Below are 57,327 nucleotides of genomic sequence, written 5' to 3' on the forward strand. Positions count from 1 at the left end.
GTCGGCGACCTGCGAGTGCCGGCCCGCCTCGGCCGCGGCGGTGGCCGCGGCGGCGGCGTTGGCTCCGGCGCTGGCGGCCGCCCTGGCGGAGTTCACCGCCTCGCCGATGGCCTTGATGGCGTTGAGGACGGCGTCCGCGGCGTTACGGGCGCCCATGGCGGCCTTGTTGGCGTCCGCGGCTGCCTGGCGGGCGGCCTCGGCCTGGCCCGCGTCCTTCACGGCGGCGGTCGCCGACTGGTAGGCGCGGGACGCGGCCTGGCCGGCGGCGGCCGCGGCCGAGGCTGCGGCGGCCGCGGCGTTCGCGGCCGTACGGGCGGCGGCGGTGGCCGTGTTGGCGGCGCTGATGGCCGTGCGGGCGGCGTTGGCGGCGCCGAGTGCGGCATCGGCTGCGCGGCTCGCGGCGCGGCTGGCCTTGTTGGCGTCGTTCTGGGCGGCGGCGGTCTCGGCGGCGGCGCGCTCGGCGGCCTCCTTGGCCTCCTGGGCGGCGGCCTTGGCGCGGGCCGAGGCGGCCTTGGCCAGATTGGTCTCCTTGGTGGCCTGCCGGGCGGCCTTCGCGGCCTGGGCGGCGAGCTCGGAGACCGTCATGAGCTCCTGGTCCCGGGCGCGTGCGGCGTACTGGCCGTTCTCCAGGAACTCGCGGATGTCGGCGGCGGTGCCGGCGAGCGCCTCCTGGGCGGCCTGCTGCACACGCGGTCCGCCCGTGCTCATGATGGTGAGGACCTCGACGCGGTGGTCCTCCTCCTGGGCCTTGTGCCGGCCGGTGCTGAGGAAGGAGCCGAGTGCGTCGTCCGTGCCGGCGTCGAGCGCCGCCTGGCCGGCCGTGCGCACGGCGCGGCCGCCCTCGTTCATGACCCGGAGCGTCTCGGCGCGCAGGTCGTGCGACTGCGGTTCCGCGATGCCGGACTCCAGGAACGCGCGCAGTTCCTCGGGGGTGCCGCTCAGCGCCGTACTGGCGGCCTGCCGTACGCCGGGGCCGCTCGCGTTGAGCAGTCGCAGGGCGGTGAGCCGGTCGTCCTCCTCGGCGGCGACGCGCAGCGCGCTGTCCAGGAACGCCTGGATGTCGGTGTCCGTACCGACGATGGCCTGCTCGGCGGCGAGCCGGGTGGCGGGGCCTCCCGTGCGCCATGCCTCGACGACCTGGGCGCGGGGGCTGAGCCCCGTCCCGTCGGCCGCCACGGCCTGGGGCGCGGCGGCGCCGAGGAGTGTCACCGCCATGGTGAAGGCCGTGGAGGCCAGGAGCCTCGGCCGGAGTAGCCGTCTCTGCGGCTTTCTGATGATGTCCATGCCCCTACTCCGCAGCGGGCGTCCGGACGAGCGGCACAATCTGAGGAACAGTCAACTCAGGATGAGCAAACCCCAGTTGTCGATGAATCGCTTCCCCCGAGCCGCCGCCGCATCGATGCGATTACTTGTGCGAGTCGATCAGGATGGTAACAATGATCAGGCCAATCCGATCTGGGGAGCCGGAGTGTGGCCGTCGCAACGGGGGGAGCTGACGATCTATCTGCGATCGATTTTAAGTGTCCTCTTTTGTGACGCTTCGTCATTCTGGTTCCGTCACGCGCCGGTTGATGAGCGCGTGGCCGCGCACGGGGTGCCCCGTGCGCCTTTGTCATCTCACGGAACAGGAACGAGACTCTTCATGAGGTTCATTTCCCGTCTGCTCGTCGCGGGCGCTGTGGCCGGTACCGCGGTGCTCGCCGTCACCACGGCCGGTGCCACCGGTGCCGGTGCGCCGTCCGTCGCCCCGGTCGCCGACGAGGCCCCGGGCTACGCGGTGGAGGACTTCAACTACCCGCAGGCCGACAAGATCCTCGCCGAGCAGGGCATCACCCTCAAGCGCGGCGACGGCCACATCGTCCTGGCCACCTGCGGCGACCCGGACCTCCTGGAGGTCTGGGCCCGCAGCAAGGAGAAGATCTGCTTCCGCTTCACCGGCAACTCCGGCTACCTCAGCCTGGAGATCCCGGCCGTCTACGGCATCAAGGGCAACGACTACAACACCGACGTGACCATGACCGTGGACACCGAGGAGAAGCAGTTCAAGGTCAACAAGAACACCTGGACCCCGGTCGGCGAGAGCGCCGACCCGCAGGGCCGTGACCACATGCTCGTGGAGATCGTCGCCTCCAAGTAGGAGCCGCCCGCCCGCCCCTAGGAAGGACAGGCGTGCCCTGCCCGGCCGCCCGGTCCTCACCCCCATACAAGGAAACGGTCATGCAACGTCCACACCTCGCCCGCTCCGCCGGGCTCGCCGCGCTCACCGCGGCCCTCATAGCCGCGCCGCTCTCCGCGCCCGCGTACGCCGTCAGCGGCACCGCCGAGACCGAGGGCTCTCTGGCGTTCACCGCGCGGCTCGACATCGGCGACGGTCAGCGCGCCTGCTCCGGCGCTCTCGTCGACCGTGAGTGGCTGCTCACCGCGGCCAGCTGCTTCGCGGACGACCCGGCCGTCAGTCTCGCCGTACCGGCGGGCTCGCCGAAGCTGAGAACCACGGCCACCATCGGCCGTACCGACCTCACCACCACCGCAGGTGAGGTGCGCACCGTCGTCGAGGTCGTCGCGCACCCCTCCCGTGACGCGGCCCTCGTCCGGCTGAACCGCCCGGTCACCACCATCGCGCCCGTCGCGATCAGCGCCACCGCGGCCACCGTCGGCGAGCAGCTGAAGGTCGCCGGCTACGGCCGCACCAAGGACGAGTGGGCGCCCCTCAAGCTGCACAGCGGGGCCTTCGCCGTCGACGCGGTGAACGCCACCGAGGCCGACCTCACCGGCCAGAACGGCGTGTCCGTCTGCATGGGTGACACCGGTGGCCCGGCCCTGCGCGTGGTGAACGGCCAGGCCGAGCTCGTCGCGCTCAACAGCCGCTCCTCGCAGGCCGGCTGCTTCGGCATCGACGCGGCCGTGACCAGCACCGCCGCGATCAACACCCGCGTCGACGACCTGCGCGCCTGGGTCGACGCCAAGGTCGTCGCGCCGCGCTTCACCGACTTCAACTGCGACGGTGCCGAGGACATCGCCATCGGCGACCCCAAGGCCACCGTCGGCGGTGACGCCAACGCCGGTCTGATCCGCGTCCTCTACGGCGGCGGCAAGGGTACGGGCGAGCTCCACCAGGACCTCGCCTCCATCCCGGGCGGCGCCGAGCCCCACGACTGGTACGGCGAGCAGCTGGCGACGTTCGACCACAACGAGGACGGCTGCACCGACCTCCTCGTGGGCATCCCGGCCGAGGACATCGGCAGCGAATCGAACGCCGGCGCCGCCCACGTCATCTACGGCGCCAAGGGCGGCCTCGCCACCGGCCAGGCCACCCTCAACCTCGTCCAGGGCGCCGGCGCGGGCGGCATCAAGGCGTCCAAGGCCGAGGCGGGCGACCGGTTCGGCCACTCGGTCGCCGCGGGCCACACCGCCGCCGGTGAGCCGTGGCTGATGATCGGCGTGCCGAACGAGGACCACAGCTCCGTCACCGACGCGGGCAGTGTCCACTACCTGCGCGGCAGCGTCAACACCGTCATCCACCAGGAGAAGCCGGGCGTCGCGGGCGTCGCCGAGGCGGGCGACAAGTTCGGCATCTCCGTCGCGGGCGGCGCCAACCACATCGCGATCGGCACCCCGTACGAGGACATCGGCACCGTCAAGGACGCCGGTGGCTTCCAGGTCCTCAAGCACGCCCTGAGCTCCGCCGGCATCCCGACCCCGCTGTGGGGCGGCGACCAGAACAGCGACGGCATCAGCGGCGTGGCCGAGGACGGCGACCACTACGGCTACGCCGTCTCCGTGGCGGACTACCGCCCGTCCGGTGCCGCCACGGCGACCGACTCGATCATCGCCGTGGGCGCCCCCGGTGAGGGTCTCCGGCCCGAGGGTTCCGCCGCCGGCACGGCCGAGCGCGACAACGCCGGCTTCGTGCCGCTGTTCCGTGTCACCGGCGCGGGCGCGCTGACCGAGATCCCCGGCGTCAGCCAGGAGGTCGCCGACGTCTCCGGCGGCGCCGAGACCGGCGACCGCTTCGGCGAGGTCGTCAAGCTGGTGAACACCGCTCCGCGCGCGGTCGGCACGAACGACACCATGGTTCTCGCGGTCGGCATCCCCGGTGAGGACCTCGGCACCACCGCGGACGCGGGCGCCGTGCAGACCTTCGGCGTCTTCGGCCCGCACGGCGACCACGACCGCTGGATCGAGGCCGGCAACAGCAGCGGCCTGCCCGGCCCGTACGCCGCCGGCCAGCGCGTCGGCAAGTACATCCACGGCACCGCCACCAACCTGTACATCGGCAGGCCGTACAACACCTCCACCCACGGCGTCCTGCACTCCATGCCGTGGGGCAACGCCACCGCCGGCCGGATCGGCACGGCCGGCTCGGTGACGACGTACCAGCCCGGCCAGGGCGGCCTGCCCGCCGCGGGGCTCGGCTTCGGCTTCGCGTCGAGCTGATCCCTCGGCCCGACACGGCACGTCCGAGGCGTACGAACGACCGGTGAGCCCCGGGAGGACCGTTTCCTCCCGGGGCTCACCCCTGTCCGCCCGCGGACTACCGCAGCCCGCTCAGCGCGAACTCCGCCATCCCCTCCGCGAACCCCACCTCCGCCTTCCACCCCAGCTCGGCCCGGAGCCGCGCCGAGTCGGCCGTGATGTGCCGGACGTCGCCCAGCCGGAACTCCCCCGTCACCACCGGCTCCGGCCCGCCGTGCGCCGCCGCGAGCGCGGCCGCCATCTCCCCCACCGTGTGAGGCTCCCCGCTGCCCGTGTTGTACGCCGCGAGCGTCCCCGGCTCGCGCTCGCCGAGCTCCTCGAGCGCCGCCACGTTGGCCGCCGCCACGTCCCGCACGTGCACGAAGTCCCGCCGCTGGCCGCCGTCCTCGAACACACGCGGCGCCTCGCCCCTGGCCAGCGCCGACCGGAACAGCGAGGCGACGCCCGCGTACGGGGTGTCGCGCGGCATCCGCGGCCCGTACACGTTGTGGTAGCGCAGCGCCACCGCGCGGCCGCCCGTCGTCCGCGCCCACGCCGCCGCCAGATGCTCCTGTGCCAGCTTCGTCGTCGCGTAGACGTTCCTCGGGTCGACGGGCGCGTCCTCGCCCACCAGGCCCGGTGTCAGCTCCGCCCCGCAGGACGGGCAGAGCGGTTCGAACCGGCCCTCCGCCAGATCCCCCGCCGCACGCGGACCCGGTCGTACAGTGCCGTGCGCGGGGCAGTCGTAGCGCCCCTCCCCGTACACCACCATCGACCCGGCGAGCACCAGCCGCCCCACCCCCTCCTCCGCCATCGCGGTGAGCAGCACCGCCGTGCCCAGGTCATTGCAGGAGACGTACGCGGGCGCGTCCGCGAAGTCCTTGCCCAGGCCGACCATCGCGGCCTGGTGGCAGACCGCGTCCACGCCGGACAGCAGCCGGCGCACGGTGACCGGGTCGCGGACGTCCCCGCGTGTGACGCCCGGTGGCGGGGCCGCGGTGCCGTGGGCGGTCGGGAGCATGGCGTCCAGGACGACCGGCTCGTGGCCGAGGGCCGTCAGGGCGTCGACGATGTGGGAGCCGATGAACCCGGCTCCTCCGGTGACGAGTACACGCATACGGCGACGCTACGGCGCACGGCCCGGCCGGGGGCGTCGCCGCGCGCCCTCGTCACGGACCCGTAAGAAGTTCCGTTCCGTCACACGGGCACCCCGTGCAGGTCACACGGGCACCCCGTACACGACGAGGTTCTCGGCGTAGACCCGTGCGTCGGGGTCGAAGTCGCCCGTGCACGTCACCAGGACGAGCCGGGGACTGCCCTCCGCCGAGAAGAGGTCGCCGGGCAGGGTGCCGGACTCGTAGGTGCGGCGCGCCACGATCCGGTACGTGTGCCGGGTGCCGTCCGCCGCCGCGACGTGCGCGTGGGCGCCGATCGGCAGGCTGTGCAGCGCCTCGAACGGGCCCGGGCCCTCCTCCGCCGAGTCCAGGTGACCGGCCAGCAGCAACGTGCCGTGCGCGGCCCCGGGCCGCGCGCCGAACGCCCACCAGCCCAGCCGGAACGGCGACGCGGGTACCGCCAGGGTGCCGTCCTCCGCGCCGGCCACCGGGTCGATGGGGAGGCTGCCGACATGGCCCGGCACGGTGAGGGTGACCGGCGGCGAGTAGGCGGGCGCGGCGCTGGCGGCCGGTGTGGGCTCCCCGCCGGGGACGGCGCCCGCGTCGGCGGGGCGCGGGGCGCCGACCGGCAGGAGGAGCGCCAGGGCCGCGGAGGCGGCACCCGCGAGCCCGGCCCAGGCCGGCAGGCGGCCCGGGCCGGGCTCGGCGGTCAGCCGGTAGTGGCCGCCCATCGGCGTCAGCGCACGTCGTTGCGGCGGATACGCGAGGCGGCCCAGAAGGCGCCGCCCGCGATCAGCACACCGCCCACCGCCATGGCGGGCAGCGCGATGAAGGCGGGCACCCCTCCTGCGGCGACCGCGACCTGCCCGCCGTTACCGGCGTGGATCTTCTTGGGCACGGCCGTCGCGCCCGCGTGGCACGTGCCGCCGCGCACCATGGTGTGGTGTCTCTCGATGACCGGGCGGGCGGCCTTCGCGGCGGCGGTGATCTCCATCGTCTTCCCCTGGGCGACCTGGTGGTCGATCATCGCGAGGGTCTTGGTGTGCGCGTCGTCCTGCGCCTTCAGCCAGGCGGCGTCGTACGCGCCGGTGCCCGCCTTGGACATGACGGCGGCGAGGTCCTTCTGCTGTTCGGCCGTGGGCGCGATGGGCAGGTCCACGCCGAGCCTGTCGGCGAGCGCCCTGGTCGCGGCGTCGAGCTTGGTGTGATCGCGTTCGAGGACGCCGGCGACCTTCTTCACACATTCGGTGGTCGCGTTCTTCCCGGCGTCCTGGCTGGCCGCGATCACCGTCAGATTGCCCTGGTGGGCGGCGCGGAGGAAGGCGTTGTCGGTGGGCATGTGGTCGGTGGCGAGCGCGGGTGCCGCCGCTATACCGGTCAGAGCGAAAGAGGTGAGGGCCGTCGCGGCCCAGCGATGCGTACGCTTCACGGTGTCGTCATCCGTTCGTGGTGAGTGGAACCGTGGCCCGTCCGGCTCGGTGGCCGGGGCCACATCACCATCGCGTCACGCCGCCCCACCCGCTGCCATCGGCGGTAGTGCAAACGGTCATCGGTTCACCCGGACGGCGGGCGCACAGCCGTCCGGGTGGTGCGCGGGGGCGAACGGCCCAGGGTGGCGGCTACCGCGTCCGCTACGAAGAGCTTGGCTTGGACTCGCCATCGTCGACAGTCACTCTTGTCACCGTGTGAAGTCACGTGAGTACATGGAGTGGCGTATGTTCCAAGGGGATGGCGGGGGTGGTCAGCCGTGGCGGACGTCCCGGGCTCCGTGCTCGGCCAGGCGACTTCACGACAGACGGCACCGGCGCGCGCGGCTCCGCCGCCGGCGCCGCGGCCGGCGGGGCAGCCGGTGCTGGGGACCCGGCACATCTGCGCCGCGCTCGCGGCGCTGACGGAGTCGGCCCGCCGGGAGCTGCTGACCTTCGACGACCCGGCCGCGGGGCTGCGGCAGCCGATCCCGGAGCCGTTCCTCGAGCTGGCGAGCGCGTGCGTGCGGACGGCGGCCGAACGGGCGCGTACGGTACGGCAGGTGGTGCCGCGCCATGCGCTGGCGCGGGTCACGGCCGCCGACATGGGCGGGGCGGCCCGGCTGCCGGGACGGGCGCGGCTGACCGACACGATCCCGTTCAAGATGATCGTCGTGGACCGGACGGTCGCGGCGGTCCCGCTGGACCTGGAGCTGCTGTGCAACGGGCTGCTGCTGATCCGCGACCCGGTCGTCGTGCAGGCCCTGGTGCGCGCCCACCACGCGTGGTGGAACGCCGGCCAGGACCTCGGCGAGGCGACGAACACGTCGGCCGCACTGCCGCCGCGGCTGCGTCCGGTGCTGGACGCGCTGCTGGCCGGGCTGACGGACGAGACGGCCGCCGCCCGGCTGGGCATATCGGGGCGCACATACAGCCGCAGAGTGGGTGAGCTGCTGGCCGCGGTGGGCACGACCAGCCGCTTCCGCGCCGGGGCGGAGGCGGCACGGCGCGGCTGGCTCTGAGCCCTGGCCCCCGCGCGGCGGGGCGCGGGCGGTGAGGGGCGGGTCGCGTGCGGGGCGTTACGACACGATGTCCTTGCGGGCGAAGCCGCGGAAGGCGAGGGCGAAGAGCACCAGGGCGTACGTCACCGAGACCGCCGTGCCCTTGACCATGCCGCCCCACTCCAACTGCGGCTGGAGCGCGTCGATCCAGGCGAACTGCCAGTGGGCGGGAAGGAAGTCGCGCCAGTCGCCCAGCGCCGTCACCGCGTCCAGGACGTTCCCGACGATCGTCAGGCCGACCGCGCCGCCCACCGCGCCCAGCGGCGCGTCGGTCCGGGTGGACAGCCAGAAGGCGAGCCCGGCGGTGACCAGTTGGGAGACGAACACGAAGGCGACCGCGAGGCCCAGCCGCCCCAGGCTGTCGGCCGCGGGCAGTGCGCCGCCCGTGGGCAGCCGCAGCGGCCCCCACCCGTACGCGACCGTGCCCGCGGCGAGCGCGACGAGCGGCAGCAGCACCATCGCCGCGGCGCTGAAGCCGAGCGCCACGACGAGCTTCGACCACAGCAGCCGGGCGCGCGGCACGGGTGCGGCGAGCAGATAACGCAGCGACGACCAGCCGGCCTCGGAGGCGACGGTGTCGCCGCAGAACAGCGCCACCGGGATGACCAGCAGGAACCCGGCCGAGACGAACAGGCACGTCGCGGCGAAGTTGGCGGCCGACGCGGTCGCTGTGTCCATCAGCGTGATCCGGTTGCCGCCGCGCCCGTCCTCGTCACCGCCGCCGATGGCGAAGGCGACGATCAGGATGAACGGCAGCGCCACCAGGATCGCGCCCATCACGGCCGTGCGGCGCCGCTTGAGCTGGCGTACGGCCTCGACGCGCAGGGGCAGGGTGCGGCCGGCCGGTAGCCGGGCGCCGAGTCGAGCAGCGCGGTCATGCGGAACCTCCTCCTCCGATCAGGGTGAGGAACGCGTCCTCCAGACGACGGTGCGGCCCCACACCGGTGACCGGCACGTCGAGCCGGACCAGTTCGGCGATGAGCGCGGCGGCGGTGGCCCCGTCGAGCCGGACCAGCACGCCCCCGTCCGTACGGGTCGCCGAGCCGACGCCCGGGAGCGCGCCCACCTTCTCGACGAGCTGCACCGGCAGGTCCCCGTCGGTGGTGACCAGCAGGGTGTCGCCGTTGCCGGTGATCTCGGCGACCGGCCCCGCCTGGACGAGCCGGCCCCGGTCCATGACGACCAGATGGGTGCAGGACTGCTCGACCTCCGCGAGGAGGTGGCTGGAGACGATGACGGTCCGGCCCCCCGCCGCGTACCGGATCATGACGTCCCGCATCTCGCGGATCTGCGGCGGGTCGAGGCCGTTCGTCGGCTCGTCGAGGATGAGCAGGTCCGGCAGGCCGAGCATGGCCTGGGCGATGGCGAGCCGCTGCCGCATGCCCTGTGAGTACGTCCGCACGGCGCGGGCCAGTGCGACGCCGAGGCCGGCGATCTCCAGCGCCTCGTCGAGGTGCGCGTCCTCGTCGGGGCGGCCCGTGGCGCGCCAGTACAGCTCCAGGTTCTCCCGCCCCGACAGATGCGGCAGGAACCCGGCGCCCTCCACGAAGGCGCCCACACGGGACAGGACCGGCGCTCCGGGCCGCACGGCACGCCCGAAGATCCGGATCTCGCCGTCGTCGGGCGTGATGAGGCCCATCAGCATGCGCAGGGTGGTGGTCTTACCGGCTCCGTTGGGCCCGAGGAGCCCGAGGACCTGGCCCTTCTCCACGCGGAACGAGAGGTCGCGCACCGCGTACGCGTCGGTGGACCGGGCGTAGCGCTTCGTCAGGCCACTGATGGTGAGCGGTACGTCGGCGAGCTCCGGGTCCGGCGCCGGCGCGGCCGTGCGGCGGCGGGCCGTCAGCAGCAGCGCCCCCGCCAGGACGGCTCCGACGGCCGGGAGGCCCCACACCCACCAGGGCAGGCCGGCGGCCTGGGTGCGCACGGCGGGCGCCGTCGGCACGGACAGCCCTTCACCGGCGAGCGCGACGCCGTACGAGGCGGGGGCCGCCGGGGACGCGTAGCCCAGGTCGGTCGCGGCGAGGACGAGGCGCAGCCGGTGCCCGGCCGCCACCTCGTGGTCGACGGCGGGCAGGGTCAGGTCGACGGTCGCGCCGTCCTCGGCGCCGCCGATCCTGACGGGGGCCACGAGCTGGGCGGGCAGCACCTGCTGCCGCCCGTCGGGTCCCACGTCGTACACCTTGCCGAACAGCACGGCCTCGCCGCTGTCGGAGTCGACGGTGACGCGGACGGTCGGCGAGCCGGTGATCCGCAGCGGCTCGGTGAGCGGCCGGGTCTCGAACCGGGCGTGCTGGCCGGGGAAGTCGAGGGAGACACCGAGACCGAGCGACGACAGCTGGGAGAGGCCGCCGCCGGCGCCGGGCACCGCGGAGATGCCGGGCGGGTTGGCGCCGGCCGGATTGCGGAAGGTCTGCGCCGGGCCCGTGAGGGGGAGGGTGCGGGTGCCCTCGCGCAGGCCCGGGTAGCGGTCGGCGGTGGCGCCGCGCAGGGTCGCCCGGCCGTCGGTGGAGTCGACGCCTCCGGTGCGGCTGACCCGGAAGGCGGGCCCGGTGGCCGTACCCGTGTCGTCCTTCAGGTACCGGTCGAACCAGTCGGCGATACGGGCCTCGACGCGGCCGGTCTCACGGTCGCCGCCGTCGTGGCCGCCGGCGATCCAGTCGACGGCGACGGGCGCGCCGTTGCCGCCGATGGTCCTGGCCATCGCGTCGGCGTGGGAGAGCGGGAAGAGGGAGTCGGACTGGCCCTGCACGATGAGCGTGGGCACCTTGATGCGCTCGCCGACGGCCGACGGGCTGCGCGCCTCCAGCAGGGCGCGGGCGGCGGCGTCGGGCTCGCCGCTGACCGCGACCCGCTCGTACATGGCGCACAGCTCCGGCTGGAACCGCCCGCAGGCACCGGTCACGGCGCCGGTCCCGGTGGCGGTCCCGGTGGCGGCGGCGGGCGGCCGGGAGCCGGACGGCGCTTCACCGGACCCGGGGGCGGTGCCCGTCCCGGGGGCGGTGCCCGTCCCGGGGGCGGTGCCCGTCCCGGGGGCGGTGCCCGTCCCGGGGGCGGTGCCGGCGGCCGCGCCGGTGCCGGACCCCGTCGTGAAGAAGATCCCGGCCCACAGCTTCTTGAAGACCCCGTCGGGGAACAGCGCGTCGGCGAGGTTCCAGTAGGTGATCTGCGGGGCGATGGCGTCGACCCGCCGGTCGTACCCGGCGGCGAGCAGCGAGACCGCCCCGCCGTACGACACCCCGGACACCCCCACGCGCGGGTCCCCGGCCTTGTCCAGCCGCACCTCGGGGCGCTTCGCCAGCCAGTCGACGAGCCGCTGGACGTCCTTGACCTCGTGGTCCGGGTCGTTGAGGCCGATCCGCCCGGTCGACCGGCCGAAGCCGCGGGCGGTCCAGGTCAGCACGGCATACCCGTCGCGGGCGAGCCGCTCCGCCTGGGCGCGTACGTCGTCCTTGCTGCCACCGAAGCCGTGCGCGAGCAGCACGGCGGGGCGCCGCCCGTCCTCCCCCGACCTGAAGAACGACGTGTCGATCTTCGCGCCGGGCATGGCCAGCACGGTGTCCTCGCGGTGCACGGTGGGCTCGCCGTCGGAGGCGACGGCGCTCCACGTACCGGCACCGGCGAGCAGTGCGACGGCCGCGGCGAGCGCCGCCCACCGCCGGGGAAGTCGGATCCGCATGCCTCGACCCTAAACGGAGCGGGGTGGGCCTCTCGGCTGCCGCCGGTCGGAAGTCCTTCGCCTCCTCAAGGAGTAGGCGGTAGCGTCCTCGTACACCAGACGCGGTAGACGCAAGCGGACGAAGGGGACCTGCTGTGGAGATCCGCCGCGCGACGACCGTCGCCGAACTGACCGCCGCCCAGCACCTTTACGACGGCCCCGCGCGCGAGGAGTGGGCGGAACGGTTCCTCGCGGCACCGGGCCACCTCATGCTCATCGCGTACGAGGACGGCCAGCCGGCCGGAATGGTGTCGGGCGTCGAGATGCTCCACCCCGACAAGGGCAGCGAGATGTGCCTGTACGAGCTGTCGGTGGACGACCCGTACCGCAGGCGCGGCATCGGCCGGGCGCTGACCGAGGCGCTCGCGGCGGTCGCCCGCGAGCGCGGCTGCTACGACATGTGGGTCGGCGTCGACACCGACAACGACGCGGCGCTGGCCACGTACAGGTCGGCGGGCGCCCGGGACGACGGCGAATTCACCATGCTGAGCTGGGAGTTCTGAGCGCGGCCCGGCCGTGCGCGGCCGGGCCGGCGACTCGGGTGCTCAGTGGTTGCGGGGGAAGCCCAGGTCCACTCCGGCCGGAGCGTCGGACGGGTCGGGCCAGCGGGTGGTGACGACCTTGCCGCGGGTGTAGAAGTGGACGCCGTCGTTGCCGTAGATGTGGTGGTCGCCGAAGAGGGACTCCTTCCAGCCGCCGAAGGAGTGGTAGCCGACGGGTACCGGGATCGGGACGTTCACGCCGACCATGCCGGCCTCGGCCTCCAGCTGGAAGCGGCGGGCGGCGCCGCCGTCCCGGGTGAAGACCGCGGTGCCGTTGCCGTAGGGCGAGGCGTTGATGAGGGCGAGGCCCTCCTCGTACGTCTCGGCGCGCAGCACACACAGCACCGGGCCGAAGATCTCGTCCTGGTACGCCCTGGCGGACGTCGGCACCTTGTCGAGGAGCGAGAGCCCCAGCCAGTGGCCGTTCTCGTAGCCGTCCACGGTGCGGCCGGTGCCGTCGAGGACGACCTCGCAGCCCTCGGCGGCGGCGCCGGTCACATAGGAGGCGACCTTGTCACGGTGGGCGGCTGTGATCAGCGGGCCCATCTCGGAGGTGGGGTCGCCACCGGGGCCGATCTTGATCTTCTCGGCGCGTTCGCGGATCTTCTCGACGAGGGTGTCGCCGGTCGCGCCGACCGCGACGACGGCGGAGATCGCCATACAGCGCTCGCCCGCGGAGCCGTACGCCGCCGAGACCGCGGCGTCGGCAGCCGCGTCGAGGTCGGCGTCGGGGAGGACGAGCATGTGGTTCTTGGCACCGCCGAGCGCCTGGACACGCTTGCCGTGGGCGGTCGCGGTGGTGTGGATGTACCGGGCGACGGGCGTGGAGCCGACGAACGAAACGGCGGCCACGTCCGGGTGGGTGAGCAGCGCGTCGACGGCGGGCTTGTCGCCCTGGACGACGTTGAACACCCCGTCCGGCAGCCCGGCCTCGGCGAGCAGCTCGGCCAGCCGGACGGACGGCGACGGGTCCTTCTCGCTGGGCTTGAGGACGAAGGTGTTGCCGCACGCGATGGCCAGCGGGAACATCCACATCGGCACCATGGCCGGGAAGTTGAACGGGGTGATGCCGGCGACCACGCCGAGCGGCTGGCGGATCGAGGCGACGTCGACGCGGTGGGACACCTGTGTGGACAGCTCGCCCTTGAGCTGGGTGGTGATCCCGCAGGCCAGCTCGACGATCTCCAGGCCGCGGGCGACCTCGCCGAGCGCGTCGGAGTGGACCTTGCCGTGCTCGGCGGTGATGAGCGCGGCGATCTCGTCGCGGTGCGCGTCCAGCAGGGCGCGGAAGCGGAACAGGACCGCGGTGCGCTGCGCGAGCGAGGACGTGCCCCAGGTCGCGTAGGCGGCCTTGGCCGCGGCGACGGCCGCGCCCACCTCGTCGGCGGAGGCGAGGGCCACGCGCCTGGTGACCTCGCCGGTCGCCGGGTCGGTGACCGGGCCCCAGCGGTCCGACGTGCCCTCGACGGTCTTGCCACCGATCCAGTGGTGGACGGTCTTCGTCATGACGTGGGTGCTCCTTCACAGATGGCGGCGTCGGGTCGATCCCACCACGCCCGGTACGGGCGACGCGCCGGACACTGTGTCGGGCGTACGGGGTCCGCCGTAGACAGGTGTGGACGGCGCGGTCCGCCGGTCCCTGACTGTCCCTCTACCCGCGACTCGTCACAGTGTTCCGCCACTGTCACATTTGTCTCCATTACACGGGCCTTCGGTCACAAGCGTTCAACAGTCTGCCCTCGCCTGGTCACGCTGTGTCGCGGGGCGGGCACAGGGCTGGTGATCGCCAGTCCGCGCCGCGGCTCCCCACGGCCCTCCAGGGTCGCGCCGCGGCACGCGCAGGAAGGTGCCATCGACATGACGGACAGAAGACTCTGGTCCTACAAGGAGATCGCCGCGCACATCAAGGTGCAGCCGGACACCGTCCGCTCGTACCGCAAGCACGGCCTGCTGCCCCGCCCCGACCACGTCGAGGCAGGCAAGCCGTACTGGTACGCGGACACGATCCGCGTCTGGGTCGCCAACCGGCCCGGGAACCGGGCTCGCGGGGACTGACGCCCATCACGGCGGGCCCCGTGCCGCCGCCCGGCACGGGGCCGCCTTCCCCCCGTCGTGACGAATTCCGTTGCGCACACACCCGGCGACCGTCTTCGATCGCCCCATGACCGACTTCTCCCGCAAACCGACGCTCACCGGCGACAAGGTGATTCTGCGGCCCTTCACCGAGGACGACGCGGACACCATGGCGGAGATCTTCGCCGACCCGGAGACGGCGAAGCTCACCGGCAGCCTGAACCGGCCGCCCTTCTCCTCCGGGCAGCTCCGCTCCTGGTACGGCTCGCGCGGCGACCAACCGGACCGCCTCGACCTCGGCCTGGTGGACCGCGCGTCCGGGGACCTCGTCGGCGAGCTGGTGCTGTTCGAGTACGACGAACCCAACCGCAGCTGCACCTTCCGGGTCGCGATCGGCCCGAAGGGCCGCGACCGGGGGCTCGGCACCGAGGCGATCCGGCTCCTCCTCGCGTACGGCTTCGAGCGGCTGGGCCTGAACCGCGTCCAGCTCGGCGTCTTCACCTTCAACCCGCGCGCCCTGCGCGTGTACGAGCGCGTCGGCTTCGTCCGCGAGGGCGTGGAACGGGAGGCGCTGCTGCACGACGGCGAGTGGATCGACTCGGTGCGGATGTCGGTTCTGGCCCGCGAATGGGTGCGAGACCTCGGCCACACTGGAATCCATACCCCCTAGGGGTATAAAGTGGTGGCAGCACCGGGGCGACGCCCCCTCCCCCGCCACAGAGGAGAAGCACCATGACCGCCGAGACGAAGACCGAGCTGCCCCAGGCCGGCTCCTGCTGCTCGCCCACCGGCTCCTGCCACGACGGCGCGGCCGAGGCCCCGGCCGGCGAGGTCACGACCGTGTACGAGGTCAAGGGCATGACCTGCGGGCACTGCGAGGGCGCCGTCTCCGAGGAGCTCTCCGCGCTCGCCGGCGTCGGCTCCGTGCAGGCCGTCGCCGCCACCGGCCGGGTGACCGTCGTCTCCACGCAGCCGCTGGACGAGGAGGCCGTCAGGGCCGCCGTCGACGAGGCCGGCTACGAGCTGGTCGGCACGGTCTGAGCCGTCCGCCGCACCGCCCAACGGGCCGTATCGCGACATATGCCGCGATGCGGCCCGCCCTGCTTGCGGGACCGGAACGGACGTTCACGTGAATTCACCTTCACGTGACTCACCAGACCTTCACAAAGAGACCTAGATCACAGATATTTAGGGGTAACCATTTGGACAGCTCGCGAGTCTGAATGGGCGATGCCACGAACGTCTTGGGGGACGTTCATGGGACGTCTTGGGGGACGTCCCAGGCAAGCGTTGGCCGGGGCACGTGCACCGGGGAGCTTTGAGCGGCCCTCCCGTACGTACGTACCCCGGCAGATCGCAAGCGAGCCTCTGCTGAACCCGGCAGACGCCCGGCCCGGATCCCGTGGGGGGAATCCGTCCGGGGAAATGGGAAGCGCCCCGCTCATCGACCCGTGGGGGGATCGGTGGCGGGGCGCTTTTCGCAGGCTGCGGCCCGGCGGGTCGGGGTCCGGCGTCAGCGGGACTCGACCGGGACGAAGTCACGCAGGACCTCGCCCGTGTAGATCTGGCGCGGGCGGCCGATGCGGGAACCCGGCTCCTTGATCATCTCGTGCCACTGGGCGATCCAGCCCGGCAGGCGGCCGAGGGCGAACAGGACCGTGAACATCTCGGTGGGGAAGCCCATCGCGCGGTAGATCAGACCGGTGTAGAAGTCCACGTTCGGGTAGAGGTTGCGCGAGACGAAGTACTCGTCCGCGAGCGCGTGCTCCTCCAGCTTCAGCGCGATGTCCAGCAGCTCGTCGGACTTGCCGAGCGCCGAGAGGACATCGTGCGCCGCCGCCTTGATGATCTTCGCCCGGGGGTCGAAGCTCTTGTAGACGCGGTGGCCGAAGCCCATCAGGCGGACGCCGTCCTCCTTGTTCTTCACCTTGCGGATGAAGGAGTCGACATCGCCGCCGCTCGCCTGGATGCCCTGCAGCATCTCCAGCACCGACTGGTTGGCGCCACCGTGCAGAGGACCCCACAGCGCGGAGATACCGGCGGAGATCGAGGCGAACATGTTCGCCTGCGACGAGCCGACCAGACGCACCGTGGACGTCGAGCAGTTCTGCTCGTGGTCGGCGTGCAGGATCAGCAGCTTGTCCAGCGCGGAGACCACGACCGGGTCGGGGTCGTACTCCTGCGCCGGCACCGAGAAGGTCATCCGCAGGAAGTTCTCGACGTACGAGAGGTCGTTCCGCGGGTAGACGAACGGGTGGCCGATCGACTTCTTGTACGCGTACGCCGCGATGGTCGGCAGCTTCGCCAGCAGCCGGATCGTCGACAGATGGCGCTGCTTCTCGTCGAACGGGTTGTGGCTGTCCTGGTAGAACGTCGACAGCGCGCTGACCACGGAGGACAGCATCGCCATCGGGTGGGCGTCACGCGGGAAGCCGTCGAAGAACCGCTTGACGTCCTCGTGCAGCAGCGTGTGCTGCGTGATCTCGTTGCGGAAGCCCGCCAGCTCGTCCACCTTGGGAAGCTCGCCGTTGATCAGCAGGTACGCCACCTCGAGGAAGGTGGACCGCTCGGCGAGCTGCTCGATGGGGTAGCCGCGGTAGCGGAGGATGCCCTTCTCGCCGTCCAGGTAGGTGATCCCGGATTTGTACGCGGCGGTGTTGCCGTATCCGCTGTCCAAGGTCACCAGACCGGTCTGGGCTCGGAGCTTCCCGATGTCGAAGCCCTTGTCACCGACGGTGCTCTCGACCACCGGGTAGGTGTACTCACCGTCCGCGTACCGCAGTACTACAGAGTTGTCGCTCACGTCATCCCTCACCGACGTAGTGCCTCTTCTTCGAGATGCCCTGACTGTCTCTACCATCCCCCACTTGGCTCAGCAGAGTGCACTCGGGGTCGACCATTGGGCCAATCGGCGGCACTGAGTGCCGTCAACCTGCTCATCCTGCCCCCCTTCACCCCGGTTCCGAAAGTCCTAGGTGATGTTCGCCACGGGTCGGCCTCCTGTCAGCCGGTGGTCCAGTGCGGTAAAGCGCCGACCGGCGGAAACGGTCCTGACCGCCTGCCCGATGGCCTTGCGCGAGCCGACGAGGACGACGAGTTTCCTGGCCCGGGTGACGGCCGTGTAGAGCAGATTCCGCTGCAGCATCATCCAGGCGCCGGTGGTGACGGGGATCACCACGGCCGGATACTCGCTCCCCTGCGACCGGTGGATCGTCACGGCGTACGCGTGGGCCAGCTCGTCCAGCTCGTCGAAGTCGTAGGGCACCTCCTCGTCCTCGTCCGTCAGCACGGTCAGCCGCTGATCGTCCGGGTCGAGTGAGGTGACCACACCGACGGTGCCGTTGAAGACGCCGTTCTTCCCTTTCTCGTAATTGTTGCGGATCTGGGTCACCTTGTCGCCGACGCGGAAGACGCGGCCGCCGAACCGCTTCTCCGGCAGGTCGGGACGGGCCGGGGTGACGGCCTGCTGAAGGAGCCCGTTGAGCGCGCCGGCACCGGCCGGCCCCCGGTGCATGGGCGCCAGCACCTGGATGTCGCGGCGCGGATCAAGGCCGAATCTCGCCGGTACGCGGCGGGCGGCGACGTCGACGGTGAGCCGCCCGGCCTCCTCGGTCTCCTCGGCGACGAAGTGGAAGAAGTCGGGCAGGCCGGTGGTGACGGGGTACTCGCCGGAGTTGATCCGGTGGGCGTTGGTGACCACACCGGATTTCTGGGCCTGACGGAAGATGCGGGTGAGCCGCACGGCGGGCACGGGACTGCCGGGCGACAGCAGATCCCCGAGCACCTCCCCGGCCCCCACACTCGGCAACTGGTCCACATCCCCGACGAGCAGCAGATGAGCCCCGGGCGCCACGGCCTTGACCAGCTTGTTGGCGAGGAGCAGGTCGAGCATGGACGCCTCGTCCACCACGACGAGGTCCGCGTCGAGCGGCCGGTCCCGGTCGTACGCCGCGTCCCCGCCCGGCTTCAGCTCCAGCAGCCGGTGCACGGTCGACGCCTCGGCCCCGGTCAGCTCGGCGAGCCGCTTGGCGGCCCGCCCGGTCGGCGCGGCCAGCACCACCTTGGCCTTCTTCGCGCGAGCCAGCTCCACCACGGACCGCACCGTGAACGACTTGCCGCAGCCGGGCCCCCCGGTCAGCACGGCGACCTTCCGGGTGAGGGCGAGCCGGACGGCCTCCTCCTGCTCCGGCGCCAGCTCCGCCCCCGTGCGGTCGGCGAGCCAGGCGAGAGCCTTGTCCCAGGCGACGTCCTGGAAGCCCGGCATGCGGTCGTCGTCGACCCGCATCAGCCGGAGCAGCTGACCGGCGAGCGAGACCTCGGCGCGGTGGAACGGCAGCAGATAGACGGCCGTCACGGGCTCCCCGTCGGCCCCCGGCACCCGCTCCCGGACGACGCCGCCTTCCTCCTCGTCCGCGGCGAGCCCGGCGAGGCAGTCGATGACGAGCCCCGTGTCGACCTGGAGGAGCTTCACCGCGTCGGCGATCAGCCGCTCCTCGGGCAGGAAGCAGTGCCCCTGGTCCGTGGACTGCGACAGCGCGTACCGCAGCCCGGCCTTGACCCGCTCGGGACTGTCGTGCGGGATGCCGACGGCCTGGGCGATGCGGTCCGCGGTGAGGAACCCGATGCCCCAGACGTCGGCGGCCAGCCGGTAGGGCTGGTTCTTCACCACGGAGATCGACGCGTCCGCGTACTTCTTGTAGATGCGCACGGCGATGGAGGTGGACACCTCGACGGACTGGAGGAAGAGCATGACCTCCTTGATCGCCTTCTGCTCCTCCCAGGCTTCGGCGATCTTCCTGGTGCGTTTGGGACCGAGCCCGGGCACCTCGATCAGGCGCTTCGGCTCCTCCTCGATGATCTCGAGGGTGTCCACGCCGAAGTGCCGGGTGATGCGGTCGGCGAAGACCGGCCCGATGCCCTTGATCAGGCCGGACCCGAGATAGCGCCGGATGCCCTGGATGGTCGCGGGCAGGACGGTGGTGTAGTTCTCCACGGTGAACTGCTTGCCGTACTGCGGGTGGGAGCCCCAGCGGCCCTCCATGCGCAGCGACTCGCCCGGCTGCGCGCCGAGCAGCGAGCCGACCACCGTGAACAGCTCACCGCCGCCCTGTCCGGTGTCGACGCGCGCGACCGTGTAACCGTTCTCCTCGTTGGCGTACGTGATCCGCTCAAGGACCCCTTCGACCACTGACACTTGGGACATGCTCCGACGTTACCGGCCGGGTCCGACACCGCGGTCGGCCTGTGGACAACCGGCCCGCCGGCCCGGCCGGCCACGGGGAAGCCGCAAGGGGCCCGGCCATATGGCCGGGCCCCTTCTCTCCCCCTCCCGTCGAAGCCTCCCGATCCCCCCAGATCCCCATCCCCGGAAGCCCCGACGCCAGTTACGACACTCGTCACCCCGGAAGGGTTGCACGAACGCGCAGGGTCATTCTTCCGGAATCCCGCCCACCGCTGCGGGGCGTGCCGCACGGACCTCCGGACGGACCTCCGGACCGGGCCGTCGCCACACAGCGACAGCAAGCGCTTTCCATCCCCGATGGCGCTAGCCTGCGGGAAGCGGCTGGCACCAGAGCCGCGCCGGACTTCTCCGCGGAGGGACGCGATGACAGTCACTCTGGCCGATGTGGCGGCACGCGCACGGGTGTCCCCGGCGACCGTCTCGCGTGTCCTGAACGGCAACTACCCGGTGGCCGCGTCCACCAGGGACCGGGTGCTGCGCGCGGTCGACGAGCTGGACTACGTACTGAACGGCCCCGCGAGCTCGCTCGCCGCGGCCACGTCCGACCTGGTGGGCATCCTCGTCGACGACATCGCCGACCCGTTCTTCGGAATCATGGCGGGCGCGGCGCAGAACGCGATCGGCGACTGCGGGGCGGGGCGCGCGGGCGGCGAGAAACTGGCCGTCGTCTGCAACACGGGCGGCTCCCCGGAGCGCGAGCTGACCTACCTGACGCTCCTTCAACGCCAGCGCGCCGCCGCCGTGGTGGTGACGGGCGGGGCGCTGGAGGACCCGGCGCACATCGAGGCGCTGACCAAGAAGCTGGCGAAGCTCACGGACGCGGGCACCCGGGTGATCCTGTGCGGCCGCCCGCCCATGCCGGGGGACGCCGTGACGGCCACGCTGGCCTTCGACAACCGAGGCGGCGGGCGGCGCCTGACCGAGCACCTGCTGTCCCTCGGCCACCGCCATATCGGCTACGTGGCCGGGCCGACCGAGCGCACGACCACCCGGCACCGACTGGATGGCCACCGCGAGGCCCTGACCGCCGCGGGCCTCGGCACCGGACCGGACGCCCCGGACCTGGACCGCCTCACCGTGCACGGTTCGTACACCAGGTCCTCCGGCTACGAAGCCACCCGCGAGCTGCTGTCCCGCGACCCGTCCCTCACGGCGGTCGTCGCCGCCAACGACACCGTCGCCCTGGGCGCCTGCGCGGCCCTCCGGGAGGCCGGCCTGAGCATCCCGGACGACATCTCGGTGGCCGGCTTCGACGACCTGCCCTTCTCGGTCGACGTCGTCCCGTCCCTGACGACGTACCGCCTCCCCCTCCAGGAGGCGGGCACACGCGCCGGCCGCCTCGCCATGGGCGCCGAGGTCCCCCCGCCGGGCGGCGTGGCGACGATCCGCGGCGAACTGCTGGCACGCGCGTCGACGGCGGCACCTCGGTCGTAGGGGGTCGGCGAACGAGGCACGACGCCCGGGCGCCACCCGACCGCCACCTACCGGCCGGAATGCCGAAGCGTTGGAGTCGGGTACCGGGCCACATTCAGGCAAGCTGCCGCACCGTTGTCAGTCTCCCGGTGCCTCACGTGTGCCCCTGGTGGTCGGACCGCAGGGACCCTCCACGGACCAGAATCCGACGCCGACGAACCCACAACTCATGAGCGGCTCAGGTAACGCCAGCCTGACTACATGCTGCTGGAGGGTCGTCCTTGAGTGCCCTCGCGGCGAGGAGGAGGGCTTGTCGGCGATCTCGGCAGCTTCGCCGACTTCCGGAACACCCCCACGTCAGCAGGGAGGACGAACGCAGGCTCACCGGACGCTGACCCGGTTCCGGAACACCCCCGCATCGGCGGGGAGAACCCGTTGAGGTAACCACTCCAGCCCAGGCTGTTCGGAACACCCCCGCGTCGGCGGGGAGGACCCATGCCACCACACGATACCCATGTGTTGGTACGGAACACCCCCGCGTCGGCGGGGAGGACGAAGCGGGTCTCACGGATCACGGGCGGGTCTCCGGAACACCCCCGCGTCGGCGGGGAGGACAGCAGCGACGCCGTACCCCTATCCGTGGCCAGCGGAACACCCCCGCGTCGGCGGGGAGGACCCCCTCGACGACAAGATGGCCCGCGAGGTCACCGGAACACCCCCGCGTCGGCGGGGAGGACACTTGCTGACCTGGTGGTTAGGAGGCCCTTTGCGAGTTCTTGACCATTCTGCGGTCGACGTGGGCACTACTCATACCGGCACGGTACAGGTCTTCGCCAGGCCATATGTCAGTGCTGTCTGGTTGGATCCAGCTCACCGTGGAGAGGGGTGGGTCCAGTTATGAGGAAACCGCCGCAAGACGTGGACGAGTCGTTGTGGGGCAAGTCGCAGGGGTTAGCTGTGCCGTACCCCCTGGCTCGGCATCTTCTGGACGCTGCCGCGATGGCGATGGTGTTGTGGGACCGGTACTTATCCGAGAACCAGCGCCGATGCATCGCTGCGGGTCTGGGGCTGGAGGGGGATTCGGAACACGCTCGGGCTGTGGTGGGCCTTTCTGCGGGGCTCCATGACATAGGCAAGATCTCGGGATTCCAGCTCGTGGACCAGGCTGGTCGAGGGGGTCTGAGTGACGCCCTGTTGACCGATCTCGGCTCGATCGGGGTGGAGCGTCTGGGGCACGACGTGGCAGGGATGGAGGCCCTCCCGGCGATCCTCTCGTCTCTCGGGTTCGAAGACGATGGCCAGACTCGTGGAGTGGTTGCGCGGTTGGCTCAGGTGGTGGGCGGGCACCATGGCTGCTTCTGCCGCCTTGATCCTGTGCGGGCCGGTAATCCGGCGTATCAGGACTTGCTGGGCGGTGCGTCGTGGGCGTCGCAGCGGCTGGCGCATGCCCGTTCCGTGTTCGATGTCGTGGGCCGCCCTGAGGCTCCAGGTGAGTTCTCGGCTTCGGCGGCCGTCTTGGTGACCGGGGTGGTGATCCTGGCCGACTGGCTGGTCAGCCAGGAGGACTTCATCGCGGAGCGGCAGCGGAGGTTGCCCGGCTCCTTGGCGGATCATTTCGCGGCTTCGTTACGTGCCGTGGTGCCGCTGCTGGCCGACACGGGACTCGAGCCGGTGGAACTGGAGCGTCGGGGGTTCGCCGAGGCGTACGGCATCACGGGTCGGCCGAACGCCTTGCAGCGTTCGGTGATGGAGGAGCTGCCGGCTGCAGTGGTTCAGGGCGGCGGCGCCGGGATTCTACTGGTGACGGCGGCACCGGGAGACGGCAAGACGGAGGCGGCCCTGGAGGCGGAGCGGGTGTTGTCCGCGATCGGGGGGACTCGGGGGTTCGCCTTCTTGTTGCCGACGATGGCGACCAGTGACCAGATGCACGGTCGGGTTGCCCGGTCGTTGGTGCGGCAGGGCGGTGACCGGGCCGGTCTGACGCTGACGCACAGCATGGCCTGGCTGAGCAGCGCGTATGCCGATGAGTCACTGGAGGAGGGGGCACGAATCCTGGTCTGTGACGAGGGGGCGGGGCCTGCTGGGGCGCCTTCGCCCGAGTCCGTGTCGCGGCCGAAGAAGTGGCTGCGGGGCGCGAAGCGTCCGTTGCTGGCGCAGTTCGCGGTGGGGACGGTGGACCAGGCGCTCATGAGCGTGCTGCCTGTGCGGCACAACGCCTTGCGGCTGCTGGCGCTGTCGGGCAAGACGTTCGTCGTCGACGAGGCACATGCCTACGACCCTTACATGCAGGTGCTGCTTGGCCGCTTGCTGCATTGGCTTGGTGCCTTCGGCGTGCCGGTAGTGCTGCTGTCGGCGACGTTGCCGATCTCGGTGAGCGACAGGTTGATCAAGCAGTACTTGGAGGGAGCCGGCCACAGACGCACGAAGCTCAAGGGCCGGTCGTTCCGGGCGCCGTACCCCGGTTGGCTGTTCGTCGACGCGGCCGGTGGAACGGAGTCGCGGATCTCCGAGGAGCGGCAGCGGGATCAGGCGGATGAGCGCAGCATGGAGCTGCGGGTGCAGGTGGAGTCGGTCACACATCGGGGTGCCGATGGCGGGTCGGGGCGCTTGGACGTTCTGGAGCGCGTACTGGAGCCGATGCTCGGCTCAGGCGAGGGCTGCGCCCTGGTGGTCTGCAACACGGTGGGGGAGGCGCAGGAGACGTACACGTGGTTGTCCGCGCGATTGGCCGAGCATGGGTTCGCGGCTGAGGACATTCAGCTTCTGCATGCGCGGTTCCCCGGGGACGTACGGGAGGAACGTACGGAGCGGGTGACGTCCGGCATGGGACGCGGTGGACCGCGGCCGTTGCGGCGGATCATCGTGGCGACGCAGGTCGTGGAGCAGTCGCTGGACCTGGACGCGGATGTCGTGATCAGCGATCTGGCGCCACTCGCTCTCCTGCTGCAGAGGGCGGGCCGCTGCTGGAGGCATGAGACATGGTGGGCGGAGCACGGCCGTCCCGGTGGCCGTGCTCGGCCGGGGTGGGCCGAGAAGACGGGCCCTCGGTTGGTGGTGCTGGACCCGCTGGCCCGCACGGGCCGGGTGCCGGACGAGTGGGGGGCCGTCTACCCGGAGTTCTTGCTGTTGGAGACCTCTCGCCTGCTGGAGGAGCGTGACAGCGCGACCGTGTCCGTACCCGGTGACGTACAGGAGCTCGTCGAGGCCGTACACGGCGACCGTGGTGACGGCCGCTTCGACTGGAACTCCCCGCAGAGGTCGGCGGCGTTCACGGCGTATGCGGGCGAGAACCTGGCTCAGGAGAGTGTGGGCCACTCTCTGGTCGTCCCGGGTTGTCGCGGAGTGGTCGGACTGGAGGACTTCCACCACCTGCAGGGTGCTGAGGACGAGTGGGTGGCGGCCACACGGCTGGGTGCGGACTCGATCCGGCTCTTGTGCGTGTACGAGCAGGAGAGCGGTCAGTCGACGCTGGACCCGGACGGTCGTAACCCTCTGCCTGGACCGGACGCCCGTGGGCGGATGGCGGTCAGCGCGGTTCGGGCGGTGATGCGCCGGACGATCCCTGTGAGGGCGGACTGGTTGAAGGATGCCGCTGACGAAATGGCGCCACCGGAGGAATGGGCCGAGCATCCGATGCTCAGCGATCTCGCGGTGCTTCGCCAGCCGGTGCGTGGGGGCAGGGCCGACTCGGTTCGTGTGGGCCGTTGGAACCTGCGCCTGGACGAGTGTCTGGGTCTCGTCCGGGAGTGAGCCGAGGCACGGTCTCCGGCAGAACCCCCGCGTCGGCGGGGAAGCGCGGATGCAGAGTACCCACAGCTCTCTCTTGTACGGTCCACTCCCGCGTCGGCGGGACACCACGGCGAAGCTGGTCCGCCTCGGGTAGCTCTATCACCTTTCTCCTGCCGACCGAACGAGTTTCCACAGATCTCTCTTGTACTTCTCCGTTCCGCCCACGGGACCGGCTGTGAGGCGCTTCACTACCAGTCCTGGGGCCGGGCGTTGTGCCGGGCTTCTACCGTTGGGGGCGAATGCATGAGTTTCGACTTACGTGACGAGCCGTGGATTCAGGTTCGCATGGGGGCGGGTACGACTCGGCTGGGCCTGCGTGACCTGTTCAAACAGGCACACCTGATCCATGACCTGGAAGTCCCCCTCCCGCCTGCCGCCTCAGGGCTCCTGCGGATCCTCGTGGCCATGTCCGCGCGCATCGCCCAGGTGGACGCGGAACGCCTGGATGACCCGGAGGTGGCCGAGGACCTGGGAGAGTGGCTCGACCTACGGCAACGCATCCTGGACGAAGGCAGGTTCTCCCCCGAGGCGGTCGACGCCTATCTGGACGAGACGGTCCCCCAGGGGCACCTGGATCTGTTCGACGTACCTCGTCCGTTCCTTCAGGACCCACGGCTGCCGACCGAGTGTGTGGACGGCAACCGTGCACCCAACCCGTCGGGAATCAACAAACTGGTCTTCGGACGGCCCACCGGAATCAACGGCGCCGTCCTGTTCGGGCACTTCTCCGACACCGCGCCCGTGCCCGTCGCCGCGGGGGACGCCGTACTGCACCTGATCGCACAGCTCTACTACGGGCCGTCCGGCCAGTGCACGCCACGACGGATCACGGAGACCAGGCCGGGGAGCACCGACGCCGGCCCGCTGCGCAAAACGGTGTCGTTCCACCCACTCGCCCCGGACCTGTTCACCACCTTCCTGCTCGGAGTGCCCCGCCCGCTGGACACGGCGCCCGATGTCCCGGACCGCTGTCCCTGGGAGGAGCCCCACCTTCCGGATCCCCTCGGCGTACTGCCTCCCCTCACGTGGCCGGGCCGGCTGCTGACCGGACGAGCACGCCACGCGGTGTTCCTCGTACCGTCTCCGGACCATCGGACGGTCACCGACGCGTATGTGACGTGGGCGACGCACGAGCCGCCGATGACAGGCCCCGATCCGTACGTGATCCTCGACATGCCCAAGAGCGGCGGCGCCCCGTACGCCCGTCCGGCGGACGGGCAGCGCGCAGTCTGGCGCGACGTGGACGCGCTGCTGCTGACGGATCACGCACAGGCCCGGCGACCGGCGGTGTTCGACAACATCGTCGGCACAATCCCGCGCTCTGTGGTGGACACCCTCCGGGTACGGGCACACGGCTTCGACCAGGACGGGCAGCAGAAGGACACCGGCTGGTACGAGGCCACCACCCCGCGCGTTCTTCGCTGGCTCCAGGAGGCCGAACCGGCGATGGCCCTGCACCTGGCGCGCTGCCGCCGGGCGGCCGACGAGGTCGGCGGCATGCTGGACTTCGCGGCCCGCCTCACGTGGAAACTCACCACCGACGCCGGTCAGGATCCGGCGAAAGTGAAGCTGGACCGTAAGAAACCCGGTCCCTGGGCCGACGCCGCCATGCGCGCCTACTGGCCTACCGCCGAACGGGTCTTCTGGCAGTTGGCGGACCCCGAACACCTTGATGAGCCCGTGCACCTGCCACTGGTCGAGGTCGCCCTCGCCGCGCTGGACACCGCCCTGGGCACCGCCCGTGCCGATGTCCGCACAGCGCGGGCCCGAAGCCAGGCGCGAGCCATCATCCGTGGCGTCATACCCGCCCCGGCACGCGTCTAGGTCCCGATCACCGCGGAGAAGTGACATGACGACACCGACGACACCGACGACACCTGTGCAGGGTACGGCCAGGCAGCATCGAGCCGACGCCTACGTGCGCCGCGTACTTGCGCTGTGCGAATCGAAGAGGACCCGGGCTGACCTGCGGAGCGGGCTGGGCCGGCCGGTCGAGCAGTGCAACTACCTCCACCGCTATCTCGTACCGCTTCTCCCCGAGCGTATGCACCCTGACGGTAAACGGGCCCACTACGCCGTCGCCGCACTGATCGCCGCCCGGCCCCGCGTCACTCGGGACGCGGACACCGCGGCCGCGGCCCCTTGCGCGGGCGACGGCACAGGCGCAGGCGCAGGCGACGGTGCGACGTCGCCCTGGTGGCAGCGGCCCAACCTTGGTACGAGCCTGGCCCAAGCCGTGCGCGTCGGCGGCCTCAAGGGGGACTCTGCAGAAGGGGACCTCCACCTGCTCACCAGGCAGAGCACCAACGCCATCCACCCCCGGCTGCCCTCCCTGACGCAACACCTGCTCAGGGTCGGCGTGGCCATCGACTGGCCTGTCCTCCTGGAAGACCTGACCTGGTGGAACCGCGACCAGGACCGCATTGCGACGCGCTGGCTTGAGAGCTACTTCCGCGTCGTATCCGCCGAAGACCGCACCCCGACCGTCCCGACGCACAAGGACCCCTCATGAGCGCCCTCTTCCTCGACCTCCACGCCATCCAGGCCATTCCCGCCGCGAACCTCAACCGCGACGACCTCGGCTCCCCGAAGACGGTCCGCTACGGCAACACACAGCGCATCCGCGTCTCCAGCCAGTCCTGGAAGCGAGTGATCCGGACGGGCGTGGAGTGCGAACTCGGCGAGACCGCCGCACGCACCCGCCTCGTACCGCTGAAGGTCAAGCAGGCCCTGGCGGACAGCGGTTGGCCGGAGGACCTGGCCGCGTTCGCGGGCGTCCAGGTGGCCGCAAGCGCCGGCAAGAAGGGCCTCAAGACCGAGAGCGGAGGCCATACCTCGGTGCTGCTCTTCCTGCCCGAGACAGCGATCGGCGAGCTGACCACCGTATGCGGCGAACACCGCGAAGCCCTCGAACGGGGCATGGGCAAGAAGAACCCGGGCCAGTTGCTACCCGTCGAGCCCATCACCGAAATCCTCAAGCGGCGCACCACCTCCATCAGCCTGCTCGGCCGTATGCTCGCCGAACTCCCCGGAGCCAACGTGGACGGCGCGGCGCAAGTCGCTCACGCCTTCACCACCCACGCCAGCGAGCCCCAGCGCGACTACTTCACCGCGGTCGACGACTGGCTCGGCGAAGCCGACACCGGCAGCGGTCACCTGGACACCGCCGAGTTCAGCGCCGGCACGTTCTACCGCTTCGCCTCCGTCAACGTCACCGACCTGCTCCGCAACCTCGAACACGACGACAAGTCGGCACGGACACTGCTGGGAGCCTTCGCCGACCAGTTCCTCATGTCACTGCCGCAGGCGAAGAAGAACAGCACCGCACCCCACACCGTGCCCGACCTGGCCTACGCCGCCGTGCGCACCATGCGGCCCATCTCGCTGGCCGCCGCCTTCGAAACGCCCGTCACCGCGGGAAGCGAGGGAGGCCACTCCGCGCCGTCACGGCAGGCGATGGCCACCTACGCCCGTAACGTCCACCGGCTCACCGGCGACCGCCACCGTACCTTCCACGGCCAAGCCGGAGTCGACGACACCGCTCTGGACGGCCTGGGCGAGCGCTACGAGTCCTTCCCCGACCTCATCGATGCCGCCGTCAGCGCCGCCCTCCCGGAGAACGGTGACGTCCTGTGACGTCAATGCTGCTGCGGCTGGCTGGTCCCCTGCAGTCCTGGGGCGAACGCTCGGCCTTCAACACCGAACGTGACAGCGCCGCCTTTCCCACCCGCTCTGCCCTCATCGGCATGTTCGCCGCGGCGCAAGGTCTCAACCGTGAACACGACCTCAGCCGCTACCGCGACCTGAGCCTCATCGTGCGCGTCGACCGTCCCGGCACCCGACTGGTCGACTACCACACGGTCGGCGGCGGCCTCCCCAAGGAGCAGACCCTCGTCACCGCGGGTGGCTCCCACAAGGGTGCCGCGGTCATCACCCACCGCCACTACCTGGCCGACGCCGTCTTCGTCATCGCCGTCTCCGGCACCGAAGACACCCTCGCACCCATCATCGAAGCCCTACGGCGACCTCACTGGGCTCCCTACCTCGGCCGCCGAGCCTGTGTACCCGACGAGCCGCTCCTCCTGCGCACCGATGTCCACGACCCCGTCGCCGCCCTCCGCGACGACGTCCCCCTCAGCCCGGCCGCACCTCCCAGCCCTGGCGAACCGACCGTGCCCGTCGAATTCCTGTGGGAACAACGACCCGCACACCTGCCCGCGCACACCGAGACCCTGTCGGTCAACGACACTCCGCTGTCCTTCACCCCCGGTCAGCGCCGGTACACCAGGCGCACCCTGTACCGGACGGTGGAGCGGCTCCGCTCCGACCTGTGCGCCGTTCCCGGGCAACTGCACGAGCAACTGATCGACTACGCCCTGGAGACAGTGGCATGACCCCGACCGCAACCCTGGTCCGTGTCCAGCTCAACCCACTCAACCGCGCCGTCCAACGCGATCTCCGCGACGCCACCCAGATGCACCGCACACTCATGCGTCTCGTCCCGGACAACCTCGGCGCGAGCCCACGACGGATAACCAGCCTGCTCTATCGGATCGACGAAACCGAACACGCCAGCACCCTCCTCGTCCAGGCAACCGTGCCCCTCGCCACGGACCGGCTTCCTCAGGGGTACGGCCACGCCCAGGCCAAGGACCTTTCCCCCATGTTCAGCGTCCTGCGCAAAGACATGCAGGTGCGGTACCGAATCACCGTCAACCCTGCCAAAAGACAACGCCTGACCCTCGAAGAGAAGGGGAGACGGGGACAGATCATCCCCCTCTCCGGCCAAGCAGCCGACGACTGGTGGACGCGAAAGGCCCTCGACGCGGGCCTGCAGCTCATCAGCGCTCTGCCCACACCCCAGCAGCCCGCGAAGCCACAACGCCGCAGCCCTCAGCCATCAACCATGCGACACAGCCTCATCCGCTACGACGGGACCGCCACCGTCACCGACCCCACTGCCCTGACAACTGCACTCCTCGAAGGCATCGGCCGCGGAAAGTCCTACGGGGCCGGCCTTCTCAGCCTCGCCCCGGCAGGCACCGGGTGAGCGCACCCAAAGCCGGCGGCGATGCCCGAGCCCGGCTCGCCGCCCCGACCCTCGCCATGCTGCCCCGGGTCGCGGACTCCCTGAGCTTCCTGTACCTCGACATGGTGCGGATCGTGCAGGACGACACCGGAGTCTGCGCCCAGATCCAAGTCGACGACGAGCGCACGGACACCGTGTACGTCCCCACCGCGTCCTTGTCCTGCCTGCTGCTCGGCCCGGGAGTCTCCATCACCACCCGGGCGCTATCAACACTGGCGCGCCACGGAACCAGCGTCGTCTGCACCGGATCGGGGGGCGTACGGGCATAGTCCTCCCCGCCGACGCGGGGGTGTTCCGGGCTTGACCGCGTTCGTGCTTGGAGTCAATCTGTCCTCCCCGCCGACGCGGGGGTGTTCCGCCTGGCGGAGGCTACCGGCCTGTCTTACAGCAGTCCTCCCCGCCGACGCGGGGGTGTTCCGTCCGTCTCCGTCGAGTCGTCGGACGGCTACCGGTCCTCCCCGCCGACGCGGGGGTGTTCCGTGGGTGAAGGGGCTGCCGAGCCGGATCGCCTCGTCCTCCCCGCCGACGCGGGGGTGTTCCGACCTTGACTCCATCGGACAGTTCGCTGTCCGTGTCCTCCCCGCCGACGCACGGGCCTGGTAGCGGCCGTTCCAGGGCCCACACAAGGTGGTTGCTCGCTACTGAACCCGTAGGCGTAGCACCAGATCCAGCCGTGCCCGGTCTCGACGAAGGCGACGCTGAACGCGTCGAAGACCTAGGGTGGGCCGAGCCAGACGCAGCGGTTGCGGCCGGTGCGGACGCGGGAGCCGAAGTGCGGGGCGCGGCTCGCGCACAGGGCGCTGTTCACGCCGTCGGCCGCGACGACGAAGTCCGCCCCAGCAACCTCCGGGTGGTCAGGGTCGGTGATACAGGATGGACAAGTACAGACGGCCGGCCCACCACCCACGCAGGCGATCTTCACGCGTCCCTCCCTGACCTCGACGCCAACTTGAGTGACGATTCGTTCACTCGAAGCGGCAGTCGATCTCCGCCCAGACCGTCTTCCCCGGCCCCTGCCGCGCGGCCACGCCCCAGCGGGACCCCACCGCGTCCACGAGGAGCAGCCCGCGCCCCCGCTCGGCGTCGACCGGTGCCCCGACCCGTACCGGCCGCCCCTCATGCGTGTCGGACACCTCGACCCGTACGACGCCCGCACCCCGGTCCCGTACGAGCCGCAGCGCGAAGTCCCGCCCGGGCACGCGGCCGTGCAGCACCGCGTTCGCGGTCAGCTCCGCGACGACCAGCAGCACGGCGTCGCAGCGCGGACTGTCGCCCGGCACACCCCACACGTGCAGTTGATGCGCGGTGAGCATCCGCGCGAGCCGCGCACCACGGCGGGTCGCGGAGAACCGCTGACTGAACACACTTACGGTTACGCCCTCTTGGGCCTGGACCACTGGCATACGGTCAGCGTTGCGTGCGGAGGGTACGCGCTACCAGGTACATCGCTGGTACAGATCGATCTGTACCAGCTCACGGACTGGACTGGGTGCGTTACGTACCGTGATGATTTCTCCGTCGGTGAGGCACCACACCAAGCGCTGGAGGCGGGGCGGCCATGGCATTGGGCAACGGCGAGGCAAGCGGCGACATGGCGTCGGACAGGGAACTGTCCGAGAGACTTCAGGTGTTCGGTGCGGTCCTGAAGGTCCTTCGCCAGGGCGCGGGTCTGACACAGGAGGACTTCGCCCCGAAGGTGCGGTACTCGGTGCACTACATCGCCAAGATCGAGCAGGGCAAGCGGTTCCCTCCGCGCGACCTGCCCGCGCGGTCGGAGCCGGTCCTCGGCGAGATGGCGGCCAACGTCCTGAAGGCTGCGGCGAAGCACCTGCAACGCAAGGCTGGAGTGGCGTCCTGGTTCCGTCAGTGGGTGGGCGTCGAGGAGACGGCGGTGTCCTTGTACGCGTACGAGTGCCGGGTGGTGCCGGGGCTGTTGCAGGTCGAGCCGTATGCGCGAAGGGTGCTGGAATGTCACCTGCCCCTTGCGACCGACGAACAGGTGGAAACCAGGCTCGCCGCACGGCTGGACCGACAGCGACTGCTCACGGAGCGGAGGACCACGTCGTTCGGATTCATCATCGAGCAGTCCGTCATGGAGCGCGGCTTCGGCGGTCCCGAGGTCACCCGCCTTCTCATCGATCACCTGCTGCGATGCGCCCAGTTCCGTAACGTCGAACTGCTGATCATGCCAACTCGTGGGCCGGAGCACGCAGGTCTCTACGGACCGATGTATCTGGCGGAGACCCCGGGGAACGAGTGGATCGGATACGTGGAAGGCCAGGAAGCCAGCCTCCTCATCACTGACCCGAAACAGGTCAGTGGAATGCTCCAGCGCTATGGCAGGATGCGCTCACAGGCTCTCGGCCCGGAGGCCTCGATGAGCCTGTTGGAGCGACTGCGAGGAGCCGTATGAGTGCCATCGACCCGCACTGGTCCAAGAGCAGCTACAGCGATCCCGGCGGCGGCAACTGCGTCGAGGTCGCCCTCCGCCCCGACACCGTCCACGTCCGCGACTCCAAGGACACCCGCCTCACCCCCCTCACCCTCTCCCCCACCGCCTGGTCCGCCTTCCTCGGCCGCTATTCGAACGGCCCCAAGTAGCGGAACGCCCCGTCCCGCACCTCGTACAGAAACAGCGTTCCGTCTTCGTTCCGAAGCGCGTGTGTCACGTCCTGGGCGAAGGCCAGGGGCTTGGCCAGGCCCTGGTGGGTGGTCGTGAACACGCGCCGGGCGACGGCGGCCGTGGACGGGGTGGCCGTGTCGGACAGCGCGTCCAGCGTCGTCGCCACGAGGCCGACCGCGTCGTACGCCTCGGCGGACCAGCGCGCCGGGGCCGTGCCGTAGCGGGTGCGGTGGGCGGCGGCGAACGTGCGCAGCGGGGGCGCCGACGGGTCGATGTACGGGGCGCTGAACACCCAGCCCTCAGCGGCCGCGCCCGCGCCGGTCAGGAAGTCGGGGGTCATGATGTGCCAGACGCCCGCGCGGGCTCCCGTGAAGCCCTGCGCGGCCAGGGCGCGGGCGCAGGCGGCGGCGCGGGCGGGCGAGACGCCCGTGTGTACGACGGCCTGCGGGCGGGTGGCGAGGGCGTCGCGTACCGCCGGGGCGAAGTCGGCGTCGGTGGCCTCCACCGGATGGACCGTCACCGTGCCCTCGTTCGGCGGGTACTCGCGCAGCCCGGAGGCCCATGCCCAGCCTGCCTTGCCCGCCGCCCGGTCGTCGATGACGGCGGTACGGGTACTGCGCACGGTCCGGGTCAGGTAGCCGGTGAGGGGTGCTTGGAGGACGGTTTCGGGCGCCCGTGTGACGCACAGCGTGCGGTGCTCGCTCGTGGACAGCTTCAGGCCGGTGGAGACGTTGACGAGGACCATCGCCGTCCGGGCCTTCTCGAACAGTTCGGCCACCGCCTCCGCGGCCGCCTCGGCCGTCGGGCCGATCACCGCCCGGACCGCCCCGTCCGCCAGCAGGGCACGCGCCGTCCGCTCCGCCCGTGCCGGGTCGCCGCCGTCGTCCGATACGCGGAGGGCGAGGCGGTACTTCTTCTCGGTACGGGAGTTGTGCGCGGCCACCGCCAGTCGGGCTCCCCGCTCGACCGCGCGGCCCGCGGCCCGCCCCGGGCCGCTCAGGTCGGCCAGGACGCCCAGGGTGTGTACAGGCAGGGGGGCGGCGTCCGGCGGGGTGGTGCGCGCGCGGCGGGACGCGACGTACGCGGTGACGCCGCCGCCCGTGGCGAGGGTCACGGCTGCCGCGCCGCCCGCGAGCAGAAGCCCGCGGCGGCTCGGCGGCGGCGGGTCGTCGGCCCGGGTCGGCTCGGGCTCCTCCGGAGGGGGCGGGTCCAGCGCGGCCGAGGACCGTTCCGCGACCAGCCGCAGTACGGCCGCCGGGAGCCAGTCGCCGTCGCCCGTACCCGGCGTACCCGGCGTACCCGGCGCGGTCAGGGTGTCCCGTACCTCCGCGGCCGTCGGCCGGTCTCCCGGTGCCTTGGCGAGGCAGCGCAGCGCCGGCTCCCGTATGCCGTCCGGCACCGCTTCCACGTCCGGCTCCTCGTGGACGGTGCGGTAGAAGACGGCGAACGGGTCCCCACCGCCGAAGGGGCGGCGCCCTGACGCGGCGTAGGCCAGTACGCATCCCAGCGCGAACACGTCGCCCGCCGGGACAGCCTCGGCGCCCTTGTGGTCGGCCTGTTCGGGCGGTACGTAGCCGGGCGTGCCGACGATCGCCCCGTCCCGGGTCAGGGCGGAGGGCCCGACCGGACGGGCGATGCCGAAGTCGATGAGGCGGGGGCCGTCCATGGCGAGCAGGACGTTGCCGGGCTTGACGTCCCGGTGGATCAGCCCGGCTCCGTGCACCTCGGCGAGCGCGTCGGCGAGGCGGGCGCCCAGCACCCGTACCGTGCGTTCGGGCAGCGGGCCGTACGCGGCCACCGCCTCCGCCAGCGAGGGGCCGGGGACGAAGGGGGTGGCCAGCCACGGTTCGGCCGCGTCCGCGTCGGCGCCCGTCACCGGCACCAGCCAGGGGCTGTTGAGCCCCTCCGCCACCTCGGCCTCCCGCCGGAACCGGGCGCGGAACCCGGGGTCGGCGGTCTGGCCGGCGCGGATCACCTTCAGCGCGACGAGCGCCCCGCCCCCGGTGCGCGCCAGGTACACCACGCCCATGCCGCCCGCGCCCAGCCGGGCGAGCAGCCGGTGCCCGCCGACCTCCCGGGGGTCCTCTGCCCGCAGCGCGCGCATGTCCGGTCCGCCTCCTCTGCCCCGGCCGTCTCAGCCGGACGACGACGAGGGCGAAGACGAAGGCGACGACGAAGGCGAGGGCGAGGGCGAGGGCGACGAGGGCGTGCTCACGGCGCGCAGCCGCCCCCCGCCGACGCGCTGCCGGAACAGCTCGCGGCCCTGGAGTCTCCCCTTCTCCGTGAAGGCGTACGTCCGCACCAGTCCCTTGTACGTACCCGAGGCGAGGGCCGCACCGAGCCGGTCCCGCGTCGGCCGGGTGGGCCCGGCGGTCTCGCCGGCCGCCGGGGGCTTCGCCAGCGCGGCGAGCCGTTGCAGGACCATCCGCGTCACGTCGTACGCCTCGGCCGCCCAGTGCGCGGGGCCGGCGCCGTAGCGTGCGCGGTGGGCGGCGGCGAAGTCGCGTACCCGGGCGTCCGACGGGTCGACGTACGGGGTGAACGTCTCCCAGCCCTCGCCCGCCTCGCCCGCCTCGCGCAGGAACGTCGCGTCCACCGCCGGGTAGCCGATGAGGCGCAGGCCGTCGAAGCCGCGGGCGGCGAGCTCGCGTGCGACGGCCACGCCGCCGGCCGAGGTGCCCAGGAAGGAGAAGCTGTCGATGCGGCGGGCGAGCATGTCCGCGACGACGGGGCCGAAGGCGGTGGTGCCGCGCGGCACCACGCGCGCGTACGTGGCGATGCCGTTCTGGGGGAACAGCCGCTGCCCCAGCAGGCCCATCTCGGAGACACCCAGGGTGCCCGAGCGGTCCCACAGCACGCCGACGAGGCGGCTGCCGCGCTCCTTGAGCAGCCCGGCGTCACCGACGACCGTCATCGGGTACGGCGGGATGGTCCGGAGATGGTGGCGGGCTCCGCTCTGTCCGTACGAGGCTGCGAGCGCGGTCGAGACGCTCAGCAGCGGCAGGCCCGCCTCGCCGTAGACGTCCTCCACGGCGAGCGCCGCCGAGTCGCCTGTGGGGCCCAGCACGGCGAACACGTCCGGGTCGCCGGCCAGCCGTCGGGCGGCGGTCACCGCGCGGGCGTCGTCGCCCCGGTCGTCGGCGACTTCCAGACCCACCGTGAAGGGCTGGTCCGCACGGGCGTTGAACTCCTCGACCGCCAGGCGGGCGCCCCTTTCCTGGGCGGTGCCCACGGCCCGGTCCGGACCGGTGAGGTCGCCCTGGAGGCCGAGCACCCAGCGCCGGTTTCCGCCCCCGGCCGCGGTCCCGCCGCCGGTCCCGCCGCCTCCGGTCCCGCCGTCGCGCAGCACGGTGGCCCAGAGAGCGGTACCGGCCCCGGCGGCGAGTACGGCGCCGCCCGCCGCCCACGCCAGGATCCTCCGGCGGCCCGGCGCGGCCCCCTCCCGCGTGTCGTCGAGCCGGGTCGCCTCCCACTCCAGCAGGGAGAGCGCCTCGTCGGACCGCTGTGCGACGAGCCGTACGACGGGGTCCGGCAGCCAGTCGGCCGCGCTGCCAGGGGTGTCCTCGATCAGCGCCCCGTCGACCTCCGCGGGGGACGGCCGGTCGTCCGGGGCCTTCCTCAGGCAGCGCTCCAGCAGCGCCCGCAGCTCGTCGTCGGCGATCCCGCTCAGATCCGGCTCGTCGTGGACGGTCCGGTAAAGCTGGGCCTCCAGCGCGCCCGCCGTCCCGAACGGGAGCCGGCCGGTCGCGGCGTACGCCAGCACGCACCCGAGTGAGAAGACGTCGGCGGCCGGGCCGACCTCCCCGGCGCGTGCCTGCTCGGGCGCCAGGAAACCGGGCGTGCCGATCACCATGTGTTCGCTCGTCAGTTCCGTCGCCGTGGCCGAGTGGAACCTGGCGATACCGAAGTCGATGAGCCGGGGCCCGTCCAGGGCGAGGAGGACGTTCCCCGGCTTGACGTCCCGGTGCACCAGACCGGCCGTGTGCACGGCTTCGATCGCTCTCGCCAGCGTCTTGCCGAGGACCCGCACCGCGCGGGGCGGCAACGGGCCGGAGGCGGCGACGGCCTCGTCCAGCGAGGGTCCGGGCACATACCCGGTGGCCAGCCACGGCTCCCGGGCCTCCGTGTCGGCGTCCAGGACGGGGACCACCCAGGGGCCCTCCACCCGCCGTGCGGCGGCGACCTCGCGGCGGAACCGGGCCCTGAAGTCCGCCTCCTCCGCGAGTTCGGGCCGGATCACCTTCACGGCGGCGGGCTCACCGTCGTCCGACCGCGCCGCGTACACGACCCCCATGCCGCCGCTGCCGAGGCGGCGCAGCAGCCGGAATCCGCCGACACGGGAGGGGTCGGTCGCGAGCAGTCGCTCCATCACTTCCGCTCCTCCCAGCCGACCCGGGCCAGGACCCGCGCCACCATCGTCACCATCGGGCCGGTGAGGAGGTCCGTGCTCTCGTCCTCGGGCCGTCCTTCGGCGCCCTTCACCGCGGTGGACACCAGCACCGGGCCGACGCGGGCCTGCCACCACAGGTAGGGGTACGGCCCGCCGGGCCTCTCGTCGGCGAAGCCGCCCGTTTCGAGCAGGGCGTCCTCGGCGTACGTGTTCTGTCCCTCGCCGAAGTAGTGGGCCTGCGAGAACAGTCCGGTCAGCCGCTCGTGGGGGCCGAGCCGCTGCTCGGGGCAGCGCAGGGTCTCCTCCAGGGTGGCCGCGTGCGACCAGTCGGCGGTTCCCGGGTCGCGGTACACGGTGACCGTCGCCGTCAGCCGGACCGTGCCCTTGCCGTCGGCGGCGGGCAGCTCGTACATGCGGGTCCGGCTGGCCAGAACGTCCTCGGGCAGCTCTCCCCGCTGCCACACGCAGTCGTCTCCCAGCACCGGCCACCAGCCGGTCCCCCGCTCGTACGGGGCGCCGCGCACCACGCCCGGCCCGAACTCCTCGGGCCCGATCAGCACCGCGCCGATCAACTCCCTGGCCCGGGCGGGTGTCCTGGGCAGTTTCGCCGGGTCGGCCTCGACGTCCCGGCGGCTCCGCGGGCCGGCGCCGGTGTTGGCGGTGCCGGTGCCGGCGGGGCCGGTGCCGGTGCCGGTGCCGGTGCCAGGGCTCGCCGAGGGGCTTCCGTCCCGGGCCGACGGCCCGGACGCCGCGCTCCCGCTCGTCGTGCAGCCCGCGAGCAGCGTCCCGCACAGAGCGAGCGCCGCCCCTCCGGCACGTAACAGTCTTCCGTTCGCCATGAGCCCCCGTTCCGGCGTGCTGCCCCCGCCGCCCGTTCGCAGGAGCGTACCGTCCCGCACCACAATGCGCTTGCACAACGAGGACGTTGTTGTTGCACATCGCGGTTGCAGGACGCACGGGCGGACCGTCTCGCCGTGGGTGCGGGCCGTGCCGTGCGGTCTCGGGTAGAGCACGACCCGGCAACGCCTGCGCCTGCGCGGATGTTGCCCACCGTGACCGGCGCAGCGACGTCTCTCGCTCCTCGTCCGTCAGGACCACTCGGTCGTCGGCGACCCCATACACGCCATGAGCCGGCAGACTTCCACGGCCGAACAATGACTCGGGACACGGGCGCAACGCTTTCACTCGCCCATGGAGGCCCGCGCCGCGGCGGCGGTCAGTGCACGGAGAAACCGCCGTCGACGAACACGGACTGGCCGGTGACGTACGCGGACGCGGGGCTCGCGAGGAACACCGCCGCGCCCGCGAAGTCCTCGGCGAGGCCGTTGCGGCCCACGAGGGTGCGTGCGGCCAGCGCGGCGACCTTCTCGGGGTCGGACGACAGGCGGGTGTTGAGCGGCGTCATCACGAACCCGGGCACGAGCGTGTTGCAGGTGACCCCGTACGGCGACCATGCCTCGGCCTGCGAGCGGGCCAGCGACTCCAGCGCGCCCTTGGACACCCCGTACGCGCCGCTCTGCACGAACGCGCGGTGCGCCTGCTGCGAGGTGATGTGGATGATCCGGCCGTAGCCCCGCTCGGCCATGCCGGGGCCGAAGCGCCGGCCCAGCAGGAAGGGGGCCTCCAGGTTCACCGCCATGGTGGTGTCCCACACGTCCTCGCCCAGTTCGCCCATCGGCGGCCGCAGGTTGACCCCCGCGCTGTTCACCAGGATGTCGGGCTCGCCGAACGCCGCGACCGCCTGCTCGGCCGCCGCCCGCACCCCGTCCCGGGTACTCAGATCAGCGCTCGCCCAGGCCGCGCGGCACCCGAGCGCCTCCAGCGCTTCCACCGTGGCGACCAGCTCCTTCTCCCGCCGGGCGACGACCACCACACGGGCCCCGGCCCGGGCCAGGGCCTCGGCCACGGCCCGCCCGATACCGGAGCTGCCACCGGTCACCAGGGCCACGCGGCCGTCCAGCGAGAAGAGTTCGGAGAGATAGTCCCGCGATTCCATGCCGTCACCCTAGGAGCCGCACCGGGGGGCCGGGCCCTCGCCCCCGTCCCGTACGGCTGACGTACGGGACGTGTCGGTCATCCGCACCAGATCCGTCGCCGCGGCGGAACCCGGGTCCTGCGGGGTCCGTCCAAGCGGCGTACCGCCGGAGAGTCACCGCGGAGCGGTGTCGGCCCTCGTCCCTGGCTGCGATCGCCGACTCCCCCTCCCTGCCGCCTGCGGCCGGCGGCACGCACCCCGCCGCCGGTGCGCCCCCTCCCACAGCGCCGGTGGCGGGACCGGCCGGGGCCCGGCCTGGGAATCGGCCATGAATCGGCCGCCTGACAGCCCGTCGGCCTCGCGTCTGCGCGCATCCTTGACCTGGCAGTTACTTTCGCTTATGCGTGACTCCTTGGAAGTTTCCTTCACCCTCGTCACGCACGGCCGGAAGGAGCACCAGTGCACCACCGCGCCACCTCCAGACGTACCGTCCTCGCCGCCACGGCCACCGCCGCCGCGGCCGCCGCCACCGGAGCCGTACAGACGCCCGCAGTCGCCGCCACCGGCGACGGCACCGACCAAAACCGGCGGCGGCGCCTCGCCCGGACCGTCGGCCGTATGAGCCTGGAGGAGAAGGTCGGCCAGCTCTTCGTCATGCGGGTGTACGGGCACTCCGCCACCGACCCCGACCAGGCCGACATCGACGCCAACCTCCGGGAGATCGGCGTCCGTACCGCCGCCGAACTCGTCGCCACGTACCACGTCGGCGGCATCATCTACTTCGCCTGGGCGCACAACACCCGCGACCCGCACCAGATCGCCGACCTGTCCAACGGCATCCAGCGCGCCGGCCTGGCCGGGCGGACGCCGCTGCCGCTGCTCATCGCCACCGACCAGGAGCACGGCATCGTCGCGCGCGTGGGCGAGCCCGCGACGCTCCTGCCGGGTGCCATGGCCCTGGGCGCGGCGGGATCGCGCGACCACGCCCGGCACGCCGCGCACCTCGCGGGCACCGAACTGGCCGCGCTGGGCATCCGCCAGAACTACGCGCCCGTCGCCGACGTGAACGTCAACCCCGCCAACCCGGTGATCGGCGTCCGCTCCTTCGGCGCCGACCCGCGGGCCGTGGCCCGGCTGGTCGCAGCGCAGGTGAAGGGCTACCAGGGCGCGGGCGTCGCGGCGACCGCCAAGCACTTCCCGGGCCACGGCGACACCACCGACGACAGCCACACCAAGCTGCCGTACATCCACCACACCCGCGAGCAGTGGCGCGCCCTCGACGCCCCGCCGTTCCGGGCCGCGATCGCCGCCGGGATCGGCTCCGTCATGACCGCGCACATCGTCGTGCCGTCCCTCGACCCGGCCGAGGACCCGGCGACCCTCTCCCGGCCCATCCTCACCGGCATCCTGCGTGAGCGGCTGGGCTACGACGGGGTCGTGGTGACCGACTCGCTCGGCATGGAGGGCGTCCGTACGAAGTACGGCGACGACCGGGTGCCGGTGCTCGCCCTGAAGGCGGGGTGCGACCAGTTGCTCAACCCGCCGGACCTCGATCTGGCCTGGAACGCCGTCCTCGACGCGGTACGCGGCGGCGAGATCAGCGAGAAGCGGCTCGACGAATCGGTTCTCCGGATTCTGCGGCTCAAGGCCGGGCTGGGGCTGTTCCGCCACCCCTACGTCACCCACGAGGGCGTCGACCGCGTCGTCGGCACGCAGGCCCACCTCGACGCCGCCGACCGTATCGCCGAGGCGACCACCACCCTGCTCCTCAACTCCGGCGGCCTGCTGCCCCTCAGCCGCCGCACGCACCGCGATGTCCTCGTCGTCGGCGCCGACCCGGCGTCCCCCTCCGGCACGACGGGTCCGCCGACCACGACCCTCGCCACCGCCCTCACCGAACTGGGCTTCGTCGCCACGGCCCTGTCCACCGGTACCGCCCCCACCGCCGCCCGCATCGAGCAGGCGGTCGCCGCGGCGGCCGGCAAGGACGCGGTCGTCGTCGGGACGTACAACGTGACCGCGACCGGCCCGCAGAGCACCCTGGTCGCCCGGCTCGCCGCGACGGGCGTCCCGGTCGTGACCGTCGCCATCCGCAACCCGTACGACATCGCCCACCTCGGCGGGCAGCGGGCCACCCTCGCCACGTACGCGTGGACCGACGTGGAACTGCGCGCCGCCGCCCGCGTCATCGCCGGCCGGGCCCGGCCGAAGGGACGGCTGCCCGTGCCGGTGCAGCGCGCGGACGACCCGGCCCAGGTGCTGTACCCGATCGGGTACGGCCTGTCGTACTGAACGTACGAGACGCTCCCCTTCATCTCCGTACGTGCGGCCGGGCGGGGAGCGGGATGTGGGGTGCGCGCACCGGCTGTGACGTATGCCCGTCGGTGCCGGTGCGCGCGTCCCGTCGTCCGTGCGGTGCGGCTGCCGGCGTACTACGGCCGGAGCCTCGGTTCCCGCTGGACGTCCCGCTTGTCGAGGCGGGCGTCGTAGCCCGCGAGCGGCTTGGCGCGCTCGGGGTCGGCCTGGACGGCGGCCGGGGCGACGCCCGCCCACTCCAGGAGCTTCGCGGTGGCCAGGGCGCGCTCGTCCTCGGCCAGACCGGCGATGTCGGCGCCGTGGTTGGCACCGGGCGCGGTGAAGACATAGCTGTCCCTGGCGCCCCGGTCGACGCGGAACGGCTCGGCGCCCCACGGGTCGCGCTCGCCGTTGACGAACAGCATGCGCTGGGCGTTGTGGCGCACCCAGGTGTCGACGCCGCGCATCACCCACGGCTTGAACCGCACCCGGATGTCGTCCGGCACGAAGGTGTGCGCGGGCTGGTAGCCGTAGCGGGTGAGGCCGTCGAGGTGTGCCATGCGCAGGCTGGGCGAGCCGAGTTCGGTGGACGCCTGGTAGTAGTACGGCGTGTACGGCTCCAGGCCCTGGTCGGTGTAGAAGGACCAGCCGGAGTATGTGTCGATGGTGTCGTACACGGCGTCGTCGGTGGCGGTGGCGGCGTCCGGGATGCTCGCGCAGTCCTGCTCTCCCCAGTACTGCCAGAACGCCCAGACGAAGTCGAGGACGACGGCCTCGTACGCCTTGTCGAGGGTGCCGACGGTGTGGAAGGTGGCGCCTTCCGCGTCCGCCCACTCCCGGTACTTCCTCTGCAGCGGCTCGCGCCGGACGAGCGCCTCGCGCTGGAGGGCGTTCAGGCGGTCGCGGCACTCCTGGCTGCCGACGGTGGCGAAGAACCGGTCGTACGCCGAGTCCTCCCGCTCCACGACGTCGTTGGGCGCGACGTACGCGACGACGGCGTCCATGTCGCGCGGGTAGAAGCGCTCGTAGTAGGTGGCGGTCATGCCGCCCTTGGAGCCGCCGGTGGCGACCCACTTACGGTCGTAGATCTTCTTCAGCGCCGTGAAGAGCCGGTGCTGGTCGGCCGCGGCCTGCCGGATGTCCAGCTTGGACCAGTCGGCCGGCTGGGGGCGGGACGGGCTGAAGAAACGATACTCCAGAGAGACCTGGTTGCCGTCGACGATCCGGGTGGGCTCGGAGCGGCGGGGGTTGGTGTTGACGTGGTAGCCGCTGGTGAAGAAGACGGTGGGGCGGCTGGTGTCCTTGTGCAGCAGTGTGAGGCGCTGCTGGAAGGTGCCCTTGAAGGGGCGGCGGTGGTCGACCGGCTGGGTGTAGCCGAGGACGAAGAAGCGGTAGCCGGGGTAGGGCTTCTCCTCGATGAGGGACATTCCGGGTATCGCGAGAATGCGGTCCTTGATGTCCGGCGTGGCGCTGTCGTACGGGCCGGCGGCGGTGGCCGTGCCGGCCGCGCTCACGGTGCCTATGAGCACCACGAGCGACAGCAGCCATCTGAGCGTTGTGCGCATGCGCTGCCCTCCACTGGGTTCACTGGGGTCGCGGTGAACCTAGCGGTGTCAACATGCCTATGACCAGACCCAGTTGACGCGGATGTGCCGACGTGACGCCCCTGGCCTCAGCAGAGCACCCACCCGGTGGAGCGCCCCTTGCCGGAGACGGAACCGGTCGCGCGGACGCAGCGGTTGAGGGCGTGGACGCTCACGGGCCCGGCCAGCCGGGTGAACCGCCCGGAGTCGACGACGGCGCGGCCGCCACGCGGCTGGAGGGTCACGGACATGGGACGGCGGGCGCCCGGGTTCTTGGCGACGGTGACGGCGCAGGCGTACTGACCGCTCCTGTAGACCCGCAGCTCCCCGGTGGCGAACCGCACGACCTTGGCGAGCCGCCCGGCGCACCCCGCGGCCTCGGCCGCCCCCACCCCCGGCCCGGCCACCCCCAGCACGCCGACGGCGACGACCACCGCCACCGTGTACGCGACGCCCCGCCGCCACACCCCGCCCGTCCCCGCACTCCGACCGAACACCTGCGTCCCCCTCGCCTCATCCACGTACATGCGTACGACGCGAATGCCCGACGGAGGGTTGCCCTCCATATCCTCCCGGGCAGCACGGCGGGTCCTAGGGCGAAAGTCGGGACTTCGCCCGGGCTGCGGCGGAGCGGGATGAAAACCGGTCCCGGACCTGTTGGTGACTTCCGGTAGAGCAGCGGAGAAACCGGGAGGTCGGAGACGTGGCGTCGGCGGCGGGGGAACAGGGGCCCACACCGGAGCAGGGGCATACACGCGAGCCGGGATGGGCCGGGCGGCTGTGGGGGTACGCCTGGCGGCACCGGGCCGACGTCCTGCTGGCGCTCGGGTCGTCGCTCGGCGGCATGGCGGTCATGGCCGTCGTTCCGCTCATCACCAAGATCGTCATCGACGATGTGATCGGGGAGGGTTCCGGGTCCCTCCGGCTGTGGATCGTGCTGCTCATCGCCGCCGCAGTCGCCGTTTACGCGCTGACGTACATCCGTCGCTTCTACGGCGGGCGGCTCGCGCTCGATGTGCAGCACGATCTGCGCACCGAGATGTACGGGACCATCGCCCGGCTCGACGGCAGGCGGCAGGACTCGCTGTCCACCGGGCAGGTCGTCGGGCGGGCGACCAGCGACCTCCAGCTCATCCAGGGGCTGCTCTTCATGCTCCCGATGACCATCGGGAACTTCCTGCTGTTCTTCATCTCGCTCGGCATCATGGCGTGGCTCTCCCTGCCGCTCACCCTCGTCGTCCTCGCCGTCGCCCCCGCCCTGTGGATCATCGCCAAGCGCAGCCGCACCCGGCTGCACCCCTCCACCTGGTACGCGCAGGCGCAGGCCGGGCACGTCGCCGGGGTCGTGGACGGCGCCGTGACCGGGGTGCGGGTCGTCAAGGGGTTCGGGCAGGAGGAGCAGGAGACCGGGAAGCTGCGGGAGGCGAGCCGGGAGCTGTTCGCGGCGCGGCTGCGGACGATCCGGCTGAACTCTCGGTACACCCCCGCCCTGCAGGCCGTGCCGGCCCTCGGGCAGGTCGCCATGCTGGCGCTCGGCGGATGGCTGGCCACCCGCGGGGAGATCACCCTGGGAACGTTCGTCGCCTTCTCGACGTACCTCGCGCAGTTGGTCGGGCCCGTCCGTATGCTCGCCATGGTCCTCACCGTCGGCCAGCAGGCCCGCGCCGGCGTCGAGCGCGTCCTGGAACTCATCGACACCGAGCCCGCCATCCAGGACGGCGCCGAGGAGCTGCCCGCCAGCTCGCCCGCCAGTGTCGAGTTCGACGACGTGTCGTTCGCCTACGACGGCGAGCGGGCCGTGCTGGACGGGTTCTCCCTGGCCATCCGGCCTGGTGAGACCGTCGCCGTCGTCGGTTCCTCCGGCAGCGGGAAGTCCACCGTCTCGCTGCTGCTGCCGCGCTTCTACGACGTGACCGGCGGCGCCGTCCGCGTCGGCGGGCACGATGTGCGCGAGCTGACCATGGCGTCGCTGCGCGCGGCCATCGGGCTCGTACCGGAGGATTCCTTCCTCTTCTCCGACACCCTCCGGGCCAACATCGCCTACGGGCGGCCCGACGCCACCCGGGACGAGATCGAGGCCGCCGCACGCACCGCGCAGGCCGACCGGTTCATCGCCGAGCTGCCCGAGGGGTACGACACCACCGTGGGCGAGCACGGGCTCACCCTGTCCGGCGGGCAGCGGCAGCGCATCGCGCTCGCCCGCGCCATCCTCGCCGACCCTCGGCTGCTGCTCCTGGACGACGCCACGTCCGCCGTCGACGCGCGCGTGGAGCACGAGATCCACGAGGCACTGCGGGCCGTGATGGCGGGGCGTACGACGCTCCTCATCGCGCACCGCCGCTCCACCCTGAACCTCGCCGACCGGATCGCCGTCCTGCATCAGGGACGGCTCGCCGACATCGGTACGCACGACGAGCTCCAGGCCCGCTCTGCGCTGTACCGGCGGCTGCTGACCGACCCCGACGAGCTGGGCGGCGTCTCGCCCGGCCACGTCGCACGCGTGGCGGCGGACGAGCCGGCGGACGACCGCACCGTACGGGACGAGCTGGACGCCGAGTTCGACGCCGAGCGGGGGATCACCCCGAGGCTCTGGGAGCGGGAGACCAGGACCGACGTGGACGTCGCGCCCGGGGCCACACCCGAGCTGCTCGCGCGGTTGGAGGCGCTGCCCCCGGCGAGCGACCTCCCCGCCGTGGACGAGGCCCGCGCGGTGCGGGCCGAGGACTCGTACGGGCTGCGGCGGCTGCTTCGGGGGTTCGGGCTGCCGCTCCTCCTCAGCCTGGCGCTGGTCGCAGTCGACGCCGGCATGGGGCTGCTGCTGCCCGTGCTGATCCGGCACGGCATCGACGAGGGCGTCTCCCGGCTCGCGCTGGGCGCGGTCTGGGCGGCGTCCGCGCTCGCCCTGCTGACGGTCGCCGTCCAGTGGGTGGGGCAGGTCGGGGCGACCCGGATGACCGGGCGGACCGGCGAGCGGGTGCTGTACTCGCTCCGGCTGAAGATCTTCGCGCAGCTCCAGCGGCTGGGGCTCGACTACTACGAGCGCGAGCTGACCGGGCGGATCATGACCCGGATGACGACCGACGTGGACGCTCTCTCCACGTTCCTCCAGACCGGGCTGGTCACGGCGTTCGTGTCCGTCGTGACGTTCTTCGGGATCATGGTCGCGCTGCTCGTCATCGACGTGCAGCTCGCGCTCGTCGTCTTCGCCACGCTGCCCGTGCTGATCGTCGGGACGTTCTTCTTCCGGCGCGCCAGCGTCAAGGCGTACGAGCTGGCGCGTGAGCGGATCAGCGTCGTCAACGCCGACCTCCAGGAGTCGGTGGCCGGGCTGCGGATCGTGCAGGCGTTCCGCGGTGAGCGGTCGGGCGCCGCGCGTTTCGTGGAGCGCAGCCTGGCGTACCGCGCCGCTCGGGTGCGCGGCCAGTGGCTGATCTCCGTGTACTTCCCCTTCGTACAGCTGCTGTCGTCGCTCGCCGCGGCGGCGGTGCTGGTGGTGGGCGCGGGGCGGATCGAGGCGGGGACGCTGACGGCCGGTGCGCTCGTCGCGTACCTGCTCTACATCGACCTGTTCTTCGCGCCCGTGCAGCAGCTGTCGCAGGTCTTCGACGGCTACCAGCAGGCGTCGGTGTCGCTGGGGCGGATGCAGGAGCTGCTGCGGGAGCCGACGTCGACGGCCCCGGCGGCCGAGCCCGAGCCCGTCCGGTCCTTGAAGGGCGCCATCGCCTTCGAGGACGTGTCGTTCGCGTACGGGGACGACGAGGAGGCGTTGAGCGAGGTGGACCTGCGCATCCCGGCCGGGCAGACGGTCGCCTTCGTCGGTGAGACCGGGGCGGGCAAGTCGACGCTCGTGAAGCTGGTCGCGCGGTTCTACGATCCGACCGCCGGGCGGGTCACCGTGGACGGCTCCGATCTGCGGGACCTGGACCTCACCGCGTACCGCCACCGCCTCGGCGTCGTCCCGCAGGAGGCGTACCTGTTCCCGGGCACCGTGCGGGACGCCATCGCGTACGGGCGGCCCGGCGCGACGGACGCCGAGGTGGAGGCCGCGGCGCGCGCGGTCGGCGCCCATGACATGATCGCCACGCTGGAGGGCGGGTACCTCCACGAGGTCGCGGAGCGCGGCCGGAACCTGTCGGCGGGCCAGCGGCAGCTCATCGCCCTCGCGCGGGCGGAGCTGGTCGACCCGGACGTACTGCTGCTCGACGAGGCGACCGCCGCCCTGGACCTCGCGACGGAGGCCCAGGTCAACCAGGCCACCGACCGCCTGGCGGGCCGCCGCACCACGCTGGTCGTCGCCCACCGCCTCACCACCGCCGCCCGCGCCGACCGGGTCGTCGTCATGGCCGACGGCCGCGTCGCGGAGGACGGCACCCACGACGAACTCCTGGCCCGGGGCGGCCGCTACGCGGAGCTGTGGCGCACCTTCGTCGGGGAGGCGGAGCCGGAGCGGGTGGCCTGACGCCCGGGGCCCCGGCGGGCCTGGGAGGCCTGGGCGGACTCACCGCCGCAGGGGCGCCTTGCCGAGCCGGCACACCGACCAGCCGCACGGCATGGTGACAACAGCCCCAAGTACGGGCACGGCAGGGAGGGATGAGACCGACTCTCGAAGGCTGCCGAGTCGGGGGCTACGTACACCGACGGTCATGGCATGCCGCATCGGTCTCGGTCGTGTCGGCCAGACCGGCACCGAGAGTTGGCACGTCCTGGCCGACCCGAACGCGTCTAACTAGCCGTTCTGAGAGTGGCCCCAGCTCAGGACGTGGGGAAGCCCCGCCCATGCGCCACCGAGGTAGCGCACAGACGGGGCCGTCGTGTGGTCCCTCTCAGTGCTCGCGTGGCCGGACCGGCGTGCGGGTGGCAGAGTTGCGCCACCACCACAGGCCCCGGCAGCCGGGCAGCGCGAGCCCGAAGAACTCCCCGCAACGCGCGCACCACGGCAACCCGTTCTCGGGGTCTGTGGGGCATTCGACATCACAGCGGGGGCACTTCGGCATGGGACCTACTTTCAGGCGCTCAGGTCGTACTCACCGGCCTTCACGGCGTCGGTGAGGCTGACCCACTCGGCGGCCGTCATGGTGACGATGGTGTCCGGCCGGTTGCCGTCGCGCAACGCGACGACGCCGGGAACGTTGGTCGCGACCTCGGGGCAGTTGTTCACCCTCGCGTCACGGCACGCGGCCGTCTTGACGAACTCGAACTCAGGCAGTGCAGCGGACACGGGTACTCCTCTCGGAGAACGTGGCGGGGAAGCGGTCCCCGCGCCGTCGTGCACCCGCCCCGGCAGGCCGTAGCGTTCATCCGCCGGGGCGGGACTCAGGGGGTTACTCGCTGGGCAGGCAGGCGGGCACGTCGCGCGTCGCTGCCACTCGTCCCGGAGTCCCTCACGCGCCTTGTGCGCCGTGTCCATCACTGCCACGCTCCGGCTTCGAACCGATACGGGCGCGTGATGTGTTCTCGGTACTCCAGGTGGTCAGGGTTGGCCTTGAGGTGCTTGACCGCCCATCCCGTGCCGTCCTCGAACTCTTCGGCCTTCTCGCTGGTCTCTCCGCACGTCTTGCACCGCATTGCCGACGTGATCGGTTCAGCTCCCGGGCAAAGATCAGGGGTGATCTTGTAATCACGGAACCGGTAGGTAGCGCGACTCATGAAGAAGCCTCCAGTGCCAGCGGAAGCGCGTTCAACAACTTCGCCGCTGAGCCAATCGACAGCGCCCCGATTTCCACGTACGCACGCCCGTTACGCGTGACCATGGGGTGCACCCGGGCGGCCTCATACTCTGGGATTCCGGCCCGTCGCAGGGCCGCGCGCAACAGCGCTGCCGTGTGCTCCGCCTCAGCGCGTGCGCTCTTGTACTGGTCCATAGGGATCACTGCCCCTCCGTCGGGGCGCAAGCCGTGTGCCAGTAGGCCACGACCGGAGACAAGTCCCGACGGGACAGCATCCCCCGGCGGCAACTCTCAAGGCTCTTGATCGACTTACCGCACGCCGGGCACGTCTCGCCAGCCGGGGCGTACGTGGTGTATTCCCACTCGCGCGCGTTGGTGTCCGTCTGCGTCATGCGCCCACCCCTGCCCGCTGGCGCAGCGTGAGGAGTCTGCTTGTATGGGTCATGCCGTCAACCCCTTACCGGTTGGTGGCCACGCCCCCGGACGGTCGCGCGTCGCGGGGGTCCTTGCGTCCCTTCACAGAACCGTGCGGGCCGCGCCGGCACCACGGCAGAAAGGCCGCAGTCGTGCCGCGAGTTGGCCGCACTGGCTACGCTGACCAGGGCAGACACCCGGACGGGAGAGGACGGGCCAGGATGACCAGCAAGCGGCGTCGCTTGGCGGAGCGCCGGAAAGCGTGCGGGCTCAGCCAGGAGGAGTTCGCGGAAGCGGTCGGTGTAGACCGCTCTACCGTCCAGCGCTGGGAAAACGGAAAGAACGATCCGCAGCCCTGGCAAAGGCCGAAGATCGCTAAGGCTCTGGAAATCACAGCCGCCGAACTTGACGCGCTGCTGGTTCCCGACGCTTTCGCCTCACCCCCGCAGACACCCAACGCATGGCTAGCCGCCACTGAACCGAACAGTGACGACGAATTCGACACCCTCGAATTGGCCAGGAGGGTCGCGGCAAGCGATGTGGGAAAGGAGACATTGAACCGACTGGAGAGCGCCTTTGACGAATTAGCCATGAGATACCCGAAGTCTCCGCCACAGGATCTGCTGGAACGGGTTCGAAAGCACTCCGCCTATGTCGCGCATCTCATGGATGCCCGGATGACACTCGCCGAACAGCGACGTCTCCACGTGGTCGGTGGCTGGTTTCAACTGTTGGGTGCCACCCTGCATATCGACCTCCGCCAGGAACACGCCGCTACCGCTCGCTTGCAGACTGCGACAACGCTCGCACAGCACGCCGAGCACCGCGAAATTGAGGCGTGGTGCTACGAGACGGACGCTTGGCGGGTACTCACGGACGGTGAATATGGCCACGCGCTGGAACTCTCGCAGATCGCGCAGCAGCTAGCCCCTGCCGGAAGTTCGGTCGCCATTCAGGCAACAGCGCAAGAGGGAAGGGCAAGAGCGCGTCTTGGGGAGCGACCGGAGACCTACGCCGCAATAGAGCGGGTACAGAAATTGTCGGGGGCACTCGTTCCGCGAAAGGGAACGGAGCATCATTACCAGTACGACCCTGGCAAGTCACTTGCTTATACAGCAACGACACTCGCATGGGTTGGAGATTCGGCAGCGGAGACCTATGCGAGGGAAGTGATTGCCCGGCTGGCTCCGGCCGATGACATCCAGAAATGGCCGCGCCGGGTAGCGTCAGCGAACATCGACCTGGCGTTGGCTTTACTCGACAGCGACCGGCTCGACGAAGCGTGCAATGCCGCGCAGCAAGCAATACTGTCCGGCCGTGTCGTCCCGTCGAATCACTGGCGTGCGCTGGAAGTCGTCAAGGCTGTAGAGGCCAGACAACTGCCCGAAGCATCGGACCTTCGGGAGGCATACCAAGGCCTCAAGGCGCTGGAGAGCCAGCCTCAGTCGGCCGGACCCTGATGGACGACAATGTCCGTTTGTTTGCGACGCAATGTGATCAGCGCACCGAAAGCCCCACACGACCACTCAGCACGGGTAGCTATCGGGGCTCCTGGTATTGTCCCTGGATGGGGCGTAGCCAGGCGTTCCCAAGGGATTTGGCGCGAACGGCCCCGAAAAAAGCGATCACACCTAGCGCGCATTTTCCGAGCTTGGGCCGGGATCGCCAGAGGGCATGTCTCGGAGCTTTGATACCGAATACCCCTCCCTGTTCCGACTCCTCAGAGTTCGATCACACGGACTGGCGCGTCATTCGGTTGTGGCATTACCCCATGGCGCGCCCGAAGTCCACTTTCTCCTCCCAGAAGGCGTCCTCATGCTCCGGCTTCAACGCGATCGAAGCTCCTGCCTGCTCCAGCAGGATAAGCGAGGCGATCAGCAGGCCGCGTATCATCCCGTGCAGCACCGGATTCCGAGTCGAGGAGTAAGAATCGTACAAGCCCTCAACAAAAGCCTGGAAAGCTGGCAGCTCGATATCGCAGCCACCCTGGTCGTTCGGCATCAACCCGGTCCGCAACTCCAGTCGTTCTGCCGCACTGCAGGCGAGGGAGATATACATCTGCCCAGTGTGGTAGCCCGCATCCCACACCGTTTCGCCATCGAGATCAAAAGGGTAACTCAATCCGCGATCTCCAGTCTGACGTCAAGGCCGGGATGTTCTCGCCTGAGCTGCTCGAACCTCTCCTCCAATGCGGTCCGGAAGCGTACATCCATGCCTGACTTAGTGAACCGCAAACCGATCGGTGCGCTTTCGTAGCCCGGGAGCAGCGCACGAGCTTTAACTAGCTGCCGTGCTCGCCCAATGCAAGCGCCGCTGGAACTACTGGCGGCGCGCTACTTTCTCACTTTCTTTTAACGCTCTGTGCTAGACACCGTCCCGCTCGTCAAAGAACTCGAGCAGCAGAGAGAACAGGCAGTTCACAGCGTGCCGTTCCTGCTTCTTTTCGATCGAGCCCCAATGCCGAATTCCGGCCCCGGGGAACGCTTCTTCCAGGACGAGTGCGATCCAGTTGAGATTGGTTTCCTCACCCTTGCGCGCAACGAGCCATTCGGTGAATCCACGCAACGATCCAGCCGAGCGACCTAGGTCGTACCCGATGAGGAATGTCACGGTCGGATAGTACGAGCCGTCCAGTCCGTAGAGTCCCGGCCTGGCTCGGACTTGCTCGATGAACTCCTTATCGTTCACAACTTCCCTCAGAATCCCCAATTGCTGACGTCACCATAGTCCCCGGGAGCAGTGTCCGGGGCGATAGCAGACCACCCCGGCGATGTTGACCCGTCCGCGGCTGCAGCCGCGCACCCGCACCACCGGCCGCTGCCCGCGCGGTGCCCATGTGCGGCCCTTCGGCGGCCTCAGCCCATGCCCCGCCTCATCCTCGAAGCAGATGTGGGCGCCCAGGTCCGCCGCGGTGCTTCTACCCGCGGCCACACCTCCGCCTTCCACACCGCGACCGCCGTCGTGCCGTTCCAGCGCCCGCCGCAACGGCACCTACGCGGACCTGCCGTGCCTGCGGAAGAAGCTTCCACACACCCTGGAGCGTGTACCAGATGTGGAACATGCGCCCAATCAGCGACTTGACCCGCTTCAGCGTCCAACCCTGGAACTCGTCATCCCAGTCGTGCGCCAGCGGGCCGCGCTTCAACTCCGCTCCAAACGCTCCCACTGCCCGGGGCTCGGCCGTTCCACCGACGCCGACCCCTTCGACCGCAGCTCATCCGTGCCGCCCCGACCGTGAAGGCTGCCGACAACTGGATCTTCGTGGCCTCGACGCCGGCCGGCATGCAGTCGGCCGGGGCGGTGGGAAAACGTCAGTTGCTTGCCTTCTCTCGCAGCTTCCAGAACTCATCTACTCGGATGGACGCGGTCCCTTTAACCTGTCCTGCCACGTGATCCTCCGGCGCGGTCCTCAGCGCAGTCAGCGCCGCAGAGGGGGTCAACCCCTGTTCGTATGCCTCTTGGAGCCGATCCAGCCAGATCAACCCGGCGCGGTAGCCGTCTAGATCGGCTTCGTCACGCGCTTCGAAGCTTGCCGCTCCATCGGCATCCGAGGCCCACAGGTAACCCAGGATTGCATTCTTGCCGTGCACCGGAAGGTACTCGACGGGGCCAGACGCTTGACGTACGTACCCAGGCTTGAACTTCGGGGTTTGACTGAAGACCCCGTTCCGGTGGGGGATCTCGAAGCGTCCCCAGACATCGGACGGGGAACCGTCGTCCTCAAAGTGATTCTCCACTCCGGTTTCGGTCGGAATTCCGAACCACGTGGGATCCTCAGGGTCGACCTCCAGGCCGAGCGCCTCAGAGAGATCCACCAAAGCTGCCGAAAGGCGGGGGCGGTTCTCTGCGAAGATCGCTTGTTGCTCACGCCCCCGAAGGTCGAACGGCATCCAGGCGTCAGAGAACGTCGTAAGCTCCACATGGAAGAAACTCCCGGAAACCTCGACAGTGAGAGCGAATAGCCCTTCCACTGTCTCGGGACGATCACCGGATTCCACGATACCGTCACACAAGGTGTACAGGTCGATAGCGCCGATCTCGCCGGTGGTGAGGTTCCTTTTGATTTCGACCTCCAGCATGTCGCCGAAGGGAAGCATCGCTTGTAGCAGACACTCCTGGTTCCCGGACTTGGGGACTGTTGCCCTCACGAGTCCTTCATGCGGGATTCCGAGACGGTAACGACCGAGGACTTCGATGGCCAGTGACATCCTCCGGACAGCCTCTTGGGTCAGATCCACCTCATAGCCAGGAGTACCCCAGGACCATCGCGCGACGGGTGTAGTGGCGATCAAAGCCTTCCTCCGGGCATGAAGTTGGCGCCAGGCGGGTACATGAGCGTCCCGTCCTCGACGCGAAGCACGACGATCACGCCCCGCTCGGCGTGAATCCTGGCAAGATCCTTCTGGATACCGGTCGCCAGCATGTCGGCGATGCTGCCCTTGGTATCAACGACAAACACCTTGACATCGGCTCCCGAGTCAGCGAGCTGCCCGATGTTCTGCCACATCTTGTTGGCAACTTTCTTCGGGTTTGCGATTTCCTTGAACTGATATCCATAGATCTTCCCATCGGAGTCCCGTGCCTTGACGTCCAAGTCCGTTTTCGGCCCGGTGGTCACTCCCGGCTTGATCTCCACGTCCTTCTTGATCTCGAAACCGATGTCCGTCATGCCACTGTCCTGCAGCCGCTTCGCGAGTCGCAGTTGCTCCACTCCGCCCGACATTCCGTTCTTCTGGGTGAAGCTCGATACAACCTGGTCATAGTTTGCCAGGCCGCTGAAGCGACCAGAGGCGATCAAGTCCGCCATCTCCTGCCCTGCGGGATGATCAGCGAGGTTGGCAAGTGTCTTGTCCAGGTCGCCCGGCTTCACCTTCGATCCGCGCAACCGGTCGCGAATCTGGGCCTCGGTCTCGCCTCCGCGCTGAAACGGTCGAGGCTGCTCGGGATGAGCCCAGTTCCCGATGAGGTTGGCCGGCTGCCGTGAACCGCCCTCGCTGTTTGAGCCTCCGCGGTCGCCGCCCCCCGGGGCTTCACTGCCCCCGACCAGGCTCTCACGAGCATTCACGTGGTCCCGGCCATGGCCTCCGGTTGAACTGCTGCCGTGACCGTCCGCAGTATTGGTCGGTGGATCTTGACCAGCAGGTGATCCGAGAGTGGGCTTGTCGACACCATTGCCTGGCTCGTTGTTGTCCAGGCTGTTGGCCGGGAAGTTGTTGCCCGCGCTACTGCCTGGCAGGTGGTTGGCCATGCCGCCTGGGGCGTCATCGCCGACGTTGGTGGTAGTCGGAGTGTTCTCGGTCGTGCGGCCTGCGTCGGCCAGGCTGTCGCCGAGGCGGGTGTTGCCTGCGGTGTTGTCGGCCGTGTTCGCGCCTGCGCCGACCAGGGCCGGTGTCTTGGGCGGGGTTTCGGCTCGGGAGATGTCCGCGCCAGCCGTGGGGTTCTCCGGTGTGGCCTGGCTGTGGTGCTGTTTGAGGGAGCTGTCGGCGTCCAGCAGGTTGCCTTGTTTGTCGACGTAGACGCTGTTGCCTTCCAGGTCGGTCAGCTTTGCGGTGCCTGGGGGGAAGGCCAGGGTGCCCTCGGGGATCTTGAGGGTGCCTGCGGGGACCTGGACCGCGCCTGCCGGTGGCGTAGTGCCCTCGGGCAGCTTGACCATGCCGTCGCCGAAGTCGATGGCGTCGGCCGGGACCGGAGTGCCCTTGGGGAGCCGGACGGTGCCTTCCGGGATCGTGATCGCACCTGCGGGGACTGGTGCGCCCTCAGGAAGGTGCAGTGTGCCGTCGGGGAGTTTGTAAGCGCCTTCGGGGATGGCCATCGACTCGGGGGAGAATTTCGGCACCTCGATTTTCCCGAGGTTCTCCAGGCCCGTCATGACGTCGCCGATCTTCATCAGGCCGCTCGCGCCCTTGAAGGCGTAGGTCGTCGGGTCGATGGCCCGGCCCGCCTTGCCGGCGACGGAGAGCGCCTTGGCCACCGCTCCCGCCTTGCCCGCGCCCGCTGCCGCACCGCCGGCGCCGCCGGTGAAGACGGTGGTCAGGACGTTGAAGGTGACTTCGCCCGCGGCCCTGGAGGGGTTGGACTCCCACTTGTCCCACGCCAGGAACGCCTTACCCGTTTCTTGCACGGCGGTACGGGCTTTGCGGAACTCTGCAGGCAGCTGGTCCGGTGGCGTGTCCCAGAGGTACTTGCGGGTGGCCGGGAGCATGGACAGGCCCAGGCCCGTGCCGAGGGCGGCCAGGCCGCTCCATGCCTCTCCCGCCGCGTCGCCGCCTTTGAAGCCGGCCAGGGTTCCCAGGCCCACGAGGGTGCCCCATACACCGTCGACGACGACGCCTTTGCCGAACTCCCAGCCGTGTTCCCAGAACTGCCAGCCGGGGATGGACTCGTCGACGACGTCGCCCCAGGGAAGGCTCTCGGCCTGTTTGAGGGCCTCGGCGTCGTAGCCGTACATGTCCTTGGCGTTGGAGCCGTCGTTGACTTTCAGTGGTGTGCCGCCGACCAGTGCGACGATCTTGGAGTGGCAGGCGCGCTCGGCTTCCTGGAACTGTGTCCAGAGCTCGGCGATTTGGTCGCGGCGTGCCCTGTTCTCGTCGATGAGGTCGCCGTCCTCGCGCCACTCGTCGTCGCCCGCGATCCGGGACCGGAACGTCTCCGCCTCCCTTTTGAGCCTGTCCAGTTCCTGGGCCAGGGGGCGGATGTCGTTGGCGTACGTACCGAGGGCTCCGGCGATGACGCACATGTCGGAGCTGAGCGTCAGGGCCTTGTCCGCGACCGGTCTGGTCGTGGCGAACAGCTGGTCGGCCTCGGGCGCCTGGTAGAAGGCCCGCAGTCCGCCGAAGGTGGTGTGGACGTCACCGGCCGCTGCGGCGACCTTCACCCCGTGGCCGCTGATCGCCTTCACCTTCGCGTCGAGCGCTGCCTCGTCGCCGGTGAAGACGGGTATCTCGGCCGGATTCACCGGCTGGTTGTCGCTCACTTCTTCCCCCCGGCGTCCTTGAGCAGGTCCAGCCGTACGGAACGAGCCGCGCTCTGGGCTTCCCGGGCCGTGGCGAGGTCGCCCTCGACGTACGCGTTCGTGGCTTTGGCGGCACCCAGCACAGCGGCCTGGATCCGGTCCGCCATCGAGGTGAAGTCCTTACCGCGCTCCTGGAGGTACTCGGCGAGTGCGGCGGCGACCGGGCCTGTGGCCTTGCGCGTCAGCGAAGGCCCCGACGCCCACGGCCCAGGTGTATGGGTCTCTGCCGCCGAGCCGGGCACTGCCGTGCCGGCGGCCTCACCCGCCGCCCGCATATCGTCGATCATCGCCGTCAGGGCCTTCTCCAGGTCCCCGGCCCTGGCGCCGGTGGCCCGCAACTGGCCCTGGACGCCCTGCGGCTTGATGTCCCACGACGTCATGAAACGTCCCCCCGTTCCCCCGTGTGCTCGATCCCGCTGCCTGCGCCCGGCCGTACCGTCAGCCGATGTTGTCGACGGCGGCCTTCGCCCGGGCGAGCGTCTGCTGGGCGGTCGCGTCGTTCTTCTCCAGCGTCGTCCTCAGCAGCTGAACGATGGCCCTGACCTCCTGCGAGGCCTTGTTCCAGCGCAGTTCCTTGCCGTGGTACTCGTCCGCCACCCCATCGGCCTGGAAGTCCTTCATCGCGGCCTTCACCTGGGCGTCACGATCCGTGATCACCTGCTCAAGACGGGCGATCACAGCCTTGATATTGGCCTGCACCTCGCTGGAGGCGCCCAGGTCGTACGAACGGCGGTCACTGTTGGCTGCCATAAGAAATCCACTCCCCGTGAGATACGCGTGCTGAGGTACGACGGTCAGCTACGGCCCGAGAAGCGCGCAGCGTCGAAGTTCGCCGCCGACATCTGCGTCCGCGCGTTCTCGCCCTGCTCCTGGTCACCGGAGCCGAATGCCGTCTCCATCCCGGCCTGGCCGCCCAGGATCGCCCGGAGCGAAGCGTTCAACTCGGCCGTGATCTCGTCGGAACGCGACTTGAACAGGTCGAACGCCGCCTTGCCCGCGCCGTTGAACCTGCCCTCCAGCGGCTGTGCCGCCTGGATGAGCTGACGGATCAGCAGTCCGAGATCGTTGGTGGACAGATTTGACTGCTTCATCAGTGACGCCAGAACCTGCGCCCCCATGTCGAACTTCATCAGGCTCCCCCTCGGTCTGGTGTTCGCATTCTCCCCCATCTCTAACAACCCGGGTATCGCGAGTGCAATCCGCAATCAGCCAGTGTCGGACCGGGTATGACGCACAATCAGTGCGGCTGAGCGCCCTTCAGATGCCTCATCAGCAGCTCGAAGTCCTTCCATCCGGACAGGTCGGACGGATCACCCGGCAGCGGGTAATAGAGCGCCGGACGGGCCTTCGGGCCCAGCTCCACCGGAGCCCGCGACAACGGCGTACGCCGCGCACGGTCGCCCGGC

The 57,327-nt window shown here is 70.8% G+C and carries 46 protein-coding genes, 2 pseudogenes and 2 CRISPR repeat arrays; of the genes and pseudogenes, 20 read left to right on the forward strand and 28 right to left on the reverse strand.

The window, feature by feature from the left end:
• Positions 1-1,284, reverse strand: a 1,284-nt coding sequence (locus FVS66_RS07425) for an ALF repeat-containing protein (RefSeq protein WP_187645428.1), incomplete at its 3' end; no start/stop codon positions are given.
• Between the two features lie 358 nt (positions 1,285-1,642).
• On the opposite strand from FVS66_RS07425, the gene FVS66_RS07430 reads away from it, so the two are divergent.
• The gene (locus tag FVS66_RS07430) at positions 1,643-2,137 is read left to right on the forward strand and encodes a hypothetical protein (RefSeq protein WP_187645429.1); all 495 of its coding nucleotides are present in this window, start codon (positions 1,643-1,645) and stop codon (positions 2,135-2,137) included.
• An 80-nt stretch (positions 2,138-2,217) separates the two neighbouring features.
• Positions 2,218-4,437, forward strand: a complete 2,220-nt coding sequence (locus FVS66_RS07435) for a S1 family peptidase (RefSeq protein ID WP_149180202.1) — start codon at positions 2,218-2,220, stop codon at positions 4,435-4,437.
• 97 nt (positions 4,438-4,534) lie between these two features.
• On the opposite strand, the gene FVS66_RS07440 is transcribed toward FVS66_RS07435, so the two are convergent.
• The 3 genes from FVS66_RS07440 to FVS66_RS07450 all read right to left on the reverse strand — a co-directional run bounded on the left by FVS66_RS07440 (position 4,535) and on the right by FVS66_RS07450 (position 6,999).
• Positions 4,535-5,572, reverse strand: a complete 1,038-nt coding sequence (locus FVS66_RS07440; RefSeq protein WP_149180203.1) for an NAD-dependent epimerase/dehydratase family protein — start codon at positions 5,570-5,572, stop codon at positions 4,535-4,537.
• A 102-nt stretch (positions 5,573-5,674) separates the two neighbouring features.
• Positions 5,675-6,301 carry a class F sortase gene (locus FVS66_RS07445; RefSeq protein WP_149180204.1) on the reverse strand — a complete coding sequence of 209 codons (627 nt, stop codon included), beginning with the start codon at positions 6,299-6,301 and terminating at the stop codon, positions 5,675-5,677.
• A 5-nt stretch (positions 6,302-6,306) separates the two neighbouring features.
• Positions 6,307-6,999 carry a DUF4142 domain-containing protein gene (locus FVS66_RS07450; protein ID WP_262386855.1) on the reverse strand — a complete coding sequence of 231 codons (693 nt, stop codon included), beginning with the start codon at positions 6,997-6,999 and terminating at the stop codon, positions 6,307-6,309.
• Between the two features lie 420 nt (positions 7,000-7,419).
• On the opposite strand from FVS66_RS07450, the gene FVS66_RS07455 reads away from it, so the two are divergent.
• Complete coding sequence (locus FVS66_RS07455; RefSeq protein WP_262386856.1) at positions 7,420-8,058, forward strand: DNA-binding response regulator; 639 nt, start codon at positions 7,420-7,422, stop codon at positions 8,056-8,058.
• Positions 8,059-8,115: 57 nt separating this feature from the next.
• Here FVS66_RS07455 and FVS66_RS07460 read toward each other — a convergent pair.
• Together FVS66_RS07460 and FVS66_RS07465 are read right to left on the reverse strand one after the other, a co-directional pair.
• Positions 8,116-8,975, reverse strand: a pseudogene (locus tag FVS66_RS07460) (ABC transporter permease).
• Complete coding sequence (locus tag FVS66_RS07465; RefSeq protein ID WP_149180207.1) at positions 8,972-11,776, reverse strand: alpha/beta fold hydrolase; 2,805 nt, start codon at positions 11,774-11,776, stop codon at positions 8,972-8,974. Before FVS66_RS07465 ends, FVS66_RS07460 begins: the two are co-directional and overlap by 4 nt.
• A 134-nt stretch (positions 11,777-11,910) precedes the next feature.
• Here FVS66_RS07465 and FVS66_RS07470 point away from each other — a divergent pair, with 134 nt between their 5' ends.
• On the forward strand, positions 11,911-12,318 hold the full coding sequence (locus FVS66_RS07470; protein WP_149180208.1) for a GNAT family N-acetyltransferase: 408 nt from the start codon (positions 11,911-11,913) through the stop codon (positions 12,316-12,318).
• Positions 12,319-12,360: 42 nt separating this feature from the next.
• Here the strand turns inward: FVS66_RS07470 and FVS66_RS07475 are convergent, their stop codons facing one another.
• On the reverse strand, positions 12,361-13,863 hold the full coding sequence (locus FVS66_RS07475; RefSeq protein WP_149180209.1) for a CoA-acylating methylmalonate-semialdehyde dehydrogenase: 1,503 nt from the start codon (positions 13,861-13,863) through the stop codon (positions 12,361-12,363).
• Positions 13,864-14,214: 351 nt separating this feature from the next.
• Between FVS66_RS07475 and FVS66_RS07480 the strand changes: the two genes are divergently transcribed.
• From FVS66_RS07480 to FVS66_RS07490, 3 genes are all read left to right on the forward strand, one after another.
• Positions 14,215-14,412, forward strand: coding sequence for a MarR family transcriptional regulator (locus FVS66_RS07480; protein WP_149180210.1), 198 nt, complete (start codon positions 14,215-14,217; stop codon positions 14,410-14,412).
• Positions 14,413-14,518: 106 nt separating this feature from the next.
• The gene (locus tag FVS66_RS07485) at positions 14,519-15,100 is read left to right on the forward strand and encodes a GNAT family N-acetyltransferase (RefSeq protein ID WP_149180211.1); all 582 of its coding nucleotides are present in this window, start codon (positions 14,519-14,521) and stop codon (positions 15,098-15,100) included.
• Between the two features lie 62 nt (positions 15,101-15,162).
• Entirely contained in the window at positions 15,163-15,471 is a 309-nt protein-coding gene (locus FVS66_RS07490) for a heavy-metal-associated domain-containing protein (RefSeq protein ID WP_149180212.1), read from the forward strand.
• Between the two features lie 472 nt (positions 15,472-15,943).
• On the opposite strand, the gene FVS66_RS07495 is transcribed toward FVS66_RS07490, so the two are convergent.
• Both FVS66_RS07495 and FVS66_RS07500 read right to left on the reverse strand, forming a co-directional pair.
• Complete coding sequence (locus FVS66_RS07495) at positions 15,944-17,233, reverse strand: citrate synthase (protein ID WP_149180213.1); 1,290 nt, start codon at positions 17,231-17,233, stop codon at positions 15,944-15,946.
• Positions 17,234-17,401: 168 nt separating this feature from the next.
• On the reverse strand, positions 17,402-19,633 hold the full coding sequence (locus FVS66_RS07500; protein WP_149180214.1) for an ATP-dependent RecD-like DNA helicase: 2,232 nt from the start codon (positions 19,631-19,633) through the stop codon (positions 17,402-17,404).
• A 402-nt stretch (positions 19,634-20,035) separates the two neighbouring features.
• On the opposite strand from FVS66_RS07500, the gene FVS66_RS07505 reads away from it, so the two are divergent.
• The 8 genes and pseudogenes from FVS66_RS07505 to FVS66_RS35765 form a co-directional block, all read left to right on the forward strand.
• Positions 20,036-21,106, forward strand: coding sequence for a LacI family DNA-binding transcriptional regulator (locus FVS66_RS07505; RefSeq protein ID WP_149180215.1), 1,071 nt, complete (start codon positions 20,036-20,038; stop codon positions 21,104-21,106).
• Between the two features lie 321 nt (positions 21,107-21,427).
• A CRISPR array of direct repeats spans positions 21,428-21,822; the repeat unit is 29 nt; unit sequence CGGAACACCCCCGCGTCGGCGGGGAGGAC.
• A gap of 160 nt (positions 21,823-21,982) precedes the next feature.
• Positions 21,983-24,835, forward strand: a complete 2,853-nt coding sequence (cas3, locus tag FVS66_RS07510) for a CRISPR-associated helicase Cas3' (protein ID WP_149180216.1) — start codon at positions 21,983-21,985, stop codon at positions 24,833-24,835.
• 282 nt (positions 24,836-25,117) lie between these two features.
• Positions 25,118-26,698, forward strand: coding sequence for a type I-E CRISPR-associated protein Cse1/CasA (gene casA, locus FVS66_RS07515; protein WP_149180217.1), 1,581 nt, complete (start codon positions 25,118-25,120; stop codon positions 26,696-26,698).
• Between the two features lie 25 nt (positions 26,699-26,723).
• Positions 26,724-27,386, forward strand: coding sequence for a type I-E CRISPR-associated protein Cse2/CasB (gene casB / locus FVS66_RS07520; RefSeq protein ID WP_262386858.1), 663 nt, complete (start codon positions 26,724-26,726; stop codon positions 27,384-27,386).
• Positions 27,383-28,510 (forward strand): type I-E CRISPR-associated protein Cas7/Cse4/CasC, encoded by a 1,128-nt coding sequence (gene cas7e, locus FVS66_RS07525; RefSeq protein ID WP_149180218.1) that lies wholly within the window; start codon positions 27,383-27,385, stop codon positions 28,508-28,510. Before casB ends, cas7e begins: the two co-directional genes overlap by 4 nt.
• Positions 28,511-28,515: 5 nt before the next feature.
• Positions 28,516-29,268, forward strand: coding sequence for a type I-E CRISPR-associated protein Cas5/CasD (gene cas5e, locus FVS66_RS07530; RefSeq protein WP_262386863.1), 753 nt, complete (start codon positions 28,516-28,518; stop codon positions 29,266-29,268).
• Positions 29,265-29,924: a type I-E CRISPR-associated protein Cas6/Cse3/CasE gene (gene cas6e, locus FVS66_RS07535; RefSeq protein WP_149180220.1), complete on the forward strand. Its 660-nt coding sequence runs from the start codon at positions 29,265-29,267 to the stop codon at positions 29,922-29,924. The genes cas5e and cas6e overlap by 4 nt, the downstream gene beginning before the upstream one ends.
• Before the next feature lie 56 nt (positions 29,925-29,980).
• Positions 29,981-30,229 (forward strand): annotated as a pseudogene (locus FVS66_RS35765) (type I-E CRISPR-associated endonuclease Cas1); the annotation flags it as partial.
• 2 nt (positions 30,230-30,231) lie between these two features.
• Positions 30,232-30,504: a CRISPR direct-repeat array (repeat unit 29 nt; unit sequence GTCCTCCCCGCCGACGCGGGGGTGTTCCG).
• 424 nt (positions 30,505-30,928) lie between these two features.
• Here FVS66_RS35765 and FVS66_RS07545 read toward each other — a convergent pair.
• Positions 30,929-31,366, reverse strand: coding sequence for an ATP-binding protein (locus tag FVS66_RS07545; protein ID WP_187645431.1), 438 nt, complete (start codon positions 31,364-31,366; stop codon positions 30,929-30,931).
• Positions 31,367-31,521: 155 nt separating this feature from the next.
• On the opposite strand from FVS66_RS07545, the gene FVS66_RS07550 reads away from it, so the two are divergent.
• On the forward strand, positions 31,522-32,376 hold the full coding sequence (locus FVS66_RS07550; RefSeq protein WP_187645432.1) for a helix-turn-helix transcriptional regulator: 855 nt from the start codon (positions 31,522-31,524) through the stop codon (positions 32,374-32,376).
• Positions 32,373-32,564, forward strand: a complete 192-nt coding sequence (locus FVS66_RS07555) for a DUF397 domain-containing protein (protein WP_149180221.1) — start codon at positions 32,373-32,375, stop codon at positions 32,562-32,564. The genes FVS66_RS07550 and FVS66_RS07555 overlap by 4 nt, the downstream gene beginning before the upstream one ends.
• Here FVS66_RS07555 and FVS66_RS07560 read toward each other — a convergent pair.
• The 4 genes from FVS66_RS07560 to FVS66_RS07580 form a co-directional block, all read right to left on the reverse strand.
• A complete protein-coding gene (locus tag FVS66_RS07560; protein ID WP_149180222.1) occupies positions 32,543-34,690 on the reverse strand; it encodes a bifunctional serine/threonine-protein kinase/ABC transporter substrate-binding protein in 2,148 nt (715 codons plus the stop codon). The genes FVS66_RS07555 and FVS66_RS07560 overlap by 22 nt on opposite strands.
• Before the next feature lie 30 nt (positions 34,691-34,720).
• On the reverse strand, positions 34,721-36,955 hold the full coding sequence (locus FVS66_RS07565; RefSeq protein WP_262386859.1) for a bifunctional serine/threonine-protein kinase/ABC transporter substrate-binding protein: 2,235 nt from the start codon (positions 36,953-36,955) through the stop codon (positions 34,721-34,723).
• Positions 36,955-37,815: a hypothetical protein gene (locus tag FVS66_RS07570; protein WP_187645433.1), complete on the reverse strand. Its 861-nt coding sequence runs from the start codon at positions 37,813-37,815 to the stop codon at positions 36,955-36,957. Before FVS66_RS07570 ends, FVS66_RS07565 begins: the two co-directional genes overlap by 1 nt.
• A gap of 377 nt (positions 37,816-38,192) precedes the next feature.
• Positions 38,193-38,972 (reverse strand): SDR family oxidoreductase, encoded by a 780-nt coding sequence (locus tag FVS66_RS07580; protein WP_149180225.1) that lies wholly within the window; start codon positions 38,970-38,972, stop codon positions 38,193-38,195.
• Positions 38,973-39,410: 438 nt separating this feature from the next.
• Here FVS66_RS07580 and FVS66_RS07585 point away from each other — a divergent pair, with 438 nt between their 5' ends.
• Positions 39,411-41,243, forward strand: coding sequence for a glycoside hydrolase family 3 protein (locus FVS66_RS07585; RefSeq protein WP_149180226.1), 1,833 nt, complete (start codon positions 39,411-39,413; stop codon positions 41,241-41,243).
• A 140-nt stretch (positions 41,244-41,383) separates the two neighbouring features.
• Here FVS66_RS07585 and FVS66_RS07590 read toward each other — a convergent pair whose 3' ends face one another.
• Both FVS66_RS07590 and FVS66_RS07595 read right to left on the reverse strand, forming a co-directional pair.
• A complete protein-coding gene (locus FVS66_RS07590) occupies positions 41,384-42,811 on the reverse strand; it encodes a S28 family serine protease (RefSeq protein ID WP_149180227.1) in 1,428 nt (475 codons plus the stop codon).
• 107 nt (positions 42,812-42,918) lie between these two features.
• Positions 42,919-43,356, reverse strand: a complete 438-nt coding sequence (locus FVS66_RS07595; RefSeq protein ID WP_262386860.1) for a hypothetical protein — start codon at positions 43,354-43,356, stop codon at positions 42,919-42,921.
• A 176-nt stretch (positions 43,357-43,532) separates the two neighbouring features.
• Between FVS66_RS07595 and FVS66_RS07600 the strand changes: the two genes are divergently transcribed.
• Positions 43,533-47,288, forward strand: coding sequence for an ABC transporter ATP-binding protein (locus tag FVS66_RS07600; RefSeq protein WP_149180228.1), 3,756 nt, complete (start codon positions 43,533-43,535; stop codon positions 47,286-47,288).
• A 546-nt stretch (positions 47,289-47,834) separates the two neighbouring features.
• Here FVS66_RS07600 and FVS66_RS07605 read toward each other — a convergent pair.
• From FVS66_RS07605 to FVS66_RS07615, 3 genes are all read right to left on the reverse strand, one after another.
• Positions 47,835-48,047, reverse strand: coding sequence for a DUF397 domain-containing protein (locus FVS66_RS07605; protein ID WP_149180229.1), 213 nt, complete (start codon positions 48,045-48,047; stop codon positions 47,835-47,837).
• A gap of 188 nt (positions 48,048-48,235) precedes the next feature.
• Positions 48,236-48,394 carry a hypothetical protein gene (locus tag FVS66_RS07610; RefSeq protein ID WP_262386861.1) on the reverse strand — a complete coding sequence of 53 codons (159 nt, stop codon included), beginning with the start codon at positions 48,392-48,394 and terminating at the stop codon, positions 48,236-48,238.
• 77 nt (positions 48,395-48,471) lie between these two features.
• Positions 48,472-48,690 (reverse strand): hypothetical protein, encoded by a 219-nt coding sequence (locus FVS66_RS07615; protein WP_149180231.1) that lies wholly within the window; start codon positions 48,688-48,690, stop codon positions 48,472-48,474.
• A 440-nt stretch (positions 48,691-49,130) separates the two neighbouring features.
• On the opposite strand from FVS66_RS07615, the gene FVS66_RS07620 reads away from it, so the two are divergent.
• Positions 49,131-50,369, forward strand: a complete 1,239-nt coding sequence (locus FVS66_RS07620) for a helix-turn-helix domain-containing protein (protein WP_149180232.1) — start codon at positions 49,131-49,133, stop codon at positions 50,367-50,369.
• Positions 50,370-50,673: 304 nt separating this feature from the next.
• Here FVS66_RS07620 and FVS66_RS07625 read toward each other — a convergent pair whose 3' ends face one another.
• From FVS66_RS07625 to FVS66_RS34855, 9 genes are all read right to left on the reverse strand, one after another.
• Positions 50,674-51,030: a DUF6086 family protein gene (locus FVS66_RS07625; protein ID WP_222946909.1), complete on the reverse strand. Its 357-nt coding sequence runs from the start codon at positions 51,028-51,030 to the stop codon at positions 50,674-50,676.
• A 243-nt stretch (positions 51,031-51,273) separates the two neighbouring features.
• Positions 51,274-51,519 carry a hypothetical protein gene (locus FVS66_RS07630; RefSeq protein WP_149180234.1) on the reverse strand — a complete coding sequence of 82 codons (246 nt, stop codon included), beginning with the start codon at positions 51,517-51,519 and terminating at the stop codon, positions 51,274-51,276.
• Between the two features lie 307 nt (positions 51,520-51,826).
• Positions 51,827-52,075 carry a winged helix-turn-helix domain-containing protein gene (locus tag FVS66_RS36755; protein WP_399225073.1) on the reverse strand — a complete coding sequence of 83 codons (249 nt, stop codon included), beginning with the start codon at positions 52,073-52,075 and terminating at the stop codon, positions 51,827-51,829.
• Positions 52,076-52,220: 145 nt separating this feature from the next.
• Entirely contained in the window at positions 52,221-53,117 is an 897-nt protein-coding gene (locus tag FVS66_RS07645) for a hypothetical protein (protein WP_262386862.1), read from the reverse strand.
• Positions 53,118-53,197: 80 nt separating this feature from the next.
• Positions 53,198-55,882 carry a hypothetical protein gene (locus tag FVS66_RS07650; protein ID WP_149180236.1) on the reverse strand — a complete coding sequence of 895 codons (2,685 nt, stop codon included), beginning with the start codon at positions 55,880-55,882 and terminating at the stop codon, positions 53,198-53,200.
• A complete protein-coding gene (locus FVS66_RS07655) occupies positions 55,879-56,301 on the reverse strand; it encodes a DUF6507 family protein (RefSeq protein ID WP_149180237.1) in 423 nt (140 codons plus the stop codon). Before FVS66_RS07655 ends, FVS66_RS07650 begins: the two co-directional genes overlap by 4 nt.
• 58 nt (positions 56,302-56,359) lie before the next feature.
• Positions 56,360-56,671: a pore-forming ESAT-6 family protein gene (locus FVS66_RS07660; protein ID WP_149180238.1), complete on the reverse strand. Its 312-nt coding sequence runs from the start codon at positions 56,669-56,671 to the stop codon at positions 56,360-56,362.
• 44 nt (positions 56,672-56,715) lie between these two features.
• Positions 56,716-57,051 (reverse strand): hypothetical protein, encoded by a 336-nt coding sequence (locus FVS66_RS07665; RefSeq protein WP_149180239.1) that lies wholly within the window; start codon positions 57,049-57,051, stop codon positions 56,716-56,718.
• A 107-nt stretch (positions 57,052-57,158) separates the two neighbouring features.
• Positions 57,159-57,327, reverse strand: a 169-nt coding sequence (locus FVS66_RS34855) for a DUF6177 family protein (protein WP_222946910.1), incomplete at its 5' end; no start/stop codon positions are given.

Origin of the sequence: Streptomyces sp. TRM49041 (assembly GCF_008271805.1) — a bacterium.
In the GTDB taxonomy this organism is placed as follows: Bacteria; Actinomycetota; Actinomycetes; order Streptomycetales; family Streptomycetaceae; genus Streptomyces.

Coding starts and splice junctions, on each gene's coding strand:
- FVS66_RS07620 (WP_149180232.1), top strand. CDS start 49,131: ATGACCAGCAAGCGGCGTCGCTTGGCGGAGCGCCGGAAAGCGTGCGGG.
- cas6e (WP_149180220.1), top strand. CDS start 29,265: ATGACCCCGACCGCAACCCTGGTCCGTGTCCAGCTCAACCCACTCAAC.
- FVS66_RS07465 (WP_149180207.1), bottom strand. CDS start 11,776: ATGCGGATCCGACTTCCCCGGCGGTGGGCGGCGCTCGCCGCGGCCGTC.
- FVS66_RS07480 (WP_149180210.1), top strand. CDS start 14,215: ATGACGGACAGAAGACTCTGGTCCTACAAGGAGATCGCCGCGCACATC.
- FVS66_RS07645 (WP_262386862.1), bottom strand. CDS start 53,117: ATGTCACTGGCCATCGAAGTCCTCGGTCGTTACCGTCTCGGAATCCCG.
- FVS66_RS07505 (WP_149180215.1), top strand. CDS start 20,036: ATGACAGTCACTCTGGCCGATGTGGCGGCACGCGCACGGGTGTCCCCG.
- FVS66_RS07485 (WP_149180211.1), top strand. CDS start 14,519: ATGACCGACTTCTCCCGCAAACCGACGCTCACCGGCGACAAGGTGATT.
- FVS66_RS07475 (WP_149180209.1), bottom strand. CDS start 13,863: ATGACGAAGACCGTCCACCACTGGATCGGTGGCAAGACCGTCGAGGGC.
- FVS66_RS07490 (WP_149180212.1), top strand. CDS start 15,163: ATGACCGCCGAGACGAAGACCGAGCTGCCCCAGGCCGGCTCCTGCTGC.
- casA (WP_149180217.1), top strand. CDS start 25,118: ATGAGTTTCGACTTACGTGACGAGCCGTGGATTCAGGTTCGCATGGGG.
- FVS66_RS07570 (WP_187645433.1), bottom strand. CDS start 37,815: ATGGCGAACGGAAGACTGTTACGTGCCGGAGGGGCGGCGCTCGCTCTG.
- FVS66_RS07430 (WP_187645429.1), top strand. CDS start 1,643: ATGAGGTTCATTTCCCGTCTGCTCGTCGCGGGCGCTGTGGCCGGTACC.
- FVS66_RS07595 (WP_262386860.1), bottom strand. CDS start 43,356: ATGTACGTGGATGAGGCGAGGGGGACGCAGGTGTTCGGTCGGAGTGCG.
- FVS66_RS07610 (WP_262386861.1), bottom strand. CDS start 48,394: ATGCGGTGCAAGACGTGCGGAGAGACCAGCGAGAAGGCCGAAGAGTTC.
- FVS66_RS07550 (WP_187645432.1), top strand. CDS start 31,522: ATGGCATTGGGCAACGGCGAGGCAAGCGGCGACATGGCGTCGGACAGG.
- FVS66_RS07555 (WP_149180221.1), top strand. CDS start 32,373: ATGAGTGCCATCGACCCGCACTGGTCCAAGAGCAGCTACAGCGATCCC.
- FVS66_RS07655 (WP_149180237.1), bottom strand. CDS start 56,301: ATGACGTCGTGGGACATCAAGCCGCAGGGCGTCCAGGGCCAGTTGCGG.
- FVS66_RS07665 (WP_149180239.1), bottom strand. CDS start 57,051: ATGAAGTTCGACATGGGGGCGCAGGTTCTGGCGTCACTGATGAAGCAG.
- FVS66_RS07560 (WP_149180222.1), bottom strand. CDS start 34,690: ATGCGCGCGCTGCGGGCAGAGGACCCCCGGGAGGTCGGCGGGCACCGG.
- FVS66_RS07565 (WP_262386859.1), bottom strand. CDS start 36,955: ATGGAGCGACTGCTCGCGACCGACCCCTCCCGTGTCGGCGGATTCCGG.
- FVS66_RS07545 (WP_187645431.1), bottom strand. CDS start 31,366: ATGCCAGTGGTCCAGGCCCAAGAGGGCGTAACCGTAAGTGTGTTCAGT.
- FVS66_RS07440 (WP_149180203.1), bottom strand. CDS start 5,572: ATGCGTGTACTCGTCACCGGAGGAGCCGGGTTCATCGGCTCCCACATC.
- FVS66_RS07590 (WP_149180227.1), bottom strand. CDS start 42,811: ATGCGCACAACGCTCAGATGGCTGCTGTCGCTCGTGGTGCTCATAGGC.
- FVS66_RS07660 (WP_149180238.1), bottom strand. CDS start 56,671: ATGGCAGCCAACAGTGACCGCCGTTCGTACGACCTGGGCGCCTCCAGC.
- FVS66_RS07435 (WP_149180202.1), top strand. CDS start 2,218: ATGCAACGTCCACACCTCGCCCGCTCCGCCGGGCTCGCCGCGCTCACC.
- cas3 (WP_149180216.1), top strand. CDS start 21,983: ATGAGGAAACCGCCGCAAGACGTGGACGAGTCGTTGTGGGGCAAGTCG.
- cas5e (WP_262386863.1), top strand. CDS start 28,516: ATGCTGCTGCGGCTGGCTGGTCCCCTGCAGTCCTGGGGCGAACGCTCG.
- FVS66_RS07580 (WP_149180225.1), bottom strand. CDS start 38,972: ATGGAATCGCGGGACTATCTCTCCGAACTCTTCTCGCTGGACGGCCGC.
- casB (WP_262386858.1), top strand. CDS start 26,724: ATGACGACACCGACGACACCGACGACACCTGTGCAGGGTACGGCCAGG.
- FVS66_RS07445 (WP_149180204.1), bottom strand. CDS start 6,301: ATGGGCGGCCACTACCGGCTGACCGCCGAGCCCGGCCCGGGCCGCCTG.
- cas7e (WP_149180218.1), top strand. CDS start 27,383: ATGAGCGCCCTCTTCCTCGACCTCCACGCCATCCAGGCCATTCCCGCC.
- FVS66_RS07500 (WP_149180214.1), bottom strand. CDS start 19,633: ATGTCCCAAGTGTCAGTGGTCGAAGGGGTCCTTGAGCGGATCACGTAC.
- FVS66_RS07615 (WP_149180231.1), bottom strand. CDS start 48,690: ATGGACCAGTACAAGAGCGCACGCGCTGAGGCGGAGCACACGGCAGCG.